Here is a 57,671-nt window from a genome sequence, read left to right as displayed (position 1 = left end):
GATAATAGAATTGGCTGAACAGTTGCATTCAGCTTTTCTTAGCCCAACCGCAGTTCTTCGTTCTTATTTGGGTAACAAAGAGTACAATTTATTGATTACATCTGTACTTTGGAAGGAGGGATTGGAGTGTGGTTCAAAAAGTTGCTGTATCTCTGATCGTCTGCGGCGTATTGGCGATGGTTACAGCTTCATGCGGTATAAATAAGGATAAGCCTGCCGCTGTTGTTGTAGTACCTGCTCCTGATGAGACCGTCACGCATGAGTTTCGACCACCTGTTACAAACAAACCTCAACTTCCGGAATATGTGTGGCCACTCACGGGCACAAAAGCGCCAAGTGCAAGCACACATCGACCTTTTATGGTCATGGTTAATAATGCACCGCAAGCAAGACCCCAGTCCGGGCTCAGCTATGCAGACGTTTTGTTTGAAATACTGGCAGAGGGGGAAATCACTCGCTTGGTAGCCGTTTACCAAAGTAAACATTGGGATGGGCCAATTGGCCCAGTTCGTAGCATCCGTCCCTATTACATAAATTTGGGAAAAATGATGGACGCGTTACCTGTTCATGCAGGAGGAAGTCCGGATGCGTATACGGAATTATCAGCACAAAAACTCGAGCATATGGACGAAATTACGAATGCCGGACCTTTTTTTTGGCGGGACGCTAATCGTAAGGCGCCACATAATTTATATACCAGTCTGGACAACCTCGAAACCGGAGTTAGGAAAATGGGCATTCGAGAGCTCAGTCAGAATCTGCAGGCACAGGCGACATTCATGGCAGAAACTACTGCGGAAGCACATGAAAATCGTCTTACCCGAATTAACGTTACCTTTTTGCTAAATAACTATGTGGTTTCTTATCAATATGATCCAGAGAGCCGACTATATAAGCGATTTATCAACGATTCACCGCATTTGGATATATCTAACAATGTACAGTTAACCGCAGCCAACGTGGTTGTCATTGAGGCTGAGCATATTATTTTGGACGATGAGGGTCGTCGTGATGTTGGACTTGTTGGCAGCGGTAAGGGGTATCTGTTTCAGAGAGACAGGGTGCAACCCGTGAGATGGGAAAGATCAGTAGAACAGGACCGTTTCCATTTATTTCAAGAAAATCGGGAGCTTGGCTTATATCCAGGCACAACCCATGTGTTAGTTGTACCGAATAAACCGACATTCGAAGGACATATTCAGATTATCGCGCATGAAAAAAACTAAATGTCGCACAATAACTGTTGTGCGACAAAAAGGAGGAGAACCATTGATTAATCAAGTATCCGCATTTACTCCGGTATCCCAATATGAACAGCAACAGGAACCCTACACAGACGATCAGATTATCGATATGTTCTTAGCAACTTGCAGTCGTTCCAAATACACGATTCGCAATTATAAGCAGGCTATAGAGCGATTCCGTCAGTTCATTTCCCGCAAATCATTAGCCGAAGTGACCTGGCAAGAAATCGAAGTTTACAAAATCGGTCTGATGAGGGGCTACTATAGCCAAAACAAAAAACCGTTGGCTTCAGCCACGGTTGCGAGCTTTATTGCGCCACTTCGTTCTCTTTATAAGTGGGGAAGTGATCCTAATATTGCTTTGTTCAAAATGAATCCGACATCATGTGTACGCATGCCCACGATTCCGGTTAACAGCAAGAATCATTATCTGACCAAGCAGGAAGTAGGCAGTCTGCTCAATCAGTTAAAAAAGCAAAGTGATCGGGATTATTTGATTGGATTAACCTTTGTTTTAACAGGATTGCGCTTGTCCGAGCTTAGTTCCATCGAATGGAACCACTTTAGTAAAGACGCTATGGAGGCCTCCATGTGGTTAACTGTGATGGATGGAAAGGGTGGCAAGCAACGAACAATCAAAGTTCCGCAGCCTCTCTGGGAACTACTACTCCAGCATCTCAAATCTGATAAGCCAGATAACAAAGATGAACAAAGGCTTTTCCCATTATCGGGAAGGCAAATCGAACGTATTATCCAACAAGCAAGCAGACAATGCGACTTGGGTAAGAGCTTCACACCCCATTGGCTTCGGCATACGAATGCTACATTAGCACTACTGTACGGCGCTTCCCTGCAGCAGGTTCAGGAGAATTTGGGACATTCTCATATCAATACAACCCAGCGCTATTTACATACGGTTGAGCAGTTGAAAAAGGCAGCACCCGATTTTGTACATGAGAGTTTGAACGAATATTTATAAAATTATTTTTAGAGGATCATACCCAAGATATCAAAAAATTAACAAAAGTGTTGATTTGATAGGGCATTTGAACTATACTTTATTGAGTAATATTTTGACAAAAATGTACATTAATCTGCATTAATCTGCATATAAATGTCGCACAACAGTTATTGTACGACATGACTGGAGGGAGTGTAATCCCCCACCAGTAGGAAATATGTAAATGTGTGTCGTATTTTGTTGGAGGGTGGTGCAAAATGTCAAATGCAATACACGTTGATGATTGATGAAATGAATCAACTGATGGACAAGGACAGCCTCACATACGACCACAGTGTCAGAGTCTCCTCATTGGCCAAAGTGATGGCCCGCGGTTTAAATCTGAATGAACGACAAACCAATCATTTGGTAACTGGCTGTTTTTTGCATGATATCGGCAAACTGCGTATTCCTGTAGAGATATTGAATAAAACATCTGCATTGGCGCCGCATGAGTGGGATTTGATGAAGCTTCATCCGAGCATAGGAGCCAAGCTATTGCAAGAGTATAGACATCTGGATAAAGAGATCATAGAAATTGTCCAATTTCATCACGAGCGTTGGAATGGCAAAGGTTACCCCACTGGTATAAGCGGACGCAATATACCAGATTTTGCTCGAATTTGTGCGATTATCGACGCGTTTGATTGTATGGTTTCGAATCGTCCGTATCGACAAGGCATGTCAATCGGAGAAGCAACGAATCAACTGCTATTGCATGCTGGCCAGCAATTTGATGAACATTATGTGCGTATTTTTATCCAACTGTTTCATCTGGAGCCTTTGGGTTCCCGCAATGATCCTAAATAATTCTTCCGGAGATGACAAGATGAGCATACTTTTACAAGAGCAATATATTGAAATCGTGCTGGGTAAGGCTTATTATGCACTAGCCACTCAAGAGGTAGATAAGATTATCAAAATGCAGACCATTTTCGATACTCCTGAAGACAATTCCTATTTACGAGGATTTATATATTTACGTGAAAAAGCCATACCAGTTATTAGTTTGCGAACCCTCTTTGGTATGACAGAAGAGGTGTTTACCCCAGCCACGCGTATTATTATTCACAAACATCATCGTGAATCCATAGGCTTTATCGTCGATCAGGTAAACAAAGTGTCCGTCTATGAGAACATACAGCCTGTGCGGGATAAATTAGGCTCTGTAAAAGGTACTTATTTTAAAGGAACTACGAATCGTGATGGTGTGCCGGTTGGTGTTTTGAACATGAATGAGATTGTTGCACATGCGTAAATCGTAAGCAGTACAGACATTTGAACTGTCAACCCCCTGAAGATTAAAATTTTCTTATCTGATTCTAATAGAGTGATTGAAAGCCAGAAGCAGCAAGGGATCGTTAAGCCCTTGGTAGATGCTGGCTTTTTTTTGCGTGTTATACTCGTTGCATGACAGGGAAAAGCCCACTAAGTATTCAATTTTTTGTTAAAAACAGGAGGGAATACAAATGAAAATTTTGAACAAGCAGCACATCGGTAAAACATTGATCGCCACTACAGTCAGCTTATCCATGTTATTCTCGGTATCTGCAATGATTCCGTCGAATACAGCATACGCGTACAGCACATCCAAGGCTAATTCGATAATTGCTACAGGTAAAAAATATATGGGTGTACCTTACAAGTTTGGTGCGACATCGGGACAGACCCGTAACTTCGATTGTTCAACGTTCACGCAATTTGTATTTGCCAAGTACGGAATTCATCTTCCGCGTACCAGCCAGCAGCAATCAAAAGTAGGTACCTATGTGCCTAAGAGTCAATTGAAGCCGGGTGATTTGGTATTCTTCTATTCCCCAATCCATCATGTTGGGATCTATATCGGTAACGGCAAAGTGCTGCATACGTATGGCAAACCGGGTGTTACGATATCGAATATGAACAACGCCTTCTGGAAATCTAAATATAAGACGGCACGCAGAGTACTTTAAGCTGGACAAGCTGTTAGTTGTAGGCTAAGTAAGCAGCTTCAAAATCAATATTTCTGCCGCCATTTAACTCTCCGTCCCTTGCGATGGAGAGTTTTTGGCGTGAAATTCTGGCGTGTCTGATACCTGCGTATCGTATCGGAGAGGCAGCTTCACGGTCACCTGAGTTCCGGCACCGATTGAGCTTGTAATGGTGACGGTTCCTTTATGGAGCCGGACGATATTACGGGCAATAGCAAGCCCCAAGCCGCTACCACCGGTTTCACGGCTTCTGTCTTGATCGACGCGATAGAAGCGATCAAAGAGTCGCGGGATCTCCGTGATTTCTACACCGATCCCTTGGTCAATAACCTGCAGCACAATGATATGCTCATCCCGCTGATCCTTGATCATATTGATACGGACCGGCTTTTGGCTGTATTTAATCGCATTATCGAGTAGGATAATGAGCAATTGTTTGATTTGTCCGGGATCTCCGTATAGGGGAATATTTGGCTGCTCGCTTTCTACTAGAATGGATCGATGAAACGCCTGCTGAAGTGCTGCTGCTGTTGTGCGCACAAGCTCGGTCAAGTCGAAGGTTTGCCAGAGCTTTTGGCCTTCCGCTTCCGTATTGGCAAGTGTTAACAGGGACTGGGTTAGGTTGCGCAGTCGGGCTGCTTCGGATTGAATCGCTTCGATAGCTTCTTCTCGGAGCGCGGTATCGTTACCACCCCATCGTTTCAAGAGATCGGCATAGCTTTCAATAATGGTCAGAGGTGTTTTCAGCTCATGGGATGCATCGGCCAGAAACTGCTTTTGCCGATTGAAGTTGTGCTCAAGCTTGCCGATCATCGTATTGAAAGTGTGAACCAATTGTCCAAGCTCATCCTGCTGCCCATTAGGAGGGACTGCCATCTGCATGAACACGCCGTTCTGTTGGTTGACCTCCATAATGAACGCGAGACGATGTATCGGCCGCAAAATGACCCTTGTGTAATACATCCCGCTCATTAAGGAAAAGAAAGCCGCACCAAGTGTTGTAAACATGAGTACAGTAATAAGCACACGCAAATATTCATCCAGTGTATCCAATTCACGCCCCATCTGGAGCGCTCCCAAGGTTATGTTATTTTCATCGATGATGGGAGTTTGAATGTAAACGATCAGCGTATTGGCTGTTTTGATTGTTTTGGCAAAACCACGGGAGCTGAAGGTTGCTGGTATTTGGGTCAGCTGATCCTCAGAATGCAGATCAGCCTGTACTAATGAATTCGTATCGATAATCCGGATCATGGACTGTGGCGTAAGAAAAGGCCGAAGCCAGCCAACACGATTCCAACGTTCAGGGTTGTATAACCCTGGCTGCGACATAATGGGCTGAGCAGCTTCCCATAGAAGGCGGATTTCATTTTGGGTTGTCATGTTGACGACCGTGATGTAGGTAATCACATTGAAGAGTAGCAAAACCAGCAGCAAGGAAAAAGCAATCAGCAGTGTTATTTTTGTGCGCAGTTTCACTTGGGTGTCTCACCATCTTTGACCAGATAGCCGACACCACGAAGCGTATGGATCAGTTTGTTGTGAAAGCCCTGATCGATCTTCTGTCTTAAGTACCGGATGTACACATCCACTACATTCGTATCCCCAATAAATTCATATCCCCATACCTGTGATAAAATTTGTTCACGCGACATCACTTCCCCAGGTCGGCTTGCCAAGTAATAGAGTAGATCAAATTCTTTGGTTGTAAGTTCAATAGATTGTGTTTCCCGTTTCACCTGTCGGGTACGTATATTCATGCTTAAGCCATCTATATGAATTTCATCTCCGTGAGCACCGTCACTACCCGTATCGGTAGGCTGCGATTGAAGGCTTACTGCGGACATACGCAGCAGATTGCGAACGCGTGCCAGCAGCTCCTCAATGGCAAATGGCTTCGTCATATAGTCATTGGCTCCCTGATCCAGACCACTGACGCGGTCGGGAACCGTATCCCGTGCCGTTAGCAGGATAATCGGGATTTGAATGCCTTGTTGTCGAATGCGCCTGAGCACTTCAAGCCCATTAAGCTTTGGAAGCATGATATCTAGTAAAATGAGATCCCAATTTTGTTCCAGCGCAGCATCCAGTCCATCTCTGCCATTTTTGGCGCAATGCACCGAGTAGCCTTCATGCTCAAGTTCGAGCTGTAGTACCCGTGCAATTTTAATCTCGTCTTCAATGACCAAAATGCTGTGCTTCAAGCTGTTCACCCGCCCATGCTTGGTATGTATTGTACATGTAGTATGCGGCTTGGGAGCGAAAAATATGAAGGACAGCAATGGAATGAGGTTAGTGCTCGGTTCGTCACGAAGCCAGGTTGAAATTTGTATATCGAAGGAATGGGAGCTAAGGCGAAAAATAGCTTGAAACATCATATGAATTGTAATATATTAATAATACATCATATGAATTTTCAAAAAAATGAAGTGCAGGTGAGCCGGTGAACAAGAAGTTAACGTATGAAACCGTCTACGATGAGATCAAACGTAATATCAAGGAAGGACATTGGAAGCAGGGTGAGCAGCTGCCGCCGCTAGAGCAGCTTTCGGCTGAGCTGGGTGTAGGCATTTCATCGGTTCGTGAAGCGGTCCGTATTCTCGGTAAGCAAAAGATTTTACGAATTGAGCAGGGCCGCGGCACCTATGTGGAAAGTGAGCTGACGGAAACACCTGAGCATCGATTGGACTTTTTGGAGCGGGCGACTATGCTGCAGCTAACGGAAGCGCGGTTGATCATAGAGCCGGAGCTTGCCGCGATGGCTGCCGACAAAGCTACCCAGGAGGAAGCGGAAGCTATTATGGTGACGGCTGAGACGATGAAGCGCAAGGTGGAAAAAAAACGTGATTTTCTAAAGGAAGATATGGAGTTTCACGATCAAATCGCCAAAGCCTCGCACAACGAGATTATGTACCATATGCTGGATCGAATGAGTGACTTGTTAGTGGACAGCCGACGTAAATCGATGAAATGGCAGGGGATGAATGAGAAAGCGTCTTCATTTCATTATTTGATCGCGCAGGCGATTATACAACGCAACCCGACACAGGCTCGAGCTTTGATGAAATGCCATTTGGAAGATATGCTAACTGAATTTCATAAGGGAGAGATTAAAGATGAAAATTAAATCGATGGAACTGTTTAAAGTACCGCCACGTTGGCTGTTTTTGAAAATTACGACCGATGACGGAATTGTCGGCTGGGGGGAACCGGTCGTTGAGGGTAAGGCTGATACCGTGCGGACGGCCGTAGAGGAAATGAGTGAATATTTGATTGGCAAGGACCCGGGAAACATTGAAGATTTGTGGCAGGTGCTGTATCGCGGCGGCTTTTATAGAGGCGGTCCAATCCTGAGCAGTGCTATTTCGGGGATCGAGCAGGCTTTGTGGGATATTAAAGGGAAAAAGCTGGGTGTACCTGTCTATGATTTACTTGGCGGTCCTGTTCGCGACAAGATGCGTGTGTATGCATGGATTGGCGGGGATAAGCCATCCGATGTAGCGGAAGCTGCGAAGGAAAAGATTGCTCAGGGCTATACAGCTATTAAAATGAATGGTACCTCCGAGATGGAGTGGATTGATTCTCCGGCCAAAATTGAGGAAGCCGTGGAGCGTCTGGCTGCTGTTCGCTCAGCTATTGGCAATAGTAACGGAATCGGTGTCGATTTGCACGGACGCGTACATAAGACGATGGCCAAGGTGCTGATCAAGGAGATGGAACCGTTCAAACCGATGTTCATCGAAGAGCCGGTATTAGCTGAAAATTATGAGGTCATTCATGAAATTACAAAAGGCTCCAGCGTACCGATTGCAACAGGTGAACGGATGTATACGCGTTGGGACTTCAAACGTCTGCTGACACATGGAGGCGTTGACATCATTCAGCCTGACTTGAGTCATGCCGGAGGCATTTGGGAGGTTCGCAAAATCGCAGCGATGGCAGAGGCTTTTGACGTGGCAGTTGCCCCGCATTGTCCACTTGGACCAATTGCATTGGCGTCCTCGCTGCAGTTGGATTTCTGCACCCCGAATGCTTTTATTCAGGAACAAAGTCTGGGCATCCACTACAATCAAGGATCTGATCTGTTGGACTATTTGGTTGATCCGGGAGTATTCGATTACGAGGGTGGTTTTGTAAAGCGGCTGACCAAACCGGGGCTGGGCATTGAAATTGATGAGGCGAAGGTACGCGAAATGGCTGCTATTGGTCATCAATGGCGCAATCCGGTATGGCGTAATGAGGATGGCGTTGTTACGGAGTGGTAGGAAGCTGCTGAATTGACTCCTGAAGAGCTGTGTTTGCGCACAGCTCTTTTTGGGTTTTAACAGCGATTCGACTGAACATATAGAGAATCAAGCTTTTGTAGCAATAGCCAGGCACTTCACTATAGTACCTATCCCTTGTTCAATCGCAGAATCCTTCACATTGGAAACATTCAGCTTCAGAATCGGCGCCTTGGGGAAGTGGGGTAAAAAATGCTTGTCAATCGCTTCGATGATAACGGAATGTGGCTTTAGCTGAGCTGCGAGCCTGGAAACGGAAATCGAAGGGTTCAGCACGATATGGGTATGAATGCAAGGCTGCTTGGCTTGGGTAAAAGTGAACAAACCGGGATGCAGATCACATAATCGCTGCAGCATATCCGCCAGTAGTCGGGCTCTCTGTCCATAAGAAGAGCTGATGTGCTGCTTGTGCCTTTCGAACATCCCACTTTTGAGATAAATCTCAAGCGCACCCTGTGATAGCATGGAGCTGTCGATATCTAGCAGCCGCTTATAACGATTGAATAGGTCCGACAATACTTCGGGAATGACGGCGATACCGATACGCAAGCCGGGGAAAATAATTTTGGAATAGCTTTTCAAATAAATCACATGTTCCGTGGTATCATATGCATATAAAGGATCAGCCTTGGTGTCCTGCTCCAAATCAGCTAAATAATCATCCTCTACAATGTACACATCATATTTGCGAGCCAGCTCGACAATAGCGATTTTGTCCTCTTTACTGTAGGAGTTACCAAGTGGGTTCTGAAATCGAGGCATTGTATAAAAGAACTTGATATCCGCAGTGCGGAACAGCGTCTCCAGCTCCTGCAAATCAATGCCTTGAGCAGTTCTTGTGATGCCGATAACCGGAATTTGATGCGTTGTCAGATGCTCAATAAACAAATGATAGCTGGGCTGTTCGATCAAAATCGTCTGTTTTCGATTTGGAAAAGGCAGCGAGGTCAGTATGGATAAGGCCTGCTGTACGCCAGAAACAATGAAAAGTCGGCTTTGACTTGTAAATATCTGATAATTCGCCAGCTGTTTATGAACAACCTGGATGAGAGAGGGCAGACCCTTGGAAGTGCCGTATACGAACAGATCGTTTTTGTACGTATCGATAGCTTTATTGATGCAATGCTGGAAATCCAGATAGGGGAAAATTTCGGAATCCGGAGCGGCCCCAGCAAAATCGATTTGAGTCGGTTCCTCCTGTTCCACATTTACCGTACGCTTTACTACATAATAACCGCTCTTCGGTATCGAATAAATTCGATGCCGCTTCTCAAGCTCATCCATCGCCTTGATGACGGTGCTTTTGCTATAGCCATATTGCTCCGACAGCGTGCGAATGGAGGGAAGCTTGTCCCCTTCTTTATATGGATGGCTCTTGATCAATGCTTCCAATTCATTCAACAGCAGCCCATACTTCAGCATCTTGTCACTCCTCCGTGATAATCTGTATCGGTACAGATCGTTGTTTTGATCATTGTAGCACAGCTGATTTCCGGTTACTATGAAGCCATAACGGCCGATAAATCCAATGTACTGCATGCGTACAGAGAGAAGAATGGGAAAATGAACAACAAACCGAATCAAATCGCTTATGTAGCCGCGGCTCTTTACGCCTGTATCATAGGCTGCTCGTATTTATTTGTCAAATTGGCACTGGAATCTGCACATCCTGTGGACCTGCTGGCACACCGCTTTACGATATCGTTCGCGGCAGCTTCGATTCTGGTGCTGTTCGGCTGGTTTCGCTTCAACATCAAGCTTAAAGAAGTTATGGCCATTGTACCCTTGGTTGCAATCTATCCGGTACTGTTCTTTACGTTTCAAACTTATGGAATGGTCGATACGTCATCATCCGAGGCGGGAATTATTCAGGCGACCGTCCCTATTTTTACGCTATTAATGGCGATGTATTGGTTAAAGGAACGCCCGGGTATGCGTCAAAAGCTGTCAACCCTGCTATCCGTTGCAGGTGTCGCTTATTTGTTTGTGTCCAAGGGGATTCATTGGCATTCCGGTGGGTTTCAAGGGAACATGCTGATACTAGCCTCCGCGATTTCTTTGGCCGGCTACGGTGTGCTTGCCAGAAAACTGCTGCGAAATATTAGTGCGACGAGCATCACTTATACGATGACAGCTATCGGCTTTGTATTCTTTAATGGTATGAATATTGTACGTCATGTAGAAAACGGGACATTAGGGCAATACTTCGAGCCTTTTACGAATATGTGGTTCGTAGGCTCGATTCTTTATCTGGGTGTGATGGCTTCCTTGGTCTCTTCGTTTCTATCCAATTATGCATTGTCGAAGATGGAGGCTTCCAAGATGAGTGTATTTAACAATGTATCGACGCTGGTTACCGTGACGAGTGGGATTATTTTTTTGCAGGAGCAGCTGACATTGGATACGATGATCGGGGGCGCCGCAATCATTGCCGGCGTTATCGGTACCAATTGGAGACGGGCTGCGAAGCCAGCTGCTACTAACAAGGTTTCTATATAACCTTTTAGTGGTAATAGGAAAGTAGTGGTAATAAATAGGGAAAACCGATTCAGAACCGAAAAGGGGCGGCATGTATGCGAGAGCCGAATCATCTAAAACCTGCTAACCGTCTGGTGAAAACGGAACGCTTACCCATGAATAACAGCTGGAAGGGCGTTATCGGCTTACTGCTGTTAGCGGTTGTGCTCTTACTTATATTTTTGGCGCTCAAAATACCGAACAGGGTACAGGCCGTCGGAATCGGAACGAAGCTTCCAGAGCATCTTAATCTGACCTGGCAGCATGATCCCAAAACTACCCAAAGCTTTACTTGGCGTACGGCACAGGGACGGTTGGGAACCGTTGTCGAATATATGCAAACCTCCGATTATAGCGGCTTTCCTTCCCAAAGCGCTCAACACATTACAGGTACGGAGGTGCCGTTTCCCTCCGACGTGGGTGAAATGCTGATGCATGAGGCTGAGGCTGTTGATTTGCAGCCGGGTGTATCCTATACGTATCGTGTGGGAAGTGGTAAGGATGGGGAGTGGAGCGGTCCCTTTCAATTTGTAACGGCACCTGAGGAGCAGCTGCCATTTACTTTTTTATTTGTGTCTGATACACAGGCTGCGGCCGATCCAACGAGCGTTAGCGGTTATGGTGTTTGGGGCGAAATGCTGAATAAGGCGCTCGATCAACAGCCAGATGCACGTTTCCTGCTGCTTTCCGGTGATATTGTCGATGTTGGTTACTCGCAGGCACATTGGGAACGCTGGTTTGAAGCGGCCAAAGATAAGCTGCCTGGACTCAATATGGTGCCAACGCTTGGCAATCATGATGTGTTGAAAACCGGAACGAAAAATTTCCGTGCCCAGTTTCAGCTACCGCAAAACGGGCCTGCAGGGGAGAAGGAGCTGGCATACTCTTTTGATTACGGTTCTGTGCATTTGGCCGTGCTCAATAGCGAGGGTAGTCTATCGGCGCAGGCTGCCTGGCTTCGCGAGGATATGATGGCTAGTGAACTGCCATGGAAAATCGTTGCGTTCCATCGTTCGCCTTACCAGAGCCATGCCGCACGCGCCAGTCTTGATGTTAAAGATGCGTGGACACCGATCTTTGACGAAGCGGGTGTTGATCTCGTGCTGACAGGCCATGACCATGCCTATATGCGCAGCTGGCCTTTATATAAAGGCCAGAATGTAGCAGAAGGCGAAGGCACTACCTATGTGATTGGAGGTACGGCTGGGCCCAAGTTTTATGATATGGGTGACTACCCATGGATGAAGGTTAAATTTGATGATAATACGCAAATTTTTTCGGCAGTCACGGTGGCCAAAGCAGATTTGACGTTCAAAGTGACAGCACGCGATGGCAGCAGCGTAGACTCGTTCACGATCCATAAGCCTGTTCCGGGACAGCGCTATGCGGATGTGACACCGTCTCACTGGGCCTACACTACGATTGACAACTTAAGTCGTGAGGGCATTGTGAATGGCGTGGAGCCGCTGCGCTTTCGGCCAACCCAGGAAACGACTCGGGCTGAGTTTACCTCGATGCTAGCAAGGGCACTTCATTTGCCGGCTTCTCCTGCAGCTGCGCCCTTCAGCGATGTGTTGGAGAGCGATTGGTTTCAAGCTGTTGTGGCCTCAGCTGTGAAGGCTGGCCTGATACAGGGCAGCGGTTTGAATCATTTTGCACCCAATGAACAGTTAACCCGTCAGGAGCTTGCGGTGCTGCTTGTACGCGCATATGATTCACAAGCACAGTCAGCAGTCCGTAATCGTTCTGGTACAGCTACTCAGCTATTATCATTTGCCGATCAGACCCAAGCGGCGGGCTGGGCTGCATCTTCGATTGAAGCGGCACTTGAGCTTAAGCTGCTGTCAGGGCGTACGGAAAGTCTTTTTGCGCCTGCGGCATTTGCAACTCGTGCCGAAACCGCCCGTGCTTTGGAGAATTTGTTAAGTTTACTCCATCAAGGCAAATAATCATTTAATCTTTAATGCTGCTGCATATCAAAAGCCATCCCTTATCATCGCACATAGGGAATGGCTTTTGATTGTTTACTACTATAAAAGAATGACTAAAATCGTACCCAACTACCAGATTCCTCGTGTTCTCGTACGCTCTGTTGTGTAGATACGCGTACGTTCTGCCACAGCAGTATCCTCTCGCCGCAGGCTTGTCCAATCCGTTTCCAGCCCATCCAGGTCAGCGTCATCATTCCATGCCATCACCATAATTTTACCTTTATCCAGCTCTTGCTCATATCGATCCGCCTCTTCCTTGGATAGTCCAAGGGAGTGCATCTTGACACGCAGCTGGTCACCACGAGAACGGAATAGATTGGTAAACGTATTTGCAAGTCCTTGCTCATGCATACCCGCTTTATTGGTTGACATTAATTTACTAAGACCATCTGTCGTTCCATCATCATGGGCGATTACATAAATTTCCTCCAGTGTGTAGCCTTCCCGTTGAAAGGCGCGAATCTCCATAATCGCCTGCTCCTCGTGCGTCACCAATTTCACCTTGTTATTCATCATATCGCTCCTTTCTTTTCTGCAAAGAAAACGGTTTCATGAAGTCTGTCATTCATTAATTTTTCCAGCGCTTGGATAAAATATAAGATTCATTAACCTTATAAATGGTAATTGAAACAAGCAACGTGATTCAATACACCGACACAAGGTTACATACATAGTAGAACTAAGTTATACTTAAAAGGGAATTAATTACGTAATTCAACTAATAAGGGGACCCACTATGAGCATCGCAATTGTAGACGATAACCCGGTTAACCTAATGGTAATCGAGAAAATATTAAAGAGTGCGGGATACGAGCATTTCATTAAGATGGAGTCGGCAATAGAACTGCTGGCGTTATTGAATGCGGAATCAGATGGCCAGCCCAAGGTTTCTATTGATTTGATATTACTGGATATGATGATGCCCGAAATGGATGGACTTGAGGCCTGCCGGCGCATACAGAAGCAGGAAAGCTTACGGGATATACCGATCATCATTGTTACGGCAGTTGGTGATTCGAACCTGCTTGCTGATGTTCTGGAAGCCGGAGCGATCGATTACATTATGAAGCCTATCAACAAGGTGGAGCTGATTGCACGAATTCGGGTCGCCCTGCGCCTAAAGTTTGAAAAGGACTGGCACAAAGAAAATGAGGCACGTATTCGCAGTGAGCTGGATTTGGCGAAGCAGGTACAGAGCAGCGTTCTGAGTCTGCCGATTCATCGAGATGAGCTGAGCATATCCGCATCGTATCATCCTTCATTTGAGCTGGCTGGGGATCTGTATTCCTGGTATCGGTTGGATGATCATCGCTATGGCATCATATTGCTGGATATGATGGGCCACGGAATTTCCTCTTCACTCGTATGTATGTTTATTTCCTCGGTTATGCAGGACACGATTACCCGCTTTGTAGCTCCTGAGATGGTTATTGCCGAATTAAACCGGTATATGAGTCAGCTGAATAAGAAAAATTCGTCGGTCAGCTATTACTTTACAGCGATTTATTTGGTGATCGATACCCATAACAAAACCATTGAGTATGTGAATGCTGGACACCCCCCTGCCTTGCTGTTTGAACGGGACAAACCTCCTGTTCAGCTCAATAAGGGCAGCTTTGCGGTCGGATTTTTTGAGCAAATGGACATTCAAAAGGGTGTGCTCTCTTACGATAATGAAATCGAACTGTTTCTGTTTACGGACGGGCTGCTGGAGGCGCTGGAAGAAGACGGTCTTGATGAAATTGAGAAGCTGACGGACGGTTTGAAGGCCTGCTCAGGACAAGATTTGGCTTATATTGTAGACAAGCTGCTGCCGCTGGAAATTCGTGATCAGCAGGAGGATGACATTTGTATGGTAATGGTCCACGCGAGATAGCCGATGTGTCGATCAGGTTAGCAGGAAGAAAGGTGAAGCGCATGATGAAAATAAAAACAAAGCTGTTTCTTGGCTTTGGTATATTGATGCTTCTGATGTTTGCTTTGGCGGGAATCGGGATTAACCGGTTAACTACGCTGGATAAGAGCATGAATGAAATATTCAGTAACCGTTATGCGAAGGTGCAAATCGCATCCACGCTGCGTAATGATACGGCTGAGCTTGCTAAGTATTTGGACAATTTGCTTTTGAATGAGGATCAGGGCTCCAACGCCAAAATACTTGAAGCGATTCGTACCTCTACGCAGAAGGTGAACACTTCGATGGAGCAGATCCAGAATTTGTTTAAGGGACCGAACGAACAGCAACTGGCAATGGATATGATGAAGAAAGGCAAGCAGTTCCTGGATTACAAAAATGATACCGTCAATTTAGCCCGAGCCAATAAAAAAGAGCAAGCCAATAGCTTACGATCTGAAGATGGTTTGACCTATCAGCAGGAGTTTCTGGATAGTATCGCGGCAGCGAGTCTGTATCAGAATGATGCCTTGATTCAAGCTATGGAAAGCGCTCAGGAGGAAAGTCGTAAAACCTACATGTACACAGGAATGCTAACGATAGTTAGTTTGCTGTTAAGTGTCGCTATTATGTTCTGGATCGTTCTGGGGATAACCCGTGGCCTTGGCATGCTGTCAGGTATTATTTCTAACTTTGGCAATGGGGGAGGCAGCTCAGGCTCGTATCGGGTAGCGGTAAAAACTACGGACGAGTTCGGAGAAATTGCTCATATTTTCAATACTATCACGGATGATCTGGAAGGTACGACTCACAATGAGCGTACACTGAGCAAGCTTAACGCGGACCGCGCATGGCTTCAAACCAATATCGCTGAGGTGTCTACTCAATTGCAGGATACACAACGCCTGGAGGAGGCATCGGAGAAGTTCATTGATGCTTTATGTCGTATTATTGGAGCTCAGAGCGGGGCAATGTACATTGTGGAGCAGGAGGGCAGTGAGCGCAATATTGTTTTAAAAGGTACGTATGCCATGCCTGAGCACCCTACTGTAAAGCACGTTCAACCTGGACAAGGTTTGATCGGACAAGCGGTTAAGAACGGTCAATCGATAACAATAAGCGATGTGCCCCCGGATTATATTAAAATTTCGTCCGCCTTTGGTACCATTCCTACCGTTTCACTGGCCGTTCGACCGGTTACTCATACCGATCAGGTGATTGCCGTCTATGAAATCGCTGCTGTCAAACCATGGAGCGAGCTTGAACTGCAGCTGCTGGACCATCTGAACGAAATTGCAGCCATTACGATTCATCGAATTAAAGGACAGCTTCGAGTGGAAGAGCTTCTGCGTATTTCACAAATGCTGACCGACGAGCTGCAAAATCAGTCGATGGAGCTACTTACTCAACAGGAGGAGCTGCAAGCTTCCAACTGTAAGCTGGAGCAGCAGACGGAAGCGCTGCAGATGTCCGAAAAGCAGCTGCAGCAGCAGCAGAGAGATCTGGAGCATAGCAATGATGAGCTTCGGAAAAAAACGGGACTGTTGGAGGAACAAATACAGGAAACCGAGGAAATCAACCGCCAGATTGAACACGCCCGAGATACGTTGGAAAAGCAGGCACGAGAGCTGGCATTTGCCTCCAAGTATAAGTCGGAATTTATGGCCAATATGTCACACGAGCTCCGTACGCCGCTGAATAGCTTGCTTATTTTATCTCAGCTGTTAAAAGAGAATAAGGAAGGCAATTTGACCAACAGGCAAGTCGAGTATGCTGAGACCATCCTTTCTTCTGGAACAGACTTGCTAAGGTTGATTGATGATGTACTGGATTTAGCCAAAGTAGAATCAGGACGAATGGATATTCAGTACGATAATATACTCGTATGTGATGTAAAGGAATCATTAATGAAAGCCTTCATGCCCATATCGAGAAAGAAAAATGTGAAATTTCAGTTTGAAGTGGATAAGCACACACCTAAGCATATGTTTACGGACAGTATGCGATTGCTGCAAATTTTGAAAAACCTGCTGTCCAACGCGTTTAAATTTACGAATGAGGGCAGCGTTTCTGTTCATATAGCACCTGTAGAAAAAGATCCTTCGATATTAGCCTTCTCGGTAACCGATACGGGGATTGGCATCCCTTCTGAGAAAAGCCGCATGATCTTTGAAGCCTTTCAGCAGGCGGATGGCACCACAAGTCGGAAGTATGGCGGCACTGGATTGGGCCTCTCGATCAGTAAGCAGCTGGCCAATCTGCTTGGTGGGACAATCGAATTGGATAGTACGGAAGGACAAGGCAGCGTGTTCACCTTGTACGTACCTCATCATGCGATACCAAGCGACGAGATCGGGAATCGGGAAATAGCTGCTGCTGCCGAATTGGAAGCATTTTTTACTGAACCGCGACAAGCGGCTTCTCCTGATCCCGTTATTGCTTTAACCCTGCCTCTGCCTGCTCAAGAGCAGTTGACATCACATAAGGAACAGCTGGCTCAGACAACCGATTCGCTGTTACTGGATGACCGGGACTCCATTGGAGGAGATGACCGTGTATTGCTGCTCGTGGAGGATGACGTCCATTTTGTCAGTATACTGGCTGATATGGCTCGAGAGCGCAGCTTCAAAGTATTGATAGCTCTGGATGGGGAATCCGGACTTCGCTTGGCAAAGCAGTACAAGCCTGATGCGATTCTGCTCGATATCCAGCTGCCTATCATAGACGGCTGGTCGATTCTTGTACAGCTAAAGAACGATACGGAAATGCGTCATATTCCGGTTCATGTGATTTCAGTCGTCGATGAGGTCCAGCAGGGGCTTGCTATGGGGGCGATTGCCTATTTGCAGAAGCCTTCCGGCAAGGATCGTCTGGAGGAAGCTTTTGCCCAGATTGAAGCTTTTCTGGAGAAAGGACCGCGCAAGCTGCTGATTGTCAGCAAGGATTCCGTTCAACGGCATAATATGATGGAACTTATCGGTCACGATGACGTACATATTGTGGCAGCAGACGGGGGTCAGGAGGCTTGGCAATGTCTGCAGCGGGAGTCTTTTGATTGCATGGTTATTGATATGGGTCCTGACGATTTAAAAGAATTTGAGCTGCTCGATCAAATTAAATCGGCCGCTGAGCTGCGTGGACTACCTATTGTGATTTATACACACCAGGTATGGGAGCAAAAGGAGAAGCTAAGGTTGAAAAAATACGCGGAATCGATCATCATAAAAGATGTGAGGTCGCCTGAACGATTATTGGATGAAACCTCGCTTTTCTTACATCGGGTTGAGGATAATCTTCCTGAGGAGAAAAGGCAGATTCTGCGCAAGCTGCACAGCAAGGAAGAGATGTTTACAGGCAAAAAAGTGCTGCTGGTTGATGATGATATCCGCAATGTGTTTGCACTCTCCAATTTGCTGGAGGGCTTTGACATGATCGTTAATTTTGCGGAAACCGGTAAGCAAGCTCTGGATCGGCTGCGTACAGATTCGGATTATGACATCGTACTGATGGATATTATGATGCCGGAAATGGACGGTTATGAGGCGATGCGCCAAATTCGTAAACAGCCGGGCTTTGAACAGCTGCCAATCATTGCTTTGACGGCAAAAGCGATGAAGGATGATCGTGAAAAATGTATTCAGGCCGGTGCCTCCGATTATATTACGAAACCGATTCATACGGAGCAGTTGCTCTCGTTAATTCGTGTTTGGTTATGCCAATAAGATCAATTAGCAGTTCACCATAGAAGAACGTACAGAGGAAAGGGGACAATGCCATTGGACAAACCAAAACAGCCATCTGGAGTACTGGAGCAGCTGCGCGGGTTTTCGGATGAGGAACGGGAGAAGGTAGAAATACAGCTGCTGCTCGAAGGCATGTTTCGATTATACGGCTACGATTTTCGCAATTACTCCTATCCTTCGCTTCGACGCCGAATATGGAACCGAGTCTATGCGGAACGTCTGCAGTCAGTATCCGAGCTTCAGGCCAAGGTACTCCATGATCATGAAAGTATGAAAAGATTAGTATCGGAGTTAGTCATCCATGTAACGGAAATGTTTCGCGATCCCCGTATGTTTGCTTATTTTCGAAAGCATATCGTTCCGATTCTGCGCAATCTGCCATCAATACGCATCTGGCACGCCGGTTGTTCTTCGGGAGAAGAGGTGTATTCCATGGCGATCCTCTTACATGAAGAAGGGTTATACGATCGTACGACCCTATATGCAACCGATATGAGCGAGGATGTATTGGAATATGCGCAAGCGGGGACGTACCCCCTCAATAAAATGAGGGAGTATACGAAGAACTATATTATAGCTGGTGGCAAAAATGAGTTTTCCAAATATTACTCAACCAGCGACAATGCTGCAACCTTTCATTCCGTACTCAGCAATAATATCGTATTTGCCCAGCATAATCTCGTAACTGACCGTTCATTTAATGAATTCCACGTCATTCTTTGCCGTAACGTCATGATCTATTTTAATGCTGACCTGCAGACAAGGGTTCATGAGCTTATTTACGAAAGCTTGTGTAAGTCGGGATTTCTTGTACTGGGTGACAAAGAGACGATTACCTTTACCAAATATTCAGATTGTTATGAGCTGGTGAACCCGCAGGAAAAGCTGTATTGCAAACGGAAATGAACGGACAGCAGACTCAAAAGAATGGAGCAGCGACTATGATAGAGCCGATTCGTATTTTGCTGGTAGACGACCAGACGGAAAATTTACTGGCTTTGGAAGCGGTGCTGGGAGACCAGCAATATCTTTTGGTCAAAGCGAACTCGGGGGAGGCGGCGCTTCGTTGTCTGCTTTCCGATGACTTTGCTGTCATCGTTCTGGATGTGCAAATGCCGGGAATGGACGGGTTTGAAACCGCGCAATGGATTAAATCCCGCGAAAGGACCAAGGATATTCCGATCATCTTTGTAACAGCCGCTTACGGAGAGCGTGACCAGTCCTTCACCGCCTATTCGGTGGGAGCGATTGACTACATGGTAAAGCCCGTGATTCCTCACGTGCTGAGGTCTAAAATCGCTGGCTTTGTCCATATTTATTTGACCCAGCTGAAGCTGCAGCAGCAGACAGCGCTCTTAAATGAGCGCAATGAGGAGTTGGAGCTTGCCAAAGAAGCCGCGGAGCAGGCCGTGCGGGCTAAATCTGAATTCCTGGCTGTGATGAGCCATGAAATACGGACTCCCTTGAATGGTGTTTTGGCGATGGCCGATCTGTTAATGGATACAGAGCTAAGTACAGAGCAGTTGGAGCTTGCTGAGACGATCCGTAAGAGCGGTGCCTCCCTGCTGGCTATTCTCAATGATATATTGGATCTCTCGAAGATTGAATCCGGCAAGATGGAAAAAAGTGAGGAGCTGTTCCATCTCCGTTCGAGCTTACAGGAAGTGTTTGATTTATTTCAGCTGGATGGACGTAAAAAGTCTTTTGACATGGCATTTGAAGTGGATCCTCAGCTGCCGGAGTATCTCATTGGTGACGAAGCCAGACTAAAACAAATATTAATGAATTTAATCGGGAATGCTGTGAAGTTTACCAAAGAGGGCGGTGTATATCTGAGTGTGGCCGTGCTCAAAACTTATGATGAGGAAATCGAACTGGAATTTTGCGTAAGGGATACAGGTGTCGGCATACCCGAAGGAAAAAGAAATGAGCTGTTTCGTCCATTTTCACAGCTTGACTCCTCGACGACGAGAAAGTATGGAGGAACCGGGCTTGGATTAGCCATTTGCAAAAACCTGGCCGAATTGCTAGGTGGAACGATTCGCCTGGATCCGGACTACACTAATGGTGCATTATTCATATTTACGGTACGTGCCAAGGTAGGCGGAGTGGACAATTTAACTGGATAAGCAAAATAAGGAAGCAGCAGCTTGGCCATTATGGCAGGGCTGCTTTTTTTTGCTTCTGAACCCAATGTTTCAATGATTTCCTCATCGTTTAATAGAGATTAGGAGATCATAAGGGGAAAGATGAAACTAATGAAGGGTCTGGTGATAAGGAATGGGCAAGAGGGAATGTGTGGCAATGTTACTTTCCGGAGGGGAGGGACGCAGACTCGGTGTCTTGACACATCACAAAGCGAAACCTGCTGTTCATTTTGGCGGGGCTGCGCGAATGATTGATTATGCATTAAGCAACTGCAGAAATTCGGGCATCCAGCACATCGGTGTTGTGACACAATACCGGCCTGAGGCCTTGCACCAACATATTGGTGAGGGCACACCTTGGCTTCAGGACACAGAGCAGGGAGAAGTGGCTATTCTATGCTCAACTCAGGAGCATGTAGGTAAGGATGGATTTACAGGAACTGCTGATGCCGTTTACCAGAATTGGCACTTTATCGAACGCCATCAACCTGAATACGTCATTGTATTATCTGGAGATCATATATATCAAATGGATTACAGTAAGCTCATCAAGCAGCATCGGGACACGAAGGCTATGGCTACGATTGCGGTTACAGCTGTTCCTTGGGCTGAAGCCAGCCGCTTCGGAATTATGAACACGAATGAGTATGGACGCATTACCGAATTCTCGGAAAAACCGGACAAGCCTGTAAGCAATCTGGCATCAATGGGTATTTATGTGTTCGATACGGCTTTCTTGCAGCAATACTTGAAGCAGGATGCAAGGATCAGCTTATCCAGTCATGACTTTGGCAAGGATGTTATCCCCGCTATGCTCAAGAGTGGAGCCAGGATGAATGCTTTTGCCTATGACGGGTATTGGAAAGATGTAGGGACCTTGGACAGTCTGTGGGAGGCGCATATGGATTTATTGGGTGATAACCCTAAGTTTGCAATTCATTCGCAAGCTTGGCCTTTGCATACGGTTGTACGTGGAGAGCCTCGACTCTTTAAGGAGACCACAGGTATGATTCGTCACTCGTTGGTGTATGATAGTTGCAGTATCCAAGGAATGGTTGAGCGCTCCGTAGTATCGGCAGGAGCCAAGATTGGTCAAGGTAGCCGGATTTATGACAGTGTGATTATGCCGGGTGCTGTGATTGGTCAAGGCGTAACGCTGCACAAAGCAATTATTGGTGAAAATGCAATTATTCATGATGGCGTCAGCCTCGGAATTCCTAATAGCAATGGTGTTTCTGTCATAGGTGACAAGGAAATTATTCATGTTAAAGGTGAAAAACTGCCTAAAGTATATATTCCAGCCAATAAACTGCTTGTAGAAATGATTGGCTAAGCTTCTCTCATGCACGAATCGGGTAATAGTTGCGTAAACCATATAGATGAGTAAAATCCCGCGGATGCTGTTAAACCTTAACTTGCTATAGTTGACTAGCTTTGCAAACCCCAGAAGATAATCTGAAGCCAGCAATACTCAAGCGAAGATGGCTCATGAAGGAGTTTCAACAAAAGATGTTTATGAAGCCGGTGTTGCTTGGTAAAAACTCTTAGGAGGAGAAGCTCATGAATAAGCTGCTTGGAGTGGGTTTACCATTAGCCATGCTGGTAACGGGTGGTTTATGGACGCAATATCAGGAATACGAACATCCTGTGCTAACCACAAGCGTGTCTGCAGTAGCCGAGAATATCGCGGCCACAGACATCACCACAGCCACTTATAAGACTCCTGAGGTTACGGCTGCAGGTACTTCGGCTTCCGAAACACCTTCATCTCTTCTGCGGTTTGGCTCAGTCAACGGGATTGCTTTATCTGATGATTTAAAAACGATTGTTGAGCTTAAAGGAGAACCTCTAAGCATGATTCAGGATGAAATCATAAAATCGTCGCGTACTTACCTTTTCAAGGACTGTGAAATTAATATCGTGGACGGCGCAGTTCAAAGCGTTACCGTCGGTGCAGCAGTCGGAAAGGTTGAGATCGATGGGATCAGCTTTCCTTTTGATAAGCTTAAGGATAGACTTGGGATGCCTTACTTCATTAGTGAGGATGGGATCGTTTATAAAAAAGGCAATATGGCCTTCAAAATCTTCATGGATCCTCATGATAATCACATCAAATCCGTTAGCTATTTTCATGCAGGGAATCAGTAGGAGTATCTAATGCATATGCATGATGATCGGCTTCATTAAAAAGACGTTAGCAGATGGGGATTATGGTAACTAATCCCCATCTGCTAACGTCTTTTCTTTACCTTTGTTCTGCGATGCTTGCTGCCATCACTTAATGAAAAGCCGGGAATACGTACTTGACGATAAAGTATAGAAAGCCGAAGAAAATAATGATGTAAGCCGCATACTTGATAAAGGTAGAAGCGACCTGTCCTTTGTCCAGACGTGTTTCCGATGTATTGACCTTCTCGGTTTTGAACTCATCCATAGTAGATCTCTCCTTTTAGTTTAGGCTATTGTGATACCTGCTTATGACTTCCATTACCCTTGTAAAATACGGTTGAATCAATGGTTCAAATAACGGCCCTAGGGGTAATGAGTAACATAACTGAAGCAGGTAAACTCAGGGGTATATATGGAGGAGGATATCGTATGAATAGTATGATTATTGAAATTAGTGTTGCAGCGGTAGCTTTGGCATTTGTAGTGTTGGTTGTGTTTTTGATCACAACTTTAAGGTCGATGTCCGCTCTATTGGTCCAAACCAATACAACGATCCACGATCTGCAGAATCATGTTGTGGGTGTTACTAAAGAAGCATCTGATGTGCTTCGTCATACCAATGCTGTCACGGTGGATGTGCTAAATAAACTGCATAGCTTGGAGCCTACTTTTCATTCGGTGAAGCAGGTTGGTGAAGCGGTGGATGAAATTACAACCTCGGTGAAAAATGCATCGGTATCTGTTGCGAGGACCATTAAGGAGAAGGTGGCTAGTGAGGCATATTCCCCAACTACCAGTAAGATTGCGAAAGCAATCAACACAATTCCACTTGTGCTTGATATCTGGCACCAGATCAAACATAGAAGGCAAGAAGCAGCAGTAGCAAAATAATTCGTAATTGCTGTTTCGAAGTCTTTGGGTTAGGGTAAAGATAAGATATATTGTACACCCTTATAAGGTGATTTGAAGGAGGAACTACTTGAATGAATCGTCAACATGTATTTGAGATAGAGAAAGAGGCTACAGCGGACAGCTGGCTGCTGTATTTAAAGGGAGAATTGGATTTGTCCAAGGCTGCAGAGCTACGGGCTGCCGCTGACCCTTATGTAGCAGATACAGGACGCAAGCTTATCCTTAATCTAAAGGACCTTCAGTATATCGATAGTACGGGAATTGGTGTGATTTTATCCTTGTTAAAAGCCAGACACGTGTTGAAAGCACCTATTGAAGTGGTGGAGATTCCGCTCAAGGTTCAGCGTTTATTCGATATGACCGGCTTGACATCTTTTATCCAACAATCCTCGAATAATACGAATTAGAAAGGAAAGAAGCGACGATATGAATGGGAACAATCGAATGGTCTGTATGACTCTGCCTGCGGATGCGGAATTTATTGATGTGGTAAGGTTGACGTTGTATGGCCTATGCAGTAAGGTTGGTTTTTCTTATGAGGAAATTGAAGACATGAAGGTTGCTGTTGCCGAAGCATGCAACAATGCAGTTGTACATGCCTATGAGCCTGGGCGCACAGGAACTATGGATGTGAAATTTGAGCTGCTTGAGACAGGTATCCGGATCTCTGTGAAGGACGAGGGAGCCAGCTTTAATTATGCAGAAAAGGTAGAGCAAGCGCAGTCCCTACATGAGCAAACGTTGGATGAAGCCAATATCGGTGGTTTGGGTATTTATCTCATGCAGGCTTTGATGGATGAAGTCGAAGTGAAAAGCAATGGAGGCACAGAGGTCATTTTGACAAAATGGCTGAGTAAAAGTGAGGAACTTGTATGAAATTAAATTCTGAGAGACCGGCATTCAATACCCATGAGCTGATCACACAGTATCAGGAAACGGGAAGTAATGAAGTCGCAACAACGCTACTGCTAAAGTATGAATCCCTTGTAAAAATGGCAGCAGGTAAAATGTCGCGCAATCGTCCGGACCTCTTCGAAGATTTATATCAAGTGGGACAAATGTCGATGCTTCGACTTTTTAAGCAATTCGATGTTGCGCAAGGCGTGCAGTTCGAGCCTTATATGATGAAAAGTGTCATTGGGCATATGAAAAATTACTTGCGGGACAAATCCTGGTATGTTCAGGTGCCAAGGCGGGTAAAGGAAAAGGGCGGTCGGATTCAGGAAGCGATAGATCGCCTGACAGTGATCCTGGAGCGTTCACCGAATGTAGAAGAGATCGCGGCTGACGTGGAATTAACCGTTGAAGAAACGATAGAAATTTTGGCAGGAAGAGAGTATTACCACTATGTCTCTCTGGATACACCTCTTTCCACGGAAGAAAATGGGGCTACCATCGGTGATCTGTTGGGTACCGACAAAGACGATTTTCAACAGCTGGAGAGGCGGCTTGATATCGAGGAAGCTATGCGTCAATTGAAGCCTGAGGAGCAGCAGGTGCTTCATCTTGCTTATGTGGAGGGCCAGTCGCAAAGAATGATCGCTCAAGAGCTGGAGGTTTCACAGATGAGCGTTTCACGAATCCAGAAGCGAGCCTTGGATAAGCTGAAAACATTTTTTGCAGAATCCAGAGGTAGCCATGATGTATAGAACTCATAGATTATTCCTGTAAAACGCGTCCTCTGGAGAGGGCGCGTTTTTAAATTGATTCAGGGTAACGCCCAGCGGGTAATAAGTAGTAAGAACTCCAGTAGTACAACTCGAAAAGGCGGTGGATGTTATGACGATAAAACACAGTATTACCTGTGAGGGCAGCGATGTATTGGTGCATGAGACAGATTCAAACTCCTATCAGGTAAGTATTCAATCTAAATCAAATCCGTTAGGAAAAGGCAATGTGTTGGAAACGTTCACTCGGTTGGAGGAAGCTATCGTTGCGGCGGAACACTTTTGCAAGCTGCACGCTGCCGCTAAAGAGAAGGGCTACTATCTGGAAAATGGGCATTTTGTTAAACCAGACCGACCCAAGCTCCATGTAGGCCAGCTGCTTAATGAAAGAAAAGAGCCGGAGCAATTTTTGCAGTTATTGGAAAAGTAAGCACCCGACAAGGGTTTGTAAGCGAATATAAGAGATGGCAGCGGGGAGTATCCTGCTACCATCTCTTTTGTATATATAGAAGGGAAAGGTAGCGGGAACCTCATAGTAGGAGCATCTGCCATGAACTAAGTATCTGGTACGATGTAAAACATCGTACCACAAGCATCTTTCATGCATGACCAGCTGGAGGGTGCGCCAGTGTCACTACATAGGAAAAGTAATAAATCTGTACCTGGAATACTACAAGGTAGGTGACAGAGCTGATATCGGCTCTTCCAGATCGGCTCTGAAAGAAGGGAATAGCCCCAAGCTCAGAGTAGAACAAGAGAGGGAATGGGTGTGGGGTGGAGGAGCGCTAGCGTCCGCCTTTGAAGCTCGTGTTCCAACCGCTGCAAGCTTTCCATTCAGGGAACACGAGCTTCAACAGCGGCCGGAGTCCCATACCCATTCTCTCCGCACACTCGAATGATGGGTTTAGACAAATGTTTTAAGGCTTGGAATACAGCAAAAGAACGATTCCCTATCATGCGGGGAACCGTTCTAGTGTTTGCTATGATGCCGATGCGGTGTACGTATCAGCATTCAATTAGTTTTTGCTGCCAACAGCATCTAACTTTTTGGTTTCATGTAACGCCTGATTGGTAGCATTAGCTGCCGTATCTGTTGCCCTATGTGTGGAATCAGCAGCCTGATCCGTCACTCGATGAATCGTATTCGCGGCTTGATCCGTCGTTGTATGAACGGCCTGAGCAATGGATTCAGTAGCATTGCGAGCAGATTGAGCTGCACTGTCAGCAGCACTCTTGGCTTTGTCCAACAGCTCAGAGCCATGCTCCGAAACTAGCTGAATGGCGTCTGCTGTAGTGGTTTTGGCTTGCTCCACCCATTCCGAGCTTTTGGATTGAAGAGTTTGAACTGTTTCTTTAATATCTTCTCTAAGCTCACGACCTGATTTCGGTGCCAATAATAAAGCGACTACTGCACCTACGGCGCCACCAATAATTGTTGCTGTGATTACGTTGCTACGATTCGATACTGTACTCATGATTATCCACTCCCATTTGTTTTTTTGTGTAATTAATAGGATCTGCTGTTCATCGTTCTTGACAATAAAGTCAACAGGAAGACGAACAATGCAGCCCCAATAATTGCAGGTACTACGGCAAAGCCTCCGATAACAGGACCCCATGCTCCCAGCAGCCAGCTACCGAGCCACGCTCCTACAAATCCGGCAATCATTGAGCCGAGGATGCCGCCCGGCATTCCGCCCGGTGCTATTGCGGAACCAATAGCTCCAATAACGATTGCCATGATAATAGTAATGACGATTCCAATCATGTCACCACGCTCCTTTCGGATAAGGTTTCCTTCCATGTTGTCTATTACCCTGCTGCATGAGACCCGAAACAGGACAAAAAGAGACCCGCTAGCAACGGGCCGCGGGTCTTAAGTCAAACTATATTTTAAAAAGGGGGTCATGGATTAGTATAGCCTAACTACATGAAGAGAAGATGAATACTTTATTTCAGTTAGATGACAAAATGATAACGAATAATATCTGCATAAGCCTCAACCGTTCACGTCCAGCGCCTCAAATCCGTGACTATCATAAAACACGGGTCCTCTCGACCAGGTGCAAGCCAAATGCATCAGTAGCTCCCCGGTCATTTGTTCCCGACGTCTTGCATGAGTTTCATCGGTATACAGATTGGTCCACTCATTAGGGTCTTCAGCAAGATGGTAAAGCTCACCTTGAAATTCGTCAACTCTGCCTACGGCATCGTTCAGAGTACCATTCATGTAAAGGATAAGCTTCCAGTCCTTCTTGCGCCACATCAAGCCTGGAGTGGAATGGCGTGCGGATGCCGTTTTGCTATGCAACTCGCAAAAGGTTCCTTTACGCTGCAAGCTGTCGAATAAATCCAGGCCCGGCAGAAGTGGATTGCGAGGCAATCCCGCTACTTCGCTTAAGGTCGGCACCAAATCAATCAGTTCAGCCGGACGTTCATCTACCGTTCCCTGTCGGGCTTCAGGTACATATGTACCTGAAAGGATCATGGGCACACGAACGCTGCTGTCATACAGGCAGTATTTGCTGAACCGATAACGGCGCTCCCCCAGCATCTCCCCATGATCCGAGACGAATACGATGAGCGCGTTGTCCAGAATGCCTTGCTGTTCCAGACCATCAAGCACACGTCCAAAATAATGGTCAAGCCAGGAGCAGTTTGCCCAATAGCGCAGGGTCGTACGCTTGCGCTCTTCTGGCGTGAGCGTCTCCCAGACAGCTCTGCGCTTGGAATAATTGCTCTCAGAGCTGGCTTCATCTTCGGAAGCAAGATGGGTGTCGGTTTCATACATCCATGGCGGCTGGGCGATATCGGGAATGTCGTGCAACTGGTACAGGTCCTCGAACTCTTTGGGGACGTTAAACCCCGCGTGAGGCTTTAGAAAGGACAAGTACAAGAACAAAGGTTTGGTCTGATCAATCCCATCCTCAATGTAGCGCAGGCATTGCTCGGCAACCCAGCCGTCCCGATGATGCTCCATCGGTATTTGGCTTGTAGCTCCAATGTAGCCCAATGCATTCTCCTCGCCGCTGCCGTAGTGTTTCGTTTCTTCGTGATAGGCCTGTAATCCATCAGGCTCCAGATCACCCATCATGGCTGCGTCCTGTTCATAATGTCCGCTGTTCCTTGCAAGGCCCACAGCCCGTACATCAAAACCGCGGGTTGGCGGAAGCGGGTTATGCAGTCCATGATTCCAGTGTGTCTTTCCAAATCCGGCTGTATGGTAGCCTGCACGACGCATCAGCTCCGGCAAAGGTTCGGAGGGCAGCTTCTGTTCCTCATATAAGCCACCATGGTTCGTACGTACGCCGAGCTGCGATGGGTAGAAGCCAAACATCATCGAGCTTCGGCTCGGTACGCACATGGGAGCCTGGCAAACGGCCTGATTGTAGGTAATTCCACGCTCTGCCAATTTGTCCAGATTGGGTGTTTGAATATGCTCGTTAAATTGCCCCAGACAGTCCCATCGCTGCTGGTCTGTCATTAGAAAAATAATGTTTGGTTTGGTTGGTACCATGACCGAAGACCTCCGATACATTGAATTGTTATCCTTTTACTGAGCCTACCATAGCTCCTTTGGCAAAATGTTTTTGCAAAAATGGATACACGATCAGAATGGGTACTGTTGCAATAATAACAGCAGCCATTTTGAGCATTTCCGATGGAGGAGCCTGCTGAGTAACATCGTAGGCTTCCAGATCCGTGTTGGATGCACTCAGCAGCATATTTTGCAGCAGAACCTGAATGGGCCATTTGGCAGAATCGTTGATATACAATAGTGCCTGAAAAAACTGATTCCAATACCCAACCGCATAAAATAAGCCGAAAGCGGCCATAGCAGGCAGCGATAAGGGAAGAATGATCCGAACCCACGTCTGGATATCGTTGCTTCCGTCAATCGACGCGGATTCATCCAGCTCGGCAGGGATGCTTGCAAAAAAGCCTTTCATCAAAAGAACATTCCACCCGCTGGCTAGTGCAGGAATAATGAGGGACCAGAGGCTGCCGATCAATCCGATCTGTCTGACCAGTATATAATGTGGAATGATACCCGGGCTGAACAGGATCGTCAGCAGCACCATCATCAGCACTATACGCCGCCCGCTCATCCTGTGGCGGGATAAGGCATAGGCGAGAGAAGAGGTTAGCAACAAGCTGCAGGCGGTTCCTACGGTTGCCAGAAAGGTGCTGTTGCCCATTGAACGAAGGAACGCTTTTGTGGAGAGCAGATACTCATAAGAGGCAAGGCTCCAATGGTTTGGGAATAACGTCCACTTATCGAGCATGTACTCCGTTGGGTCCGTTAGCGATACAATCAGCACGTAATAGAACGGGAAGACGGTGACCAGTCCCAGCAGCCCGAGTAAGGATATATTTAACGTTTGGAAGATCAGGCTGCCAGCATTGTGGGGTTTCATTTGCATTTCCTCCTCATACAATCAATATACGCCCTCTTCGCCGAGCTTGCGGGCCAGACGGTTGGACAAGATGACCAGGATCAGTCCGATAACCGATTTGAACAAGCCAACAGCTGTGCTGTAGCTGAACTGACCCCGTTGAATGCCTGTCCGGTATACGTAGGTATCAAAAACTTCGGCCACCTGAGAGACGGCTCCGTTGTACATCAGGAAGATATGCTCGAAGCCTACATCCATAATATCGCCCAGCCGCAAGATCAGCAGTATGACAATGACGCTGCGGATTGATGGCAATGTGACATGCCACATCTGACGCAATCGTCCCGCCCCGTCAATTCGCGCTGCCTCGTAAATCTGCGGATCAATCCCGGAGATCGCCGCAAGGAATACGATGGTTCCCCACCCGGCTTCCTTCCACATGGACTGCAGCGTAACCATGATCCAGAACAGATCGGGGTTGGTCAGAACGTCAATACGCGACCAGCCGCCCGCCTCCAGCACATGATTGACCAAACCTTCGCCTCTCGCAAACAGCATAAACGTCAAGCTGGCGATAATGACCCAGGATAAAAAGTGCGGCATATAAATGACGGATTGTATGATCCTTTTGTAGATGACACCCCGAAGCTCGTTAAGCATCAGAGACACCACAATCGGCAGCGGAAAAAAGAACAGCAGACTCAGCGTATTGATAGCCAGCGTATTGCGGAACAGCAGCCAGAAATCGGAGGTGGCAAAAAAACGTTCAAAATGCTCCAGGCCGATCCAAGGGCTGTGCAGAATACCGCTGAGCGGAGAATAGTTTTGAAAGGCGATCATGACGCCCCACATCGGCACATATTTAAACACAATGAAAAACAGGACACCAGGCAAAGCCAGCAGGTACAAATAAAGGTTTTTTCTCAGATCGCGCGTCAGATTATTCACTTTATTTACCGACTCGTGTAAGATAAGCCTGCGTCATTTCTTCGGACATCTTGATCACGTTCGGATCGGATTTTGTCTTGGCGACAAAATCGTCCCAGGCTGTGATGGGCTCGCGTCCATAAATAATTTTGGCTTTCAGATCCTGAATTTTCTTTTCCAGATCGGGAAGCACCTTTTGCGCTGTTGGCGAATTCAGGCCGGTGCTGATATCTCCTATGCTCACTTTGGAACGCTCCTGCTTTACTTTATCATACAGCTCTTGGGAGGCTTTTCCCTCTGGCGTGGTAGGTATGGGATCAAGACTCGGATCAATCGGATTCACAATTTGATTGAAGTCGGAAGCATTGTCGGCGTTTAATTTGTCTGCAATTTGCACCTTTACCCCATTGACGACTTGGTGATGGACACCTTCAAAGCCGAACCGTTGGATGGCTGACACATCGGTATTCATCCAGTCATTGATCAGCTTCAAAATCCGTTTCATTTTGGCTTCCGGTACGGACTTGGGAATCGCCAGAATCCCGTTGAATCCGGCGCTTTTCGGAGTGTAGCCATTGATGGAGGTCAGCGGGTAAAACTCCGTATCCTTAAAGTCGGGGACCACCTTTTTTAAATCTGTTGTGTAGACCCGGCTCGCAGTTCCGGATTTATCGACAATGATTCCGGCTTTATTTGTTTTGAACAGGTCACGAACCTGTGTGATTTTTAAGGAAAGCAAGTCATCTGGCATCAACTTCTCCTGGAACGCCTTGGCGTTGTATTCCAATGATTTTCGCACCTCAGGCAGCAAGGCCGTATAAACGAGCTCATTGTCGACCAGCTTCCAGCTTCCGGTCACGCCGGTAAAGGAGCTTTCAATCATCCCCAGCGCGGGACCGATTCCCCCTCCAGTGGTCGTATCGTCGGACGGAATATAGGCGGCTAATGCTGTTGTATCGTTCTTGCCGTTCTTATCGGGATCCTTCTCTTTAAAAGCCTTCATGACCTCATATAATTCATCTGTGGTCGTAGGTGGCTTAAGGCCGACATTATCGAGCCAGTCCTTGCGGATGATAAAAAAGCTTTCATCGTTCTCGTCGCGTCCACGAGGAATCCCGTAGTTTTTACCGTCGGCCATTTTGGTAGATTCCCATGCTATGGGGGAGACACCTTTTTGGAAATTGGGATAGTCCTTAATGTACGGTGTGATATCCCAGAATGCGCCTTGTGCAGCCATGGTGCGGAAATTGCTGGTGAAAGGATTATTGATCATAGTCAGATCAGCGATATCTCCCGAAGCCAATGAAATGTTCAGTTTGTCCGAGTAGACATTATTGGAGGTCCAGCGTATCGTCATTTTGGAATTGGTCGCTTTTTCGATGGCTCTTTTGATCACATTGTCTTCGCTCGCTGTAGGTGTACTCGGTGTTATTGTCATGATGCTCACCTCTAAAGGAGCCTCTGTCTGACCTTTCATGGATGTGTCTGCAGCAGGAGCCGGGTTGTTGGCCGGAGCCGGGCTTGCGCCGCAGGCGGATAACGCCAAAGGCAGCATGAGCAATAAAATGCTGGTGCCTCCGAGCAGTGATGGTTGACTTGAAAATCTCTTCTTGTCTGGTGTTGGGTTCAGTAGGTTCTCTCTTTGTATACGCATATCCGGTCTTCCTCTCTATATAGAACGTGTTAGGTCATTTATGAAATACGTCGGTTCTTGGCCTGCTTGCGAAAACTGCTCGGTGTATCTCCAACAATTCGTGCAAACAAGCGGGTAAAAAAAGAAGTATCACCGAAGCCAACAGCCAGCGAAATCGATTCAATGCTTCGTTCGGTTTCATGAAGCATATGCTTGGCGCGCTCTATCCGGATATTTTGCAGCTTGGAGGTGATGCTCGTTCCTGTTTCCTGCCGAAATACCCTGTTCAGATGCCGTTGGCTAATACTGAAATGCTGGGCTAACAGGATGCCTGTAATTTTGTACTGATAATTGCTTTCGAGAAACGCGCAAACCTTACGGATCAGAATCTCGTGTCCGCTCGACAGCGGCTTGGAGCCAGTTTCCTCAAGCTCGCGCTGCGAATGGTAACGGGAAAGCAGAATGAGCAGATCTATTAATTTGTGACTGAGGATGGTTTCAAATGCAGTATCACGCAGCTTGATTTCCTGAATCATACTCGCAAGCAATCCCAATACAACCGAGGATTGCCGGGAGGTTAATCTCGATCTTTTGGGCAAATGCTCGAGAATGTCATAAAAGGGTGCCAAATAGGCGAGACTGTGAAGCTGGGTCGGTTCAAGCGGCAGCCCGTTCCGAACCGTTTCTGGGAGGAACAGGCAGTTGATGATTTCAAGCCCGCTGTCCGCTACATCGAGATAAGAATGGCTTTCGCCAGGAAGAATCGTGTACACGTCACCCGCCCGAATTTCGTAATATTCCTCATTAATCTTGTGCATGCCGCCACCGTGAACGACATAGACCACTTCAATAAAATCATGACCGTGTTCTTCAATCAAATTGTGCTGCCCATGGGAGGAACGTTGAATCCAGAGTGGATAGCCTTCTTTTTGGTAGCCCTCAAATGTTTTGATTAGCAATGGTACCATCTCCTGTTTTATCTAAATAAATCACTCCTACCTTAATAGAGGTAGTTCAAAAAGTCCCCTTTGATCACGAAGTTTCACTGGAAGCCTACTCGGCATCGAATCTTGCATTCAGGCTCGAAGTGCGGTGCTCATTTAGGTTTGCCTAAACTCTGCTCCTCCTTCTTTACAGCTTACGAAGCGAGTTTTCTACGAAAACTTTTACTTCTCGGTGCTGAAAGGAGACTTTTTGAACACGCACTAATACCAAGTATAACACTGGCTTTTATTTGTTTTATTTATTTATCATAAACGATTTTTGCTTGGCACGTTATGTTCGATTAGGCCAAATACATGTCTATTTGCGACATGAGCTATCCAAAAACGGACAATCGGGCCATTTAAGGAATACTGGCAGCTTATTGGAGAGGGTCTTCGAGTGAGAATAGGGGTGATGGATAATGCCTGTTGGTGAGCATATAGACAAAAAGAGACCCGCTAGCAACGGGCCGCGGGTCTTAAGTCAAACTATATTTTAAAAAGGGGGTCATGGATTAGTATAGCCTAACTACATGAAGAGAAGATGAATACTTTATTTCAGTTAGATGACAAAATGATAACGATTTGATACATACAAGCATGCAAATGGATAGTTCTTATATCAGGTGGGATTTATGGTAAAATAGGAATAACGATCTCAGAGTGCTGCATATGTGCAAGTCTATAAACCCATTCCAATAACGTGTAAAGGAGCCCAAACCATGACAGCTGTTCAAGTTCAACAAGCGGTACCAGATTTTACTTTACCAGCGGCGAATGGAGCCGAAGTTTCTCTCAGTGATTTTCGTGGCAAGAGGGTACTGATCTACTTTTATCCGAAAGATATGACACCTGGCTGCACCAAGGAATCCTGCGAATTCAGAGATTTTAACGGTCAATTTGGCCAATTAAATACCGAGGTGATCGGAATTAGTCCGGATGATCTGGCCTCCCATAATCAATTCATCAACGAATACCAGCTGCCCTTTTTGCTGCTTAGTGATGTTGATCATCAGGTATGCGAGCAATTCGGCGTGTGGAAGCTTCGCGAACGAGACGGAAAGCAGTTTTATGGCGTGGAGCGCTCTACATTTTTGATCGACGAGCAGGGTGTTCTGATCAAAGAATGGCGTGTGGTTCAGGTCGACGGGCACGTGGCCGAAGTGTTGGAAGCTATCAAGTCGTTATAAAATCAGATAGAGCTGATCGATGGATCCCGTTCTGGTTGTTCAAATGTCAAAAACCGCTCATATACCCGCAGGGGGATAAAGCGGTTTTTTCGCTTTGAAGAGCTCTAGACTCTGTCCATCAACTGCTCACGGTTCGGACCGTTGGATACCCAACGAATGGGCGTCTGGATCAGCTTTTCCAGTAAGGCGACATAGGCTTGTGCCTGCTCGGGTAAATCCTCAAAACGGCGAATGTGGGAAATATCGCATTTCCAACCAGGGACTGTTTCGATTACCGGGTTGGCATACTGAAGCTGCTCGGACACCGGAAATATCATGGTTTTGTGACCATCCAGCTCATACGCTGTACAGATCGGAATCTCATCCAGATAACCGAGTACATCCAGGTTCGTTAAGGCCACCTCTGTGGCTCCCTGTACCTCACAGCCATATCGGGTTGCCACAGCATCGAACCAGCCTACCCGTCTTGGGCGTCCAGTTTTGGATCCGTATTCTCCAGCATCCCCACCGCGTTTGCGCAGCTCTTCAGCAGCATCTCCCTCAAGCTCCATCACAAAAGGCCCAGCCCCGACACAGCTTGAGTATGCCTTCACTACGGCAAGAACACGTTGGATCGAATGGGGAGGAATCCCGGCTCCTACCGAGGCAAAGCCAGCCAGCGTAGAGGAAGAGGTCGTAAATGGATAAATGCCATGATCAGGATCACGCAGGGAGCCGAGTTGACCTTCAACGAGGATGTGCTTACCTTCCGCCAATGCCTGATTCAGCATCGTTGTTGTATCCGTAACAAAAGGCTTCAGCCATGCAGCCAGCTTCATTAATTCCGGGATCAGCTCGTCTACCTGAACAGGCGGTTGCCCGTATAGATGCTGCAGCAGTACGTTTTTGGCAGCTAGCGAGGCCTCCAGTCGGGTCCGTAAATGCTCTGGATCATAGAGCTCGGAGACCTGAATACCCAGCTTCGCATATTTATCCGCATAAAACGGGGAAATTCCCATCTTGGTCGACCCAAAGCTGTTCGCACCGAGGCGTGCTTCTTCCAACTCGTCGAAGAGGACATGGTAAGGCATCAGCACCTGAGCACGCTCCGATACGACCAGCTGGGGTGCCGGAATCCCACGTGCCTGCAGATTGTTCCATTCCTTCATCAGATCAGATATGTTAAGTGCAACTCCGGGTCCGATCACATTGATCACATGAGGATCAAATACACCTGAGGGCAGCAAGTTGAGCACGAATTTGCCATAGTCATTAATAATCGTATGGCCTGCATTGCTTCCCCCCTGATAACGCACTACATAATCCGATTGGGATGCCCATGCATCCGTCATTTTACCTTTACCTTCATCTCCCCAATTAGCTCCTACTACAGCCGTAACCGGCATATTCATCGCCTCTTTCCATCAGATTGCTTGCTCCTACAGGTTTCAGTATAATCTGTATTAAGATATAAGTTAAATTGATGTTATTGATATAGGATATAAAGGGGGTTGATATTGGTGCTGGAAAATTTGGAATGGTATCGGGTTTTCTACAAAATCGCTATGACTGGAAGTTTCTCCAAAGCAGCGGATGAGCTTTATATTACCCAGCCGGCAGTGAGCTATGCTGTTAAGCAGCTGGAGAACAGACTGGGCAGCAAGCTGTTCTTTCGAACCTATAAAGGGGTCAAGCTGACGCACGAGGGAGAGGTGCTATTTCGATATATCGAGAAAGCGTACCACTTCATTGAAGCTGGAGAAAAAGAAATCGCTTCGATACATGAGCTGCACAGCGGGGAAATTACTATTGGTGCAAGCGATACGCTGTGCAAGCATTTTTTACTGCCACATGTGGAGCGGTTTCACCACGATTATCCGTTCGTTAAGCTGCGAGTGACGAACCGGACGACACAGGAAACGATTGATTTGCTGAAGCAGGGGAGGGTTGACTTCGGTATTATCAATTTGCCAATCGAGGATAAACAGCTGCAGGTACAGGAAGCGTTGGAATTGCAGGACACGTTTGTAGCAGGAAAGGATTATTTGGCGCTGGCGCAAGCTCCGATTACGATGGAACGGTTGATTACCTATCCACTGCTGCTACTAGAGAAGGGGAGCAGTATTCGCCGTTACGCTGACAGCTTTGCGGAAGCTAGAGGGGTGAAGCTTCAGCCGGAAATTGAACTGGGCAGCATCGACCTGCTGGTTGATTTTGCACGGATTGGACTTGGTATTGCTTATGTGATCCGTAATTTCGTATCGCCTGAACTCGCATCGGGCGTACTGGTTGAAATTAAGCTGAAGGAGCCCATACCGTCACGGCAGGCTGGGATTGTTACGCTCAAGGGCGTTCCCGTATCTGCGGCGGCCAACCGGTTTATTAATATGCTGCTGCCAGAGAAACACAGTATCAAGTAAAACCTCCGGCATACCGGTATCTGTTTGATACGCTTTTATGACGCACGCAGCTCCAGAGCGTGCGTTCTTGTTGTTATATCGTAGTTGTCGAACCCCACATAGCGTAGTTCAGCGTACAGCAACCCGCTGAATTCAATTAAATTAATCCCCTAAATGTTAAGTTAATGCTATAGCTAAAAATGCTGGACACAATAAAATAAAAGTTAGAGATGACATCATGAGGAAATGGGGGAAGGTTACGGGTATGAAATTAAGGATGAACACCTTCGGCAAAGTAATTGCTCTTGTTTTTTTTCTGCTGATTCCGATCATTTTATTATATGGGTACTCCTATCAGGTAAGCGTAAATGTGGTGAGAGAGACCGTGGAGGACACGAATCGCAACAGGCTGTCTTTTTTTATGAGTCAGATGGAGATGATGATTGACCAATTGACGAAGTTTCCGGTTACGGTCAGCCGGGATTATAATATCAAACAATATTTTGACAGTCGCAATTCCGATGAATCCCGTACGTTATTGCAAAAACAGCTTCGGATCGCTGATACCCTTAATATTCAAACAGCAACTAGTGGTTGGAATAATCAGCTCATTTTATACTTGCTCGATTCTAAAGAAATCTTATCTCCCGATTACTCAGTGCGTTATGAGGAGAACTATCTGCTTAATCCGGGTTCGAGAAAATGGCTGCACCGCAGCTCATTAGTATACGGAATGTATCAAAGTTATTTTGCCAAAGTGCATGAAACCGACCTGACCAACCTGCTTGTTGAGGTGAGATTCACGGATGACAATATCAAAAACATGCTGAGCACGCTGAAGCAAGGAGGCCAAAGAGAGCCTTTTTTATACCGGACAGGTATGGAACCTATCGTTAATTATTCTGCTAACCGGATACTTGTAAACCGAATTATTGAACAGCTGGACCATTCGCAGCTTGCCTATAACGGAAGTCTGAACATCTCGTTGGATAAACAAAAGTATATTGTTAATTATATCCGCTCCGAGAGTCTGGACTGGTATCTGATCGATATTGTGCCGCTGGAGAGCATTTTCTTCCCAATTACAACGAGCCGGAATTTGTTCTATACCTCTGTGGGATTGTTAATGGTGTTAAGTATTTTGGCGACGCTTTTGTTATATCGCAATGTTCAAAAGCCGATTCAATTGCTGCTGCGAGGCGTGCAAAGAATTAAACAGGGGCAGTACTCTTCGCGGCTAAGGAAGCAGCCTAACAATGAATTTGATTTTCTGTTCGTCAGCTTTAACGAAATGGCTGAGCAAATTCAAGAGCTGATCGAAAAGGTATATAAGGAAACGTTACAGTCCCGGGAGGCTACCTTAAAGCATTTGCAGTCACAAATCAACCCGCATTTCTTATATAATTGTTTATTTTATATTAAAAGCATGGCCAAATTAGGCGATCAGGAGGCAGTGGTGGCGATGGCTTTAAATTTGGGCGAATATTACCGTTACACCACGCGGCTGGAGAAAACGATGACAACGGTGAGTGAAGAGCTGAAGCTGATTGAAAACTATTTGAAAATCCAGATGCTGCGTATTCAAAGGTTTCATTACGAAATTGAGATTCCTGAGGCGATGATGGGAATGGAAATTCCAAGGCTCATTATTCAGCCGCTTGTTGAAAATGCAGTTATTCATGGGATGGAAAATAGTCTGGAGTACGGCATGCTTCGAATTCACGGGGAGTCTAAGAACGGTGTCCATACCATTATTGTGGATGACACAGGACCTGGCCTTCCCCCTGAAGGATTGAAGGAGCTGCAAAGGCGAATCACGATTCCGTTGAATGAAGAAATGGGCTGTGGGTTGTGGAACATTCACCAAAGACTGCTCCATATGTACGGTGGCACATCAGGCTTGTCCTTTTCCCAGTCCCCGTTAACCGGTTTTCGTGTCGAGTTGAGATGGGAAGATATGAAATCATCCGCCGAAGGGGGAGCTTGAGTTGTTTAAATTACTGATCGTAGATGATGAGGCCTTTGTCGTCGATAGTCTTGGCGATACATTGCCATGGGAGCAAATAGGCGTCACAGCGGTATTTAAAGCTTATTCGGGCTTCGAGGCTCTTGATATATTGAAGACGAATTCGATCGATATTATGATCACGGATATTCGAATGCCCGGAATGAATGGCTTGGAGCTACTGGAGCAGGTGCGGCGCAGCTGGAAAAGAATCAAGTGTATCCTGTTGTCCGGACATGCGGAATTTACGTATGCCCAGCAAGCGATTCAGCATAACACGTATGAATATTTGCTGAAGCCGATAAGTGATGAAGATGTCATGACCAAGGTGAAGGAAGCTGTAGATTTGCTGCACAAGGAAAGGGAAGAGAATCAGTCCTATCAGCAAGTAGTAAGGGCCTTTGAGGAAAATCTTCCTAAGCTAAGAGGAGAATTATTAAATGAATTGCTTCAAGGAAGGAAGTATGCCTCCCAGCGTTTGATGGAGAAGCTTGACTCTCTAAAAATGTCTATTAAAACGGATGAGCAGTTTGCTTTTATGCTCGTTCGACTGGAGGGTCCGATGCTCGATTTTGACTTCTATAGCTTATCCTTAATGGAATACGCCATTGTTAACATGGCCGAAGAATTATCCGGGGAATTTTTTCAGCTGTGGTCAAGTAAAGACGTCCATGGATATATGGTATTTCTGGCTACCGTTTCACCAGATAAGCAGGCTGAGCTTGACGGAACTCCGGATAAGGGGATGGCTATTCTTGAAGAACAGCTTGACCTTATGGGCTCCCAGCTGCAGTTGAACGTGAATCGTTATTTGAAAGGGACTGTTTCCGTTCTGCTTAACAAATGGGGGAGCTTCCCTGGCGATGTGCAGAAGCTGTACCAGGATAGCTTGCTTTCACTTCGCAGACGTATCGGAAATCAAAGTGAGCTGTTAGTTTATGTAGCTGATGAAATCGAGCAGCTTGGCGTTCAATCCCTACAAAAGCTGTATGAGCCGCCGCATATCATTCATTTATTGGAATCCGGGAATTGGGAAGTGACTCACGAGAAGCTGGTCAGCATTCTAAATGAGTTAAGCATCAAATGGGCCGATTCGCAGGAGCATCTTATTGAGGTGTTTTTCTCGGTCTATGCGTCCTTCAGCTCGTTTGCACATAAGAATGGACGTGAGCTTGCGGATATGATTGGTCCGGGCTTGTCCGAGGTCTCGGGCTTGCCTGCTTGCCGTTCGATAGCCACCTTGGAGCAGTGGATCTTTAATTCGTTCCGGCAGCTGCAGCAAGGGATGGAGAATGAGACGAGGAATGATCGTGAAGGTGCAGTTCGTAAAATACAGCATTTTGTCCAGAAGCATCTGGTCGAAGATGTTTCCCTGCAGGCGATTGCCGATCATATGTATATGCATCCTGTGCATGTGTCCAGAGTGTATAAGCTGGAGACGGGCGAGAATTTAAGCGATTATGTGCTGCGTTTGAAAATGGAGCTGGCGGCTTCTCTGCTTGCCAACGGTGCGCTGAAAAACTATGAAATCGGATTAAAGCTGGGTTATCAGAATCCGAATTATTTTATTAAAGTTTTCAAAAAATACTATTTTGTAACCCCTCAGGAATTTCGTTTGAGACTCGAAGAGGGAGAATAGAGTCTGCTAATTTAGTACTATCGATGTTAAATAGTTAGCATTTTAACGTTATCTTAGATGCAATACAATAAATACAGAAGCAAGGATGCTGTGAGCAGGGGATGCTCAGTAAATCTTGCTATCCAAGAAAACATGCACAGATTTTACGACTATGGGAGGTCTATTCACATGAAACAATGGGTGTCCAAAACTGTGGCTGTCGCTTTAATCGCGTCTGTTGCCGCGGGCTGTAGTACAGAGAAGCCGACAGGTGAAGCCAAAACAAATACAAGCTCCAAGCCGTCGCAAACCTTAACCTTCTGGATGAAAAAGCAGCTGTTCGATGACCAGAACAAAATGATTCAGGAGCGGGCCAAGCAATTCGGTGTTGAAAATAATGTGAATGTCAACGTCGAGATCATCGCATATGAAGATTTTTATCCCAAATGGTCAGCAGCTATCGAAACCTCAACTGTGCCCGATGTATCGTTCTTCGGTTATCAGGAGGTTGGCCAGTTTTACGGTAAAAACGTTCTTGAGGATATAACGGATGTAGTCAAAAAAATAGAAGGCACCAACGGTGAAATTCAGGAGAGCTTGAAAAAGGCAATCAGCTTTCAAGGAAAGCAGTACGCCGTACCGTATTGGACCGAATCGCAAGTACTGTACTATCGTAAGGATCTGTTGAAAAAGGCAGGATTCGACGGGCCTCCGAAAACATGGGATGAATTTAGAAAAATGGCTAAGGCGCTCACGGATCCAAGCAAAGGGCTATATGGTGCAGGGATCGGCTATGGAAAAGGAAATTCGGATGCAGAGTTTTTGACTCGCGGGATCATTTGGTCATACGGCGGCTCCGTCGATACGAAGGATGGCAAAACCGTGATTGTGAATTCACCGGAAACGGTTGAAGCGACCAAATACATCCGGGATATTTTCCTGACTGACAAGAGCACGCCGCCAAGCGCAATCGGCTGGGATGACAGCGGCAACAACAAAGCCTACTTGAGTGGACAGGCTGCGATGATTTTCAACACAGGAAGTGTGCTCAGCACGTTGAAAAAAGACAATCCGGAGATGTACGAAAACACCGGGATTGCTCCTTATCCTGCAGGGCCTAAAGGGGTCTTTATTCCCGGAATCAGCAACAACCTCGGAATTTTTAAGGATTCCAAGAATAAAGAATTGGCCAAAAAATTTATGGAGTATATGCTGGCCAACGACTGGTACAAAACTTGGGTAGAAAAAGGAGCACCATTATCGGGTCCGGTTTACACGAAGCTGATGAGCGAGCCTATATGGCAGGATGAGAAAAATAAAGCTTTCGTTGAATCGGTCAAAGGCTTTAATTTCCTAGGATATCCAGGTGAATACAATCCGAAGGCGGGAGAAATCTTCAACCTGAGACTAGTTAACGATGCGTTCCAACGTCTGCTGCTGGAAGCAAGCTATACTCCTGAAACCGCGGTCAAGGATTTGCACACGAAGATTGAGGAAGTTTATAACAAAAAATAATTACCAAGCTTGGCAGCGGAGTGACGAAAGCCGTCATTCCGCAGGTCCGGCGGGTTAGGCGGGATGAAGCATGAAAACAAACGAAGATAGCAAGCTTGCATACGTACTGTTGAGTCCTGTGCTCCTTTATTTGCTCGCCGTTATGGTACTGCCGTTCGGCTGGGCTGTCTATTTAAGCTTTACCAATAAAGCGGTGGGTACTCCTGCCACCTTTATCGGTCTGAAAAACTATATCGATCTCATGAAAGATTCGCTGTTCTGGAAGGTAGCCTGGAACACAGTTCTGTTTACTATAGTGGCAGTAATTGGAAAAACCGTGTTCGGCATGGTGATGGCCTTAGTTTTGAACGAAAAAATTGTATGCCGTAATCTCTTCAGGGTACTGCTGTTTCTTCCGTGGACAATTCCAACCATCGTTTCCGTGTTTACATGGCAGTGGATTTATTCAGATGTTGGAGGCGTGTTGAATTATATATTGACGAAAACCGGAATCCTCGACCATCAGGTAGGCTGGCTGGCGACTCCAAGCTTGGCAATGTTTTCGGTCATCCTGGTTAACGTGTGGAGAGGCATTCCGTTCATGGGCATAGCCATCCTAGCCGGTTTGCAGACGATATCCAAGGAGATGTACGAAGCGGCTATGCTGGACGGTGCGGGCGCAATTAAACGATTTGTATATATGACATTGCCTTCTGTTAAAGAAGTCACGATATTGGCGGCTGTGATGACAACGATATGGACGCTGAACGATTTTGAAATTATTTGGCTGTTAACCCGTGGTGGACCATCCAACGGCACTCAAGTTTTATCCACACTTAGCTATACGACCGGATTTTTGAATTTGAGCCTTGGTAAAGCGATTGCTATTGCAATTATTACGATGCCGCCGTTAATCCTGCTGATTAACTACGTGACAAAGCGTTCGCTTTCATCAAATGAGTAGGTGATGCTGCTATGGAAAAAAATAATGTAAGTAAACAAATTATTGTATATATGACGTTGGCTATTTTATTAATCTTTGCCTTGTTTCCGCTTTACTGGATGTTGAACACTTCTTTTAAATCGCAGGGTGAGATTTATAATATGGTGCCATCATTTTGGCCCAAGCATTTCGAGTGGTCCGCTTATGTGAAGCTGATTACCGAGAAGCATTTTCTGGTCAACATTAAGAATAGCCTTGTAGTGTCTCTGATTGTTTCCTTAGTCTCTATTATGATTAGTGTGCTGGCTGCTTATGCAATATCCAAGCTTCGCTTCCCAGGTAGAGGCATCATTTCCAAAGGTATTCTATACGCATATTTAATGCCGAGAGCTGTATTGTTCATCCCTTTGTATATGCTGGTGTCTGCGATCGGATTAAACGATTCTATATTTGGCCTGATGGTCATATATCCAACCATTACGATTCCTTATGCAACATGGATGCTTATCTCTTATTTCAAGTCCATACCGGTGGAGATCGAAGAGGCGGCTATGATTGACGGCTGCACAAGGCTGCGTACGATGATGAGCATTATATTTCCGTTATCGGCACCGGGCATTGCGGCCACCTTTATTTTTGCCTTCACGTTGTGCTGGTCCGAGTATTTGTATGCATTAGTGGTGGTAACCAAGGGTGCGGATAAAACGATTACGTTAGGCTTGGCTGATATGATTGTTGGTGACGTATTTGCTTGGGGTCCTCTCATGGGAGGTTCTATCATCGCTTCTATCCCTGTCATCATTATGTATTTGTTTACTTCAAAATATATGGTCAGCGGAATGACTGTCGGAGGAGTTAAATAATGACAAAAGTGAATAAAATATTAGTAACGGCGACCAACTATTCCAAGCTGTGTGCAGAAGCGAAACAATTATTGGAGGATAACGGCTGTGAAATTATTGAGAATAGGCTGGGCCGTCCCTTCACGTTTGAGGAATTAAAGGATATCGTGCATGATATCGATGGCGTTGTCGCTGGTGTTGATACATGGGATCAGGCTGTGTTCCAGCTCGCTCCCAAGCTGAAAGTTATCGCAAGATTTGGCGTCGGCGTTGATAATATCGATCTGGAGAAGGCCAAGCAATACGGCGTCAAGGTTACGAATGTACCGGGCGGGAATGCGAACGCGGTAGCTGAATTAGCCATTGGACTTATCCTTGGCGCCGTGCGAAATATTCCGGCATTGCAGCAGTCAGCAAGAAATGGAGTGTGGGACCGGTTTGTCGGAGCGGAGCTTAAAGGCAGAAAAATTGGTTTACTTGGATTTGGAAACATTGCCCAGATGGTTGCCAAGAAGCTGCAAGGCTTTGAAGTACAGTTGTCAGCTTACGATAAATATCCAAATGCCGACAAAGCCCAAGAGCTTAACGTCACATTGACTTCTTATGAGCATATTTTACGTGAATCCGACGTAGTGAGTATGCATTTACCAAGTCTCCAGGAAACGCATCATTTCATGAACAATGAAACCTTCGGGATGATGAAGGATGGTTCTTACTTCGTTAATACTGCAAGAGGTGCTGTTGTTAGCGAGAACGCACTTTATGAGGCATTAAAATCAGGAAAGCTTGCCGGAGCCGCCATTGATGTGTATGAGCAAGAACCGGTTTCAGCGGATAATCCATTATTTCAAATCAGCAACATCGTCACCACACCGCATACGGCTGCTGAAACCTATGAAACGTACCATTTGGTTAGCTTGACGACGGCCCAAGCGATTCTCGATGTTTTCCATGACAAGCAGCCGGCCAACCTGCTCACGTAGCTTGCAGCAGTACACTTTAATACGAGATCGAGGCGGATGCAGATGTTGATGGACACAATTCTTCCCCGAATGATTCCGGTTGAACAGCATTTTGCACGTAAAAGGGTTGGACATATACCGGAAGCTATACAGCAGCAATTTGCTTTAGAGGATATTCACCGTAAAATTGGTAGCGGCATGAAGGTCGCAGTGGCAGTTGGCAGCCGGGGCATTGCTGATTTGCAGCAGGTTGTAGCTGCTGTTATCGCTATGATTAAGTATTATGGAGGGAAGCCGTTTATCGTTCCCGCTATGGGCAGCCACGGTGGAGCCTCTGCCGAAGGCCAAATCGAGATATTGGCGGAATACGGAATTACGGAAGCTGAGGTTGGAGCGCCTGTTGTCAGCTCGATGGATACGGTTGAGGTAGGGACGACGAGCGGTGGTATCCCCTTGTACTTTGATCGGCATGCCTTTGAAGCGGATGCAGTTGTCATGGTGGGACGAATTAAAGCCCATACCGATTTTAAGGGCTCTGTGGAAAGCGGGCTGCTCAAAATGGCAGCGATTGGCTTAGGCAAGCATAAAGGAGCAGCAGCTCTTCACAGCCAGGGCTTTGACTCTTTTGCAGCGTTGATTCCGGAAGCCGGCGCTATTTTGTTAGCGAAGACACCCATCGTATTAGGGGTTGCCATCCTTGAGAATGCGTATGACGAAATAGCAGATATCCAAATCCTCACCTCCGAAGAAATAGCTGCCAAGGAGCCGGAACTGCTGGCTATAGCTAAAACCTATATGCCGCGAATTCATTTGGACAAGATAGATGTGCTGATCATCGATGAGATAGGCAAGAACATCAGCGGAGCCGGAATGGACCCCAACATTACGGGCCGATTTGGCGGACCGATTCATCATCCTGTTGAAGCTCCGTCTATTCAAAAAGTGTTTGTCCGCGATTTAACCTATCAATCTCATGGAAATGCTACAGGAATTGGGTTGGCGGATATTACGACAAGACGGCTGGTGGATAAGATTGATTTTAACAAAACTTATACGAATTGTATCACTTCAACCGTTCTGACAGGTGCCAAGATACCAGTTACGATGCCTGCGGACCGTGATGCCTTGAATATCGCAATTCAAACGTGCAACAAGATCGTTCCGGGAAATGTTAAAATCGTTTGGATTAAAAATACATTATTTTTGCAGCATATCTACATCTCGGACACGTACGACGAGGCTTTGAGTGGCTGTTCCACGCTGTCCGTTATGGGAGACGCTATACCATTTGAATTTGATGAGTTGGGTAATTTGGCAGTACCGCCACTGTTTGTTGAGCACTCTTGATCGACACAACGCTAGCAATGATAAAGATCATCTGATCATTAAGGAGATAGGACAAATGAAACATTTATATGGTGTAACGACAGCTATGGTAACTCCGTTCGATGAGCAAGGCAATGTTCAGATCGATAAAGTAAAGGAGCTGACGGAATTTTTAATTTCCAAGGGCGTTCATTGCTTGTACCCGCTCGGTACAACAGGGGAGATGCTGAGACTTTCGGTAGAGGAACGGAAAAAAGTTGCACAGGCCGTTGTCAAAAAGGCAAATCAACGTGTAACTGTCTATATTCATGTCGGTGCAATGAACGAAGAAGAGACCATTGCTCTGGCTAAGCATGCTTATGAGATTGGTGCGGACGGGATCGGCGTCGTTACACCTGTGTTTTTTGGAGCAAACGATAAAGAGCTGGAAACGTATTTCGTCAATGTTGCTTCCAGCGTACCGGATCATTTTCCTGTATATTTGTACAGTATTCCGCAATGTGCGGCGAATGATATTAAACCGGATGTGGCTCAGCGTGTGGCTGACCAATGTAAGAATGTGATAGGCATCAAATACAGTTATCCCGACTTCTTAAGAGTGAATGAGTACCTTACCGTTAATCAAGGTGATTTCTCGGTAGTGCCGGGTGCTGACCGCTTGTTTTTGCCTGCATTGGCTATGGGCTGTGAGGGTGTTGTATCAGGTGTATCCTGCGTATACCCTGAACCATTCGTAGCCGTCTACAACGCCTATAAAGAGAATGATTTGGATAAAGCAAGAAAGATGCAAAGGCTGGCTACCCAATTTTGCGAAGCATTGAAGAGTGGAAGCAACATGTCCTACTTTAAAGAAGCTCTCAAGCTCAGAGGTGTCGATGCCGGATTGATGAAAGCACCTCAATTAAATATTACTTCGGATGAGATTACTGAGCTGGAAGCAGTCTTAAAGAAACTTGAACAACAAGCAGCGGTGTTATTGGGATAATTGGGTGAAAAGCAGAGCACCCGGAGAGGTGCTCTTTGTATGATGAGGTCAACCGGAAACTTCGGTTGGCCTTTTTGGTATATTGTGTTCTAAGGTACGCATCTTCTGGCATGTTGTTTGCAGATACATCATCAGCTTCTATGCACTTGCAGCCCAAGCTGCTCCATGTCCTCGAAAAAGCGTGGATACGTCTTGGATACACAGCCGGGGTCCAGCAGACGGATACCGCCGATGCGAGAGCCGATCAGGGTAAGCGACATCGCCATACGATGATCGTCATAGGTTGGCAGTACAGCAGGCTGCGGGTTGCCGGGATAGATTGTCATTCCGTCAGGGTGCTCAACAACCTGAATCCCGAGACGGCCAAGTGATTCGCACATGGCCTGTATGCGGTCGCATTCATGTGCTCGTATATGACCAACCTCCGTAATCGTAATCGGCGCATCGGCAAAGATAGCCATGGCTGCCAAAGTCATCGTCTGATCCGACATTTCCTTCATACTGATCGTAAAACCACCCTTTAATTGCTGTGCTCCCCATAGCTCAATACCGATGGCACTCTTCTGAATACGGCAGCCCATTTGTTCAAAAACCTCCAGCATACCGAGATCCGGTTGATTCGTTTGGTCTGGAAGATTGGTAATTCTCACATGACCACCGGTTAGTGCGGCGTAGGCCAGCGCGTAGCAACTGGTTGATGCATCGGCTTCGAGTGTCAGCGTCTGGGCTGCGTACACCTGGGGCAAAATTTCGTATTCATTCAATCGTTCATGGTGCGTTACGGTAACACCAAATTGCTTCATCAGGCTTATCGTTAAACTCACATATGCGTGCTGGACGATGGTGTCAGTGATTCTGATTCGTGTGGCTTGCCTCGCATATGGACTAGCAAGCAGCAATCCGCTTATGAATTGACTGGAAACAGACCCGGATACATGTACATTGCCCCCACGAAGTCCATGTGCCTGAATTTCTATAGGCAGTTGCCCATCAAGAGCCTTATATTCGATGCTTGCACCTAACTGCTGAAGGGCTTCAATCAATGGCCGAATCGGACGTTCGCTTAGACGTTGGCTGCCTTCAACCAACCAACTGCCCGCTGCACTTGCCGCCAAAGCTCCTGGCAGGAAACGGGCTGCTGTGCCAGCCGCACCCAAATACAGCCTTCCGCTCTGATTTGGCCATTGGCCTCCAGTTCCTTCAATGGTTACCGTGCTTCCATCGACCTCAAGCTTCACGCCCAGCCTTTGCAAAGCATCCAGACACCAGTAAGAATCATCACTGCGAAGAATATGTCCGATTGTGGATGTGCCTTCTGCTAATGCAGCTATAAGGAGTGCACGATTCGTGCAGCTTTTGCTGCCGGGAATGGCGATGGCGCCATCCGGTACATGAAGGGGAGGATAAATCTCGACTTCCTTCGTATCTGACAGAGCGGCCCATGGAGAGCGGGCTTGAAGATCGGGGGTGAAACTGTGTTTAGAATCGTTCTTGCCATCATTTGGCGACTGGTTAGCAGACATCTGCTTGTCACTCCTTGTTTACGAATTTGAATGTTTTCTCTATTATAAGGAATAGATAGACATACAAAAAATTGTTATCTTCTATACTTCACATAGAGAGGTGCTATGTCATGAGCTCGATGGACTACTATAAGGTGTTCTATCACACCGTGAAGGAAGGCAGCATAACCGGAGCCGCGCAGCAGCTTTACATTACGCAGCCGAGTGCCAGCTACGCAATTAAACAATTGGAGGAGCAGTTAGGCGTACGTCTGCTGCTGCGCAAGGCCAAAGGAATTGAAATGACGGAAGAGGGGAGAGTGCTGTTTCAATTCGTAGAGCAGGCTTATGGGCTGCTGGTTGCCGGAGAGCGGAAAATCAGCGAGATGAAAACCTATATAGCGGGGACGATTCGTCTCGGTGCCAGCGACTCGCTCTGCAAATATTTCCTCTTTCCTTTTCTCGATAAATTTCACAAGGCGCATCCGAGCATACGCATCTGCTTATCTCACGGAAAAACGGAGTCCATCCTACGGCGTCTGCGGGATGGGGAGATCGATTGCGGAATTGCCCATCTGCCGGTCGATGACCGGCTTCTTGTGCAAACGACGAAACCGATCCAGGACTGCTTCATAGCGGGGCCTGAATATGCAGCTCTTGCCCAAGCACCGATTACGCTTCAGGAGTTGAGCAAGCAGCCTTTTGTTATGTTGTCGGCACACAGTCGGACACGTACATTTTTTCATGCGCTGCTGCAAACCTATGGGTTGGAGGTCGTACCGGATATTGAGCTCGGGAGCGTTGATTTACTGATCGATTTTGTCCGTAAGGGGATGGGTATTTCCTTTATAACCAAGGAATTTGTAGGCGATGATTTGGCGGCAGGTACGCTGGTCGAGCTCAAGCTTGTGGAGCCGATCCCTTCCCGCTCGATCGGGGTCGTTACGATACCGGATGGGGCCTTGTCGCAAGCAGCGGCTTTTTTTGTAAAGGAGCTTGTCGCTCATATGGAGCAGAATGAAATGGAGGCGGCTCCGCTAGATCGTAAGGTATGATAAACAGGAGGCTTTGCGGATCGGATATTCGTTAGGCTGTACGTTTTGTATCTGATTGTAGACCGGGGAATGATGGTAATGGGTAATCCTAAGATGTCCAGAGACAGGGGCAGGCTTCTTGCCGGAGTAGGTTTACTGTCGATCTTTACTTCGTCTTTTGTATACATGCTGGGTGTTCACATGCTGCGGCCGATCATGGCGCTATATTTTGATGTAAAGTTTTCGTAAACTCGTGACTTCAGTCGTGAGTTAGAAAACGTCGGATAGGGCGTGGCTTATGCCACGTTAACGATCCGACACATGTGTAGAACACAGGTGCAAGCCATATCTTGAAGCGAACATATGTGCTATAATGGGTGGGTACCCCAAAACGAAAGGAGGTTATGTTCGTCATTTTGCATCACAAAGCTTACAAATTCCGTATGTACCCCACGCCAGAACAGGCAACCCTCATTAACAAGACGATTGGATGCGCTCGATTTGTGTTTAATCGTTTTCTAGCCCTCTGGAGTAACACCTACAAAAAGACAGGAAAAGGCTTATCTTATCGTGCATGTTCGGCTGAACTCACCAAACTAAAACAAAAAATAGACTGGTTGAACGAACCCGACAAATTTGCTCTACAAAATGCTCTAAGGAATTTAAATGATGCTTACCATCGCTTTTTCAAAAAACAAAATGATGCGCCTAAGTTTAAGAGTAAGAAGAATCCGGGACAGTCTTACCAAACGAACTATACGAATGGAAATATTAAAATGGTAGACAATCAGATCAAGCTGCCTAAACTTGGACTTGTAAAATTCGCTAAAAGTCGTGAAGTCGAAGGTCGTATCGTCCATGCTACGGTTAGACGCCATCCATCCGGTACCTATTTTGTATCTGTACTTGCAGAGGTTGAAATCCAGGAGTTGCCCCAAACAGGCCATGAAGTTGGCATCGATGTGGGCTTGAAAGATTTTGCCATTCTATCTAGTGGTGAAGTGTATGGCAACCCTAAATTCTTTCACAGACTGGAAGAAAAACTGGCAAGAGCACAGCGTAAACTTTCACGAAGGAAGAAGAACGGATCCAACGGGAACAAGCAGCGCATCAAAGTTGCTCAGATACATGAAACCATCCGTAATACCCGTAAAGATTACTTGGATAAAGCCTCCACGCAGATTGTCAAAAACCACGACATCATTGCGATTGAAGATTTACAAGTAGCGAATATGGTCAAGAATCCTAAGTTAGCCAAATCCATTAGCGAAGTATCTTGGTCCCTATTTCGCTCCATGCTAGAGTACAAAGCGAAATGGTATGGTCGTATGGTTGTAGCCGTTGGCCAAACATTTGCAAGTAGTCAACTATGTTCTTGCTGTGGTTACAAAAACAAAGATGTGAAAGACCTGAACTTACGCGTTTGGGACTGTCCTGATTGTAGAACCCATCACGACCGAGATGTCAACGCAAGCCTAAACATTCTTGCCGAAGGTAAAAGACTGCTTACCGTGTAAATGGGCCGTACAACCATTATGCAAACTGTTGGGACGACAGGGTTAGCTTGGTAAACTTCTCTTCGTTAGAAGGGACTACCCAAGAATCTTGTGACTCTAGTCATAAGAGGTTCAAGAATCGACTTGGCTATCATAGAATTATGATGATCAGTATTTTTAGCGGAGCTGGCTGCTTACTGGCACTACTGCTGAATACCGGGTATGGGCTGCTTGCTGCTAATGTGTTTATTTGGGGAGCTTGTACGAGCGTCAATCAACCCGTTGCGCTCATGATGGTGTCACAAACCGTGAAGCCAAGCGAACGGGGCTTGGGGATGAGTATCCGCACCATGTCCAACCGGATCGTGCAATTAACGAATCCGCTGCTGTTTGGTATGATGACGACGGTTATTGGTCTTGCTGGCGGCTTCGGTGTCATGGGAGTCCTGCTGCTGGGCTTCGGCGTGCTGTATCATAGGCAGAGCAAGGCAAAGTCTTAGACAGGGTGCCGGATTAGGCATAACCCCGGGATAAATAAATTGCGGTTCAACAGGTGGAGTCCCGGTATTGCCTTGGGGTGACACCTGTTTTGCTTTTAAACAGACGATTAAAAAACTTCATATCCTGATATCCGGCACGAGAAGCGATATCACTTACCTTGAAGGTGGTTTCCCTGAGAAGAAAACAAGCCTCGCGAATACGCAGATGCTGGAGCAGACCGACAAAGGTCATTCCTGTTCGGGCTTTGATCAGCCGTGACAAGTGGCGTTCACTGACCTTAATCGCTGAAGCAACCATGGAGGCCGTCAGAGGATGAGCAAAATCACGTTCCATCATGATCAAAGCTTGATCGAAGGGTTCATTTCCGGCACTTAGGGTCGGTAAACTTGCGGGATTGGTCATCGGTCGTGCTGTATGGAACAGTAAACCGTTCAGCTGGAGCATCCCTCCATATACAATGAGCTGCCAGCCGGGCTTTTTGGCGGAGAAAGCTTGATGGAGAAAGCTGAAAATCCGCTCGAATTCATCTCTTTCCTCACGATGCCGCAGCCAGCTGTCTCCGTTCATGCTGTCCAGCATTCCACTTCCCGGTTCCCACGGCAGGATGTTTTGCATATGACTTACGGCTTCCTGGGTAAATAGGCAGTTATAGACGATCAGCTTGGTTTTGGCGGTCGGTGATTCGGGACGGAATACATGAGAAACCCCAATTGGAATAAAGGTCACATCCCCTTTACGTACCGGAAAGCACTGCCCTCCTATAAAATGAAAACCCGATCCTTCCCCGACGTAACAAATTTCATAGAAATCATGCGAATGCACCCCAAGATGGAACGATTCCGCGACCCGATTCACATAGATAGGAAAGCTTTTGTCAAAAAATTGCTCACCTCGGGTGACAAAAACGGCTTGCTGAACCATACTCCATGACCTCCTTGTAAAAATACCCCTATTAAATGTCCGTATAGACCCTAATACTCCATAGCGATCATATTAAAATAAGAATAGACAGTAGTCAAGCATCCACTTACGGAGTAAGTGTTTCTATGAACGTTTTATATGATCAGAGGAAATCTAAGGAGGACAATACATGGAAACTGGAACGGTTCACGATTTACCTTTTGTACCAGAGGCGCGCTGGATTTGGGGAGAAGGGGAAGAAAGCCCGAGAAACGAATGGAGGTGCTTCAGGACTTCGTTCATCCCTGTAGTTGACCCTACAGGAAAAGCCGAGCTGCTGTTATCCGCAGATACCCGATATGTGTTGTATGTGAATGGGGTCCTGGTTGGACGTGGCCCCGTACGTTCGTATCATCACCAGTATGCTTATGATGTTTACGAGATCTCTCATTTGCTGCAATCGGGAGCTCCAAACAGTATCGCCGTATTGGTGCTGCATTTTGGGGTGGCTACCTTTTACAGCTTGCGGGGACGCGGCGGTTTGCTGGCACAACTGACACTGTCCGGTACAGGCAGCATCGAAGCTGCCAATAGGAGTGAAGCTTCTGAAGCCGGGGCAGAACCGAGTACGGAGCCAAGGAAATCCATTGTGACTGACTCCAGTTGGAAAACAGAGCTGCACGCAGGTCACGATCCGCATCAGGCGCGGATGTCCGTACAGCATGCTTTTGCCGAGAGTACGGATGCCAGGCTGTGGGATGACAGCTGGACGGAGGCCAAGTTCGATGATAGTGGCTGGCAGGCCGCACAAACCATTGGTCCGGTAGGTACAGCACCGTGGACGGGGATGATGGAGAGAGACATTCCGATGCTTACTGAGGAAGTGGTGTATCCTGCAAGGGTGGAATCGTTGAACCAAACGAGACCTCCGGCATGGTCGATTGCTATCGATGTCAAATACCAGTGGGAGGACTATGGCGCTGATCACGCCAATCACTACCAGGTTGCCGGGATGGTGGCGGCGTTAATACGTCTATCCGAGCCGGGACTGGTGACTCTATGTATGGTGGGAACCTCATTTCTCGCTTGTGCGATTAATGGACATCTGTATGAGAAATCGGATTTTGATGGGGAAGATCCGAAGCTGGAGCTTGGTGTGGAGCTGACTGCAGGAGACCACCTGCTGCTGCTGGACGTATCCGGCAAAGACCATGGCAAAGCCTTCCGGATTGCGTTGGATACGAACGTTCCATTTGAGGTTGTATCACCTTTGGAGTCGTCATCATTAAGCAATGGAACGCAACCATCGCCAGTCGTTACGGTAGGACCTTATAAGCATATGGTTATCAAGGATACCGATGTCGTGGATGCCAAGGAGACGGAGGATTATGTTGAAGCCTTGTCCAAGGTTACCGAGACCATCAAACAGATCAAGACGATAGATGATTTGCTTAGTGGGGCTTATCCGGTAAGAGCCATTTCTCCAAGTCTGGTTCGACTGGAGGATACGTTTGCGATGTCCATTTGGAAACAGGATTCCGTGAGTCATGCCGTTCCCGTATCCTTACAGCTTCTGGCAGCGGCCAATGGGGTACCTGTGGAGGCTCCATTATTTGAGGGAAGCGATACGGAATTTGTATTGGATTTTGGCAAGCAATGGTCAGGCTTTCTGGAATTTGAGCTGAATGCTCCAGAGGGAACGGTAATCGACATGTATGGCTATGAGTTCCAGCAGGATGGCTGGCGTCAGGAAACCTACGGTCTGGATAATACGCTGCGATATACATGCCGTGAGGGCAGGCAAAGCTATGTATCGCCCGTTCGCCGAGGCTTCCGCTATCTCATGGTCACCGTACGCGGCGCCGTGCGTCCGACTCTGTGGTATAAGGTAGTAGTCCGCCAAAGCAACTTCCCAGTTGCACAAATCGGCGAGTTTCAGTGCTCTGACCCCTTGCTAAATGATATATGGGAAATCAGTCGTCATACGACCCGTTTATGCATGGAGGATACGTTCGTAGATTGTCCTGCTTATGAGCAGACTTTCTGGGTGGGGGATAGCCGTAATGAAGCATTAGTTAATTATTATGTGTTCGGGGCGACCGATATCGTTGAGCGCTGCATGCGGTTGGTGCCGGGGTCGGCTGGACAGACTCCTTATTATGGGGATCAGGTGCCAAGCGGCTGGGTAAGCGTCATACCGAACTGGACCTTCTTCTGGGTCATTGCCTGCAAGGAATATGTTGACTACACAGGCAAAATCCAGTTTGCGGAAGACATTTGGCCGCATGTGAAATACACGCTTGATCATTACCTGCAGCACATTGGCGCGGATGGCTTGTTCAGCTTTAGAGGCTGGAATCTGTTGGATTGGGCGCCCATCGACCAGCCGCGGGATGGTGTCGTTACTCACCAAACGATGTTTTTGGTGAAGACGCTGTATGCAGCTGCAGAATTGGCCGAAACAGCAAATGACAGCGAACAGGCCGTGTTGTATCGGGAGCGTGCCGCGCAGCTGGCTGCGGCGATCAATCGCCATCTGTGGTCAGAGGAGCAGCAGGCTTACGTGGATTGTATCCATGTAGATGGAAGGGTTTCGTCTATATTCAGTATGCAAACGCAGGTTGTGGCACTGATTTGTCATATTGCCAGCGGGGAGCGCGAGTCGATTTTACGCGAGTATTTGCTTGCACCTCCGGAGCATTTTGTGAAAATCGGTAGCCCTTTTATGTCTTTCTTTTACTACGAGGCGCTTGCCAAATACGGTGAAACGGGCCGTATGCTGGAAGATATTCGTCAGCATTTTGGCGAAATGATTGAGAATGATGCGACGACCTGCTGGGAGATGTATCCCGGCTTTAAGGAAAATCGGGCGAATCCACGCATGCTGACACGCAGTCACTGCCATGCCTGGTCTGCGGCTCCGGCATATTTCCTGGGAGATCAGCTGCTCGGTGTCAAACCGTTAACTCCAGGCTGGACTCAGGTCAAGGTAGCGCCGTCTCCAGGAGATTTGCGCTATGCCAAGGGACGAATCCCGCTACCAATTCAAGGCTGCATAGAGGTATCCTGGAAGCTGGATGCACAGCGGCATCTGTTCCAGATGCGGGTAAGTGCCCCGAAAGAGATACAGCTGGAGGTCGAATGTCCCGCTGGCTACACGCCTGATATCACGATCGTTCGAATCTAGTCAACGAGCGAACACTGGACAACTGACCTTTTACGAAATATTTTGAATAGGTGTAATCAAAAATGACGACTCAAATTCATTTACTGAATTTTAGAGTCGTCTTTTTATATTATTTGGAAATCGAAACTATGAATTCATTTATGGATTTATTAAATTAGTATTTTTGGATGTTTTAATACAATCCAAAGTACTTTAAGCTAAGATTGCTCGATCAACAAACATGAGTAAAAAGCAGAAAGTGGGGAGAAGATGGGACATTTTGTCGAAGAAAATCTCGAAACCGTGCGTCACTATATGAAATTGGCTAGCCCAGCTTCAGAATGCGAGAAAGAAGATGTGAATTTATTACCGGAACGAAAAAGCGCGCGGGCGATTAGGAGAGAGGTAGGAGAGTGCATATGAACACAACATCATCTTCGTTACGCGTCCGAGATTTGATATCGCCTACTTTAGCTGCTTTAATTTCTGTCATTGTCAACTATGGGGGCACATTTATTCTCGTGTTCCAGGCAGCAAAAGTTGCGGGTCTGAGTCCCGAAATGACTGCTTCATGGATATGGTCGATTTCCATTGGTGTGGGTGTAACCGGAATATGGCTAAGCTACCGATATCGTGAACCCATTATTACGGCTTGGTCAACACCAGGAGTGGCTTTTCTTGTTTCGGCGCTAGCTGTAACCCCATATGCGGAGGCTATTGGGGCTTATATGATATCTGCATTAGGATTTATTATTTTGGGGCTATCTGGTATGTTTGAACGTTTAGTCGGTCTTATACCACCAGGCATTGCCTCCGGGTTACTGGCAGGTATTTTATTGCAATTTGGAATTTCAGCATTCGGAGGAGCGAAAGTTGATCCCTTGCTTGTCGTTGTCCTGTTTGTAGCTTATGTGGTGTTGAAGCGGTATACATCTCGATACGCAGTCGTTGGCATTTTGGTGCTCGGTCTTATTTTTTTGATTAGTACTGGGAAAGCAGATTTCAGTAATATCAAACTGGCTATAGCATCACCGGTATTTGTTGTTCCGGAGTTTTCGGTTCATGCTTTATTGGGAGTTGCATTGCCGCTGTTTGTTATTACCTTGACGGGACAATATATGCCCGGAATGCTTGTGTTGCGAAATGATGGATTTAAGACGAGTGCGAATCCGATTTTAGCGGTTACTGGTTTGGGCTCACTCCTTACAGCTCCATTCGGCTCACATGCCTTTAATGTAGCGGCGATTACTGCGGCGATTTGTACAGGGAAAGACGCACACGAGAATTCAACAAAGCGTTATATTGCAGGTATTGCATGTGGCATTTTTTATATTTTTGTTGGAATTTTTGGTGTGACGCTGGCTGCTTTGTTTCTGACTCTTCCTGCTACCTTTATCGCGACATTAGCGGGATTGGCATTGCTGGGGACAATTGGTGGCAGCCTCACCAATGCTTTAGCGAATACCAAGGGACGTGAGACAGCGTTAATTACTTTTCTGGCGACTGCTGCGAACGTTACATTACTTGGAGTTGGTGGTGCATTCTGGGGGCTTGTTGCTGGTTTGGCGGCACATATTGTGATTCATGGACAATTTCGCAGAAAGCAAAGTAGTACGAGTGGATTACAACAAGCTGAACAGAAATAGAAGGAGGCATTAAAAATGAATACTGGGAAAATAGCCATAGCCACGGGGGGTGATAGCGGTGATGGCACTAGCACGCGTTCATTCATTCAGATAAAGATAAGATTTATGCGGGGATGCTTATATTATGAAAGCATCTCCGCAAGACGATATATTCCCCGTTCAATTGCAGCCTCATCTACTTTTGCGAAGCCCAGCACCCATCCTTT

53 protein-coding genes (1 of these 53 cut by a window edge) are annotated in these 57,671 nt (G+C 46.6%); 37 read left to right on the top strand and 16 right to left on the bottom strand.

All coding sequences use genetic code 11. The features are described from left to right. Positions 1–128 precede the first annotated feature (128 nt). From OB236_RS32710 to OB236_RS32690, 5 genes are all read left to right on the top strand, one after another. Entirely contained in the window at positions 129–1,226 is a 1,098-nt protein-coding gene (locus tag OB236_RS32710) for a DUF3048 domain-containing protein (protein ID WP_262687768.1), read from the top strand. A gap of 43 nt (positions 1,227–1,269) precedes the next feature. Further along, a complete protein-coding gene (locus OB236_RS32705; protein WP_076238582.1) occupies positions 1,270–2,223 on the top strand; it encodes a tyrosine-type recombinase/integrase in 954 nt (317 codons plus the stop codon). Between the two features lie 246 nt (positions 2,224–2,469). After that, complete coding sequence (locus OB236_RS32700; protein WP_262687767.1) at positions 2,470–3,054, top strand: HD-GYP domain-containing protein; 585 nt, start codon at positions 2,470–2,472, stop codon at positions 3,052–3,054. A 19-nt stretch (positions 3,055–3,073) separates the two neighbouring features. Continuing rightward, positions 3,074–3,502 carry a chemotaxis protein CheW gene (locus tag OB236_RS32695; RefSeq protein WP_262687766.1) on the top strand — a complete coding sequence of 143 codons (429 nt, stop codon included), beginning with the start codon at positions 3,074–3,076 and terminating at the stop codon, positions 3,500–3,502. A 211-nt stretch (positions 3,503–3,713) separates the two neighbouring features. Continuing rightward, entirely contained in the window at positions 3,714–4,196 is a 483-nt protein-coding gene (locus OB236_RS32690; protein ID WP_262687764.1) for a C40 family peptidase, read from the top strand. Between the two features lie 63 nt (positions 4,197–4,259). On the opposite strand, the gene OB236_RS32685 is transcribed toward OB236_RS32690, so the two are convergent. Beyond that, positions 4,260–5,693 carry a sensor histidine kinase gene (locus OB236_RS32685; RefSeq protein ID WP_262687762.1) on the bottom strand — a complete coding sequence of 478 codons (1,434 nt, stop codon included), beginning with the start codon at positions 5,691–5,693 and terminating at the stop codon, positions 4,260–4,262. Beyond that, positions 5,690–6,418, bottom strand: a complete 729-nt coding sequence (locus tag OB236_RS32680) for a response regulator transcription factor (RefSeq protein ID WP_262687760.1) — start codon at positions 6,416–6,418, stop codon at positions 5,690–5,692. Before OB236_RS32680 ends, OB236_RS32685 begins: the two co-directional genes overlap by 4 nt. A 239-nt stretch (positions 6,419–6,657) precedes the next feature. On the opposite strand from OB236_RS32680, the gene OB236_RS32675 reads away from it, so the two are divergent. Then, positions 6,658–7,341 carry a FadR/GntR family transcriptional regulator gene (locus OB236_RS32675; RefSeq protein WP_076235700.1) on the top strand — a complete coding sequence of 228 codons (684 nt, stop codon included), beginning with the start codon at positions 6,658–6,660 and terminating at the stop codon, positions 7,339–7,341. Next, positions 7,331–8,479 (top strand): galactonate dehydratase, encoded by a 1,149-nt coding sequence (gene dgoD, locus OB236_RS32670; RefSeq protein WP_076235701.1) that lies wholly within the window; start codon positions 7,331–7,333, stop codon positions 8,477–8,479. Before OB236_RS32675 ends, dgoD begins: the two co-directional genes overlap by 11 nt. An 87-nt stretch (positions 8,480–8,566) precedes the next feature. Here the strand turns inward: dgoD and OB236_RS32665 are convergent, their stop codons facing one another. Next, positions 8,567–9,919, bottom strand: coding sequence for an aminotransferase-like domain-containing protein (locus OB236_RS32665; RefSeq protein WP_262687759.1), 1,353 nt, complete (start codon positions 9,917–9,919; stop codon positions 8,567–8,569). Positions 9,920–10,060: 141 nt separating this feature from the next. Between OB236_RS32665 and OB236_RS32660 the strand changes: the two genes are divergently transcribed. Next, a complete protein-coding gene (locus OB236_RS32660) occupies positions 10,061–10,996 on the top strand; it encodes a DMT family transporter (RefSeq protein WP_262687806.1) in 936 nt (311 codons plus the stop codon). Positions 10,997–11,070: 74 nt separating this feature from the next. Continuing rightward, entirely contained in the window at positions 11,071–12,963 is a 1,893-nt protein-coding gene (locus OB236_RS32655) for an S-layer homology domain-containing protein (protein ID WP_262687758.1), read from the top strand. Positions 12,964–13,074: 111 nt separating this feature from the next. Here OB236_RS32655 and OB236_RS32650 read toward each other — a convergent pair whose 3' ends face one another. Beyond that, positions 13,075–13,518: a general stress protein gene (locus OB236_RS32650; protein WP_262687757.1), complete on the bottom strand. Its 444-nt coding sequence runs from the start codon at positions 13,516–13,518 to the stop codon at positions 13,075–13,077. A 223-nt stretch (positions 13,519–13,741) separates the two neighbouring features. On the opposite strand from OB236_RS32650, the gene OB236_RS32645 reads away from it, so the two are divergent. The 6 genes from OB236_RS32645 to OB236_RS32620 all read left to right on the top strand — a co-directional run bounded on the left by OB236_RS32645 (position 13,742) and on the right by OB236_RS32620 (position 22,937). Then, the gene (locus OB236_RS32645) at positions 13,742–14,881 is read left to right on the top strand and encodes a PP2C family protein-serine/threonine phosphatase (protein ID WP_262687755.1); all 1,140 of its coding nucleotides are present in this window, start codon (positions 13,742–13,744) and stop codon (positions 14,879–14,881) included. Further along, positions 14,854–18,621 (top strand): response regulator, encoded by a 3,768-nt coding sequence (locus tag OB236_RS32640; RefSeq protein ID WP_317259403.1) that lies wholly within the window; start codon positions 14,854–14,856, stop codon positions 18,619–18,621. The genes OB236_RS32645 and OB236_RS32640 overlap by 28 nt, the downstream gene beginning before the upstream one ends. Before the next feature lie 54 nt (positions 18,622–18,675). Beyond that, the gene (locus OB236_RS32635) at positions 18,676–19,548 is read left to right on the top strand and encodes a CheR family methyltransferase (RefSeq protein ID WP_262687753.1); all 873 of its coding nucleotides are present in this window, start codon (positions 18,676–18,678) and stop codon (positions 19,546–19,548) included. After that, the gene (locus OB236_RS32630) at positions 19,533–20,771 is read left to right on the top strand and encodes an ATP-binding protein (protein WP_262687752.1); all 1,239 of its coding nucleotides are present in this window, start codon (positions 19,533–19,535) and stop codon (positions 20,769–20,771) included. The genes OB236_RS32635 and OB236_RS32630 overlap by 16 nt, the downstream gene beginning before the upstream one ends. 169 nt (positions 20,772–20,940) lie before the next feature. Continuing rightward, positions 20,941–22,122: a glucose-1-phosphate adenylyltransferase gene (locus tag OB236_RS32625; RefSeq protein ID WP_262687750.1), complete on the top strand. Its 1,182-nt coding sequence runs from the start codon at positions 20,941–20,943 to the stop codon at positions 22,120–22,122. Between the two features lie 227 nt (positions 22,123–22,349). Next, positions 22,350–22,937, top strand: coding sequence for a hypothetical protein (locus tag OB236_RS32620; protein ID WP_262687748.1), 588 nt, complete (start codon positions 22,350–22,352; stop codon positions 22,935–22,937). Between the two features lie 130 nt (positions 22,938–23,067). Here the strand turns inward: OB236_RS32620 and OB236_RS32615 are convergent, their stop codons facing one another. Beyond that, positions 23,068–23,223 carry a hypothetical protein gene (locus tag OB236_RS32615; protein ID WP_179097650.1) on the bottom strand — a complete coding sequence of 52 codons (156 nt, stop codon included), beginning with the start codon at positions 23,221–23,223 and terminating at the stop codon, positions 23,068–23,070. A gap of 164 nt (positions 23,224–23,387) precedes the next feature. Between OB236_RS32615 and OB236_RS32610 the strand changes: the two genes are divergently transcribed. The 6 genes from OB236_RS32610 to OB236_RS32585 all read left to right on the top strand — a co-directional run bounded on the left by OB236_RS32610 (position 23,388) and on the right by OB236_RS32585 (position 26,436). Further along, complete coding sequence (locus tag OB236_RS32610; RefSeq protein ID WP_262687747.1) at positions 23,388–23,849, top strand: DUF948 domain-containing protein; 462 nt, start codon at positions 23,388–23,390, stop codon at positions 23,847–23,849. 92 nt (positions 23,850–23,941) lie between these two features. After that, positions 23,942–24,277, top strand: a complete 336-nt coding sequence (locus tag OB236_RS32605) for an STAS domain-containing protein (RefSeq protein WP_076235709.1) — start codon at positions 23,942–23,944, stop codon at positions 24,275–24,277. Between the two features lie 19 nt (positions 24,278–24,296). Continuing rightward, the gene (gene rsbW / locus OB236_RS32600) at positions 24,297–24,746 is read left to right on the top strand and encodes an anti-sigma B factor RsbW (RefSeq protein WP_076235710.1); all 450 of its coding nucleotides are present in this window, start codon (positions 24,297–24,299) and stop codon (positions 24,744–24,746) included. After that, positions 24,743–25,519 (top strand): sigma-70 family RNA polymerase sigma factor, encoded by a 777-nt coding sequence (locus OB236_RS32595; RefSeq protein WP_076235711.1) that lies wholly within the window; start codon positions 24,743–24,745, stop codon positions 25,517–25,519. The genes rsbW and OB236_RS32595 overlap by 4 nt, the downstream gene beginning before the upstream one ends. A gap of 130 nt (positions 25,520–25,649) precedes the next feature. Continuing rightward, positions 25,650–25,967 carry a hypothetical protein gene (locus tag OB236_RS32590; RefSeq protein ID WP_076235712.1) on the top strand — a complete coding sequence of 106 codons (318 nt, stop codon included), beginning with the start codon at positions 25,650–25,652 and terminating at the stop codon, positions 25,965–25,967. Between the two features lie 175 nt (positions 25,968–26,142). After that, positions 26,143–26,436 carry a hypothetical protein gene (locus OB236_RS32585; protein WP_262687746.1) on the top strand — a complete coding sequence of 98 codons (294 nt, stop codon included), beginning with the start codon at positions 26,143–26,145 and terminating at the stop codon, positions 26,434–26,436. A gap of 117 nt (positions 26,437–26,553) precedes the next feature. On the opposite strand, the gene OB236_RS32580 is transcribed toward OB236_RS32585, so the two are convergent. From OB236_RS32580 to OB236_RS32550, 7 genes are all read right to left on the bottom strand, one after another. Continuing rightward, complete coding sequence (locus OB236_RS32580; RefSeq protein WP_076235713.1) at positions 26,554–27,012, bottom strand: YtxH domain-containing protein; 459 nt, start codon at positions 27,010–27,012, stop codon at positions 26,554–26,556. 32 nt (positions 27,013–27,044) lie between these two features. Continuing rightward, positions 27,045–27,305 carry a GlsB/YeaQ/YmgE family stress response membrane protein gene (locus tag OB236_RS32575; RefSeq protein WP_262687745.1) on the bottom strand — a complete coding sequence of 87 codons (261 nt, stop codon included), beginning with the start codon at positions 27,303–27,305 and terminating at the stop codon, positions 27,045–27,047. 231 nt (positions 27,306–27,536) lie between these two features. Next, positions 27,537–29,054 (bottom strand): sulfatase family protein, encoded by a 1,518-nt coding sequence (locus OB236_RS32570; protein ID WP_262687743.1) that lies wholly within the window; start codon positions 29,052–29,054, stop codon positions 27,537–27,539. Positions 29,055–29,082: 28 nt separating this feature from the next. Then, complete coding sequence (locus OB236_RS32565; RefSeq protein WP_408638545.1) at positions 29,083–29,955, bottom strand: carbohydrate ABC transporter permease; 873 nt, start codon at positions 29,953–29,955, stop codon at positions 29,083–29,085. Between the two features lie 21 nt (positions 29,956–29,976). Continuing rightward, positions 29,977–30,882, bottom strand: coding sequence for an ABC transporter permease (locus tag OB236_RS32560; RefSeq protein WP_408638544.1), 906 nt, complete (start codon positions 30,880–30,882; stop codon positions 29,977–29,979). A gap of 1 nt (position 30,883) precedes the next feature. Next, a complete protein-coding gene (locus OB236_RS32555) occupies positions 30,884–32,515 on the bottom strand; it encodes a type 2 periplasmic-binding domain-containing protein (RefSeq protein WP_262687740.1) in 1,632 nt (543 codons plus the stop codon). A 38-nt stretch (positions 32,516–32,553) separates the two neighbouring features. Further along, complete coding sequence (locus tag OB236_RS32550) at positions 32,554–33,462, bottom strand: helix-turn-helix domain-containing protein (RefSeq protein WP_262687739.1); 909 nt, start codon at positions 33,460–33,462, stop codon at positions 32,554–32,556. A 737-nt stretch (positions 33,463–34,199) separates the two neighbouring features. Between OB236_RS32550 and bcp the strand changes: the two genes are divergently transcribed. Continuing rightward, a complete protein-coding gene (bcp, locus tag OB236_RS32545) occupies positions 34,200–34,667 on the top strand; it encodes a thioredoxin-dependent thiol peroxidase (protein WP_076235715.1) in 468 nt (155 codons plus the stop codon). Positions 34,668–34,771: 104 nt separating this feature from the next. Here the strand turns inward: bcp and OB236_RS32540 are convergent, their stop codons facing one another. Next, positions 34,772–36,052, bottom strand: a complete 1,281-nt coding sequence (locus tag OB236_RS32540; protein ID WP_262687738.1) for an adenylosuccinate synthase — start codon at positions 36,050–36,052, stop codon at positions 34,772–34,774. 114 nt (positions 36,053–36,166) lie between these two features. On the opposite strand from OB236_RS32540, the gene OB236_RS32535 reads away from it, so the two are divergent. From OB236_RS32535 to OB236_RS32495, 9 genes are all read left to right on the top strand, one after another. Continuing rightward, positions 36,167–37,066, top strand: coding sequence for a LysR family transcriptional regulator (locus OB236_RS32535; protein WP_262687737.1), 900 nt, complete (start codon positions 36,167–36,169; stop codon positions 37,064–37,066). Between the two features lie 244 nt (positions 37,067–37,310). After that, complete coding sequence (locus OB236_RS32530) at positions 37,311–39,032, top strand: sensor histidine kinase (RefSeq protein WP_262687736.1); 1,722 nt, start codon at positions 37,311–37,313, stop codon at positions 39,030–39,032. A gap of 1 nt (position 39,033) precedes the next feature. Next, positions 39,034–40,689, top strand: a complete 1,656-nt coding sequence (locus tag OB236_RS32525) for a response regulator (protein WP_262687735.1) — start codon at positions 39,034–39,036, stop codon at positions 40,687–40,689. 168 nt (positions 40,690–40,857) lie between these two features. Next, a complete protein-coding gene (locus tag OB236_RS32520) occupies positions 40,858–42,183 on the top strand; it encodes an ABC transporter substrate-binding protein (protein ID WP_083689699.1) in 1,326 nt (441 codons plus the stop codon). A gap of 70 nt (positions 42,184–42,253) precedes the next feature. Beyond that, positions 42,254–43,126 carry a carbohydrate ABC transporter permease gene (locus tag OB236_RS32515; RefSeq protein WP_240420402.1) on the top strand — a complete coding sequence of 291 codons (873 nt, stop codon included), beginning with the start codon at positions 42,254–42,256 and terminating at the stop codon, positions 43,124–43,126. 11 nt (positions 43,127–43,137) lie between these two features. Then, on the top strand, positions 43,138–43,968 hold the full coding sequence (locus OB236_RS32510) for a carbohydrate ABC transporter permease (RefSeq protein ID WP_262687734.1): 831 nt from the start codon (positions 43,138–43,140) through the stop codon (positions 43,966–43,968). After that, positions 43,968–44,930, top strand: coding sequence for a phosphoglycerate dehydrogenase (locus tag OB236_RS32505; RefSeq protein WP_262687733.1), 963 nt, complete (start codon positions 43,968–43,970; stop codon positions 44,928–44,930). Before OB236_RS32510 ends, OB236_RS32505 begins: the two co-directional genes overlap by 1 nt. A gap of 42 nt (positions 44,931–44,972) precedes the next feature. Next, positions 44,973–46,256, top strand: a complete 1,284-nt coding sequence (locus tag OB236_RS32500; protein ID WP_262687732.1) for a nickel pincer cofactor-dependent isomerase, group 22 — start codon at positions 44,973–44,975, stop codon at positions 46,254–46,256. Between the two features lie 55 nt (positions 46,257–46,311). After that, positions 46,312–47,220, top strand: a complete 909-nt coding sequence (locus OB236_RS32495) for a dihydrodipicolinate synthase family protein (protein WP_262687731.1) — start codon at positions 46,312–46,314, stop codon at positions 47,218–47,220. 131 nt (positions 47,221–47,351) lie between these two features. Here OB236_RS32495 and aroA read toward each other — a convergent pair whose 3' ends face one another. Next, complete coding sequence (aroA, locus tag OB236_RS32490; protein ID WP_262687729.1) at positions 47,352–48,743, bottom strand: 3-phosphoshikimate 1-carboxyvinyltransferase; 1,392 nt, start codon at positions 48,741–48,743, stop codon at positions 47,352–47,354. A 110-nt stretch (positions 48,744–48,853) separates the two neighbouring features. Between aroA and OB236_RS32485 the strand changes: the two genes are divergently transcribed. The 4 genes from OB236_RS32485 (at position 48,854) to OB236_RS32470 (ending at position 51,752) form a co-directional block, all read left to right on the top strand. Beyond that, on the top strand, positions 48,854–49,777 hold the full coding sequence (locus tag OB236_RS32485; RefSeq protein ID WP_262687728.1) for a LysR family transcriptional regulator: 924 nt from the start codon (positions 48,854–48,856) through the stop codon (positions 49,775–49,777). A 78-nt stretch (positions 49,778–49,855) separates the two neighbouring features. After that, positions 49,856–50,005: a hypothetical protein gene (locus tag OB236_RS32480; RefSeq protein ID WP_262687727.1), complete on the top strand. Its 150-nt coding sequence runs from the start codon at positions 49,856–49,858 to the stop codon at positions 50,003–50,005. Between the two features lie 164 nt (positions 50,006–50,169). Beyond that, positions 50,170–51,273, top strand: a complete 1,104-nt coding sequence (gene tnpB, locus OB236_RS32475; RefSeq protein WP_262687803.1) for an IS200/IS605 family element RNA-guided endonuclease TnpB — start codon at positions 50,170–50,172, stop codon at positions 51,271–51,273. 47 nt (positions 51,274–51,320) lie between these two features. After that, the gene (locus tag OB236_RS32470) at positions 51,321–51,752 is read left to right on the top strand and encodes an MFS transporter (RefSeq protein ID WP_262687726.1); all 432 of its coding nucleotides are present in this window, start codon (positions 51,321–51,323) and stop codon (positions 51,750–51,752) included. 46 nt (positions 51,753–51,798) lie between these two features. Here OB236_RS32470 and OB236_RS32465 read toward each other — a convergent pair whose 3' ends face one another. Further along, the gene (locus OB236_RS32465) at positions 51,799–52,674 is read right to left on the bottom strand and encodes an AraC family transcriptional regulator (RefSeq protein WP_262687725.1); all 876 of its coding nucleotides are present in this window, start codon (positions 52,672–52,674) and stop codon (positions 51,799–51,801) included. A gap of 169 nt (positions 52,675–52,843) precedes the next feature. Between OB236_RS32465 and OB236_RS32460 the strand changes: the two genes are divergently transcribed. Beyond that, entirely contained in the window at positions 52,844–55,840 is a 2,997-nt protein-coding gene (locus OB236_RS32460) for a glycoside hydrolase family 78 protein (RefSeq protein WP_262687724.1), read from the top strand. A 398-nt stretch (positions 55,841–56,238) separates the two neighbouring features. Then, on the top strand, positions 56,239–57,465 hold the full coding sequence (locus OB236_RS32455; RefSeq protein WP_262687722.1) for a benzoate/H(+) symporter BenE family transporter: 1,227 nt from the start codon (positions 56,239–56,241) through the stop codon (positions 57,463–57,465). 122 nt (positions 57,466–57,587) lie between these two features. On the opposite strand, the gene pdxR is transcribed toward OB236_RS32455, so the two are convergent. Then, positions 57,588–57,671 carry the 3' end of a MocR-like pyridoxine biosynthesis transcription factor PdxR gene (gene pdxR / locus OB236_RS32450; protein WP_262687721.1) on the bottom strand. It continues 1,347 nt past the right edge of the window, so only the last 84 of its 1,431 coding nucleotides appear in the window; the start codon falls outside the window, past its right edge; the stop codon is at positions 57,588–57,590.

It is taken from the genome of Paenibacillus baimaensis (assembly GCF_025567575.1).
Note: the sequence above shows the minus strand (reverse complement) of the source record. Positions and strands in the feature narration are given on the sequence as shown.

Excerpts from the sequence above, each read along its gene's own strand:
- OB236_RS32700 (WP_262687767.1), top strand. The coding sequence starts at position 2,470 with ATGCAATACACGTTGATGATTGATGAAATGAATCAACTGATGGACAAG.
- OB236_RS32695 (WP_262687766.1), top strand. The coding sequence starts at position 3,074 with ATGAGCATACTTTTACAAGAGCAATATATTGAAATCGTGCTGGGTAAG.
- OB236_RS32690 (WP_262687764.1), top strand. The coding sequence starts at position 3,714 with ATGAAAATTTTGAACAAGCAGCACATCGGTAAAACATTGATCGCCACT.
- dgoD (WP_076235701.1), top strand. The coding sequence starts at position 7,331 with ATGAAAATTAAATCGATGGAACTGTTTAAAGTACCGCCACGTTGGCTG.
- OB236_RS32665 (WP_262687759.1), bottom strand. The coding sequence starts at position 9,919 with ATGCTGAAGTATGGGCTGCTGTTGAATGAATTGGAAGCATTGATCAAG.
- OB236_RS32660 (WP_262687806.1), top strand. The coding sequence starts at position 10,061 with ATGAACAACAAACCGAATCAAATCGCTTATGTAGCCGCGGCTCTTTAC.
- OB236_RS32655 (WP_262687758.1), top strand. The coding sequence starts at position 11,071 with ATGCGAGAGCCGAATCATCTAAAACCTGCTAACCGTCTGGTGAAAACG.
- OB236_RS32650 (WP_262687757.1), bottom strand. The coding sequence starts at position 13,518 with ATGAATAACAAGGTGAAATTGGTGACGCACGAGGAGCAGGCGATTATG.
- OB236_RS32645 (WP_262687755.1), top strand. The coding sequence starts at position 13,742 with ATGAGCATCGCAATTGTAGACGATAACCCGGTTAACCTAATGGTAATC.
- OB236_RS32620 (WP_262687748.1), top strand. The coding sequence starts at position 22,350 with ATGAATAAGCTGCTTGGAGTGGGTTTACCATTAGCCATGCTGGTAACG.
- OB236_RS32615 (WP_179097650.1), bottom strand. The coding sequence starts at position 23,223 with ATGGATGAGTTCAAAACCGAGAAGGTCAATACATCGGAAACACGTCTG.
- OB236_RS32610 (WP_262687747.1), top strand. The coding sequence starts at position 23,388 with ATGAATAGTATGATTATTGAAATTAGTGTTGCAGCGGTAGCTTTGGCA.
- OB236_RS32605 (WP_076235709.1), top strand. The coding sequence starts at position 23,942 with ATGAATCGTCAACATGTATTTGAGATAGAGAAAGAGGCTACAGCGGAC.
- rsbW (WP_076235710.1), top strand. The coding sequence starts at position 24,297 with ATGAATGGGAACAATCGAATGGTCTGTATGACTCTGCCTGCGGATGCG.
- OB236_RS32595 (WP_076235711.1), top strand. The coding sequence starts at position 24,743 with ATGAAATTAAATTCTGAGAGACCGGCATTCAATACCCATGAGCTGATC.
- OB236_RS32590 (WP_076235712.1), top strand. The coding sequence starts at position 25,650 with ATGACGATAAAACACAGTATTACCTGTGAGGGCAGCGATGTATTGGTG.
- OB236_RS32585 (WP_262687746.1), top strand. The coding sequence starts at position 26,143 with ATGACCAGCTGGAGGGTGCGCCAGTGTCACTACATAGGAAAAGTAATA.
- OB236_RS32580 (WP_076235713.1), bottom strand. The coding sequence starts at position 27,012 with ATGAGTACAGTATCGAATCGTAGCAACGTAATCACAGCAACAATTATT.
- OB236_RS32575 (WP_262687745.1), bottom strand. The coding sequence starts at position 27,305 with ATGATTGGAATCGTCATTACTATTATCATGGCAATCGTTATTGGAGCT.
- OB236_RS32570 (WP_262687743.1), bottom strand. The coding sequence starts at position 29,054 with ATGGTACCAACCAAACCAAACATTATTTTTCTAATGACAGACCAGCAG.
- OB236_RS32565 (WP_408638545.1), bottom strand. The coding sequence starts at position 29,955 with ATGAAACCCCACAATGCTGGCAGCCTGATCTTCCAAACGTTAAATATA.
- OB236_RS32555 (WP_262687740.1), bottom strand. The coding sequence starts at position 32,515 with ATGCGTATACAAAGAGAGAACCTACTGAACCCAACACCAGACAAGAAG.
- OB236_RS32550 (WP_262687739.1), bottom strand. The coding sequence starts at position 33,462 with ATGGTACCATTGCTAATCAAAACATTTGAGGGCTACCAAAAAGAAGGC.
- bcp (WP_076235715.1), top strand. The coding sequence starts at position 34,200 with ATGACAGCTGTTCAAGTTCAACAAGCGGTACCAGATTTTACTTTACCA.
- OB236_RS32540 (WP_262687738.1), bottom strand. The coding sequence starts at position 36,052 with ATGCCGGTTACGGCTGTAGTAGGAGCTAATTGGGGAGATGAAGGTAAA.
- OB236_RS32530 (WP_262687736.1), top strand. The coding sequence starts at position 37,311 with ATGAAATTAAGGATGAACACCTTCGGCAAAGTAATTGCTCTTGTTTTT.
- OB236_RS32520 (WP_083689699.1), top strand. The coding sequence starts at position 40,858 with ATGAAACAATGGGTGTCCAAAACTGTGGCTGTCGCTTTAATCGCGTCT.
- OB236_RS32515 (WP_240420402.1), top strand. The coding sequence starts at position 42,254 with ATGAAAACAAACGAAGATAGCAAGCTTGCATACGTACTGTTGAGTCCT.
- OB236_RS32510 (WP_262687734.1), top strand. The coding sequence starts at position 43,138 with ATGGAAAAAAATAATGTAAGTAAACAAATTATTGTATATATGACGTTG.
- OB236_RS32505 (WP_262687733.1), top strand. The coding sequence starts at position 43,968 with ATGACAAAAGTGAATAAAATATTAGTAACGGCGACCAACTATTCCAAG.
- OB236_RS32500 (WP_262687732.1), top strand. The coding sequence starts at position 44,973 with ATGTTGATGGACACAATTCTTCCCCGAATGATTCCGGTTGAACAGCAT.
- OB236_RS32495 (WP_262687731.1), top strand. The coding sequence starts at position 46,312 with ATGAAACATTTATATGGTGTAACGACAGCTATGGTAACTCCGTTCGAT.
- aroA (WP_262687729.1), bottom strand. The coding sequence starts at position 48,743 with ATGTCTGCTAACCAGTCGCCAAATGATGGCAAGAACGATTCTAAACAC.
- OB236_RS32485 (WP_262687728.1), top strand. The coding sequence starts at position 48,854 with ATGAGCTCGATGGACTACTATAAGGTGTTCTATCACACCGTGAAGGAA.
- OB236_RS32480 (WP_262687727.1), top strand. The coding sequence starts at position 49,856 with ATGGGTAATCCTAAGATGTCCAGAGACAGGGGCAGGCTTCTTGCCGGA.
- OB236_RS32465 (WP_262687725.1), bottom strand. The coding sequence starts at position 52,674 with ATGGTTCAGCAAGCCGTTTTTGTCACCCGAGGTGAGCAATTTTTTGAC.
- OB236_RS32460 (WP_262687724.1), top strand. The coding sequence starts at position 52,844 with ATGGAAACTGGAACGGTTCACGATTTACCTTTTGTACCAGAGGCGCGC.
- OB236_RS32455 (WP_262687722.1), top strand. The coding sequence starts at position 56,239 with ATGAACACAACATCATCTTCGTTACGCGTCCGAGATTTGATATCGCCT.